This is a genomic window from Ruegeria sp. CDSA236 (assembly GCF_059611285.1).
The window spans coordinates 1-56,391 of the sequence record NZ_JBXWPG010000001.1 but is presented as its reverse complement, the minus strand read 5'-3'; the positions used below and the strand labels follow the sequence as shown (position 1 = coordinate 56,391).

The window sequence follows — 56,391 nt, the reverse complement described above, 5'->3', positions numbered from 1 at the left end:
AGGGCCAGGTCAGCCCCGAGTTTCTGCAGTGCCAGATCGAGGTTGGCACCCGCCCCCATGCAACCATCCGCACGGCCCGAGAAGATTTGAAACGCCTGAGGGCGGGTGTGGCGGATCGGTCCGCCGAATACAATCTGGCCCCGATTGCTGTGTCCTGCCACCCCTTTGCGGACTGGAAGAAACAGCACCACACGCGCCGAGAGCGCTATGACGCCTTGCAGCATGCCCTGGGCGGTGTCGCGCGACGGATGCTGATCTGCGGGATGCATGTTCATGTCGGTGTTGAAGAACCGTCATTGCGGGCCGACCTGATGCCGCAGCTTTCGTACTTTCTGCCGCATCTCTTGGCGCTCTCCACATCCTCGCCCTATTGGAACGGAGAGGATACCGGCCTGTCTTCCTATCGCCTGACCGTATTCGACAACCTGCCCCGCACCGGATTACCACCGGTCCTGGCAAGTTGGTCGGAATATGAACGTACGACAGGCATTCTGGTCGAACTTGGCGTGATCGAGGATACCTCGAAAATCTGGTGGGATTTGCGACCGTCTCATCGCTTTCCAACGCTCGAAACACGCATCATGGACGTGCAGCCGAGGTTGGAGCACACATTGTCGCTGGCCGCCATGGTGCAGGCGCTGGTTCGAATGTTGTGCCGTCTGAAAGACCGCAATTTGCGTTGGCGGCAATATGACAGGTTCCTGATTGGTGAAAACCGGTGGCGTGCGCAGCGTTACGGAGTCGGCGAAGGCATGATTGATTTCGGGGATCGATCCATCAAGCCCATGCCGGAACTTATGGGTGAACTGATGGGTATGCTGGCCGAAGATGCCGAAGCACTGGGCACCATGACTGAACTTGCCCGGCTACAGCAAATCGCACAAAACGGCACATCTGCCACGCGGCAACGACGTGTTCACGCCGAAGCGACGGCCAAAGGTGCAGATGCAGGCAGGGCCGTGGTTCAGCATCTGATCGAAGAATTCCATCAGGATTTATGACCTGCCTCAAAGTATGATCTAATCGTTTTCGCAATATCCCTGTCAGGAATTGCTGGGCGTGCAAAATTTCTGTAAGAATCAGGAAATAAACACTCGTTCAATTCATCCGGCGACGTGGGAGGAAACCTATGGATTTTGCACCAACCGAAGAGCAAACTGCTATCTTCGATATGGCCTATGAGTTCGGGCAGGAGCATATCGCACCCTTCGCCCGGCAATGGGAGGCAGATGGCACTATTCCCAAAGACCTTTGGCCCCGTGTAGGAGAGCTTGGCTTTGGCGGTCTCTATGTGTCCGAAGATAGTGGCGGTTCCGGTCTTAGTAGGCTGGATGCGACGATGGTGTTCGAGGCCCTTTCGATGGCTTGCCCTTCAGTCGCGGCCTTCCTGACGATCCACAATATGTGCGCCAAGATGTTGGACACATTTGCCGCGGATAAGCTGAAATCGCGGATCATGCCGGATATTCTTAACCTGAACACAGTCCTCAGCTACTGCCTGACCGAACCCGGATCAGGCTCGGACGCAGCCGCGCTGAAAACTCGCGCCGAACGCACGAACGAAGGTTATACGCTGAACGGAACAAAGGCCTTCATCTCGGGCGGCGGATACTCAGATGCTTATGTCTGTATGGTGCGCACCGGACAGGATGGCCCCAAAGGGATTTCAACTCTGTATGTCGAAGATGGCACTCCAGGTCTTAGCTTTGGCGCACTTGAACAAAAGATGGGCTGGAAAAGCCAACCAACGGCGCAGGTTCAGTTTGACGACTGCAAAGTTCCGGCGGGCAATCTGGTAGGTACAGAAGGTGACGGATTCAAATATGCGATGATGGGCCTGGATGGCGGTCGCTTGAATATTGCCTCATGTTCTTTGGGGGCGGCACAAGCAGGTCTGAACATGACGCTTCAGTATATGTCCGAGCGTCAGGCGTTCGGGAAGTCGATTGATCAGTTTCAAGCGCTGCAGTTCAGGCTTGCGGATATGGAAATAGAATTGCAGGCGGCCCGGACGTTCTTGCGTCAGGCGGCCTGGAAACTGGACACGGGCGCACCGGACGCCACCAAGTTCTGTGCAATGGCCAAGAAATTCGTGACTGAAACCGGATCAAAAGTGGTCGACCAATGCCTGCAACTGCACGGCGGTTATGGGTATCTCGCCGATTACGGTATCGAAAAGCTTGTCCGCGACTTGCGCGTTCATCAAATTCTGGAAGGCACAAACGAGATCATGCGCGTCATTGTTTCTCGTCAGATGCTTGCCCAACGCTGAGACCCCGATGTCAGATATTGAAATTCACACTACCGGCCGCGCTGGACGCATCACTCTGACACGCCCCAAGTCTTTGAACGCGCTGAGTTATGACATGTGCATGGCGATAGATACGGTCATGCGCAACTGGCGCGAGGACGAGTCAGTTGACCTGATCATACTGGACGCCGTTGGCGATAAAGCATTTTGCGCCGGGGGAGATATCGCAGAGCTTTATGATACCGGGTGCAAAGGCGACTTTGCCTATGGGCAGACTTTCTGGCGCGATGAATACAGGCTGAATGCACTGATTTTCGAATACCCCAAGCCCGTGGTCAGTTTCCTACAAGGGTTTACTATGGGTGGCGGCGTCGGAATTGGGTGCCATGGAAGCCACCGCATAGTCGGTGAAACATCTCAGATTGCCCTGCCCGAGTGCTCTATCGGTTTGGTGCCGGATGTTGGTGGCTCTCTGATGCTCGCGCTGGCTCCGGGTCGACTGGGAGAATACTTGGGCACAACAGGTCACCGAATGGGCCCTGCGGACGCCATTTATGCGGGCTTTGCCGACCATTTTATCCCCATTGAAGAATGGCCCGGCCTGATCGAACTGCTCGAAGCTTCCGGGAACACAGACCTGTTGGTCGAGCATTCCCAGATGCCACCCACAGGTAACCTTGAAAAGGTCCAGGCGGAAATCGACGTGCTTTTCAATGGCGAGGGGTTGAACGACATCCTCAACGCGTTGCGCTTCTCCGAAACCCCGTTCTCTGACGCGGCGCAAAAGTTGATGGGCCGAAACTCTCCACTATCGGTGGCTTGTACCATTGAAATGATTCATCGGCTTAAGGCGCTGGATCTGTCGATCCGAAAAGCCCTGGAGATGGAGTACCGTTTTACGGCGCGCGCCATGGAACACGGAGATTTTCTGGAAGGTATCCGCGCGCAGATCATAGACAAGGATCGCTCTCCTAATTGGCGTCACCATGGCAAACCTGTTCCCGCCGTGGATATTTCCGCAATGCTGCGGCCCCTGGGCAGCGTCGCCCTGACATTCGAGGAGGATTAAAGAATGAAAATCGGGTTTATCGGCCTTGGAAACATGGGCAATCCAATGGCAGTCAATCTTGCCAATGCCGGGCATGAAGTCGCTGGGTTTGATATGGCCGAGGTGTCGGTTTCCGGTGTTACTTTGACTGGGTCAGGGGCCGACGCTGCAAAAGACGCAGACATCGTCATCACCATGCTTCCGAATGGCCAGATACTTCGATCCGTCGCAAATGAGATCATTCCAGCGATGAATGAAGGGGCCGTCTGGGTCGATTGTTCGACAGTGGATGTCGACAGCGCCCGAGCTGTTGCCGATATGGCATTGGCTGCGGGAGTTTTGGCCGTCGACGCGCCCGTCTCGGGCGGTATCGGAGGCGCCTCGGCTGGGACGCTGACATTCATGGCAGGTGGAAGCGCCGAGGCATTCGAAAAAGCCCGGCCCTTGTTCGACATCATGGGGCAAAAGGCAGTGCATTGCGGAGACGCGGGCGCGGGTCAGGCGGCCAAGATCTGCAACAACATGATTTTGGGCGTCACCATGATTGCAACCTGCGAGGCCTTCGCGCTGGCCGACAAGTTGGGGCTGGACCGGCAGAAAATGTTCGACGTTGTCAGCACCTCCTCGGGCTATAGCTGGACGATGAACGCATACTGCCCTGCCCCAGGCATCGGCCCGCAAAGCCCGGCCGACAATGGTTATCAACCCGGCTTTGCCGCCGAACTGATGTTGAAAGACCTGCGCCTCAGTCAGCAGGCGGCGGAAAGCACGGATGCCGACACCCCAATGGGGATGATGGCGACCGAGCTGTATCAGCAATTCGTCGAAAGCGAAGATGGGCTGGGGCTGGACTTCTCGGCCATGCTTCCGCGATTTGAAAAGCGCGGTCGGAACTAGGATGCCCTTGGGCGGCTTCCTGCCCATAGGGTTGACCCCTTTCCTGCCGATGTCCATCTAATGGAGAGGTTCAGCATCGATTCTTGGGGCTACGATGACGCATAATTTGGTCAAAGCGCTTACTGTTCTTGCTCTGGTCGTGACCCCGGTGGCGGCCATGGCCGGTAACGGGAAGGGAAACGGCAAGAACAAGAATAGCAATAAGGTCATCCGCATTGCGCCTCAGGGCGGTATTGTTGCAACTGGAAACGCCGTCCACTGCCCGCCGGGGCTGGCCAAGAAAAACGTACCCTGTGTCCCTCCGGGACAGGCCAAAAAGCTGTACAGAAATGGCGAGTTTATCAATGGCGACTATCGCTGGATTGATGATCCGTTTCGGTATGGCCTGAATAGGGGAAGCTATGTCCGCGCAGGCGACTACGTGTATCGTGTCGACCCGGATACACGCAAAGTTCTGAACCTGATCGGCGCGGTTGCAGACATCCTGAACTGACAAGCGCGGCCTGAATTCAAGCGGTCGAAAAGCAACCTCTGTCGATTTGAGAGAGTAAGCAGGCTCGGGCGTTTTTCAGCCTGTTTTCAAAATTTTGACGCAATCTAACATCATCATAAACCTCACTATTTCGAGGTTTTATTATGAATACTGAAAACGTGCTATTTGAGCTCCGCGGCCCATGGAACGTACCGATACATTTCAGCCAAAGCCTTATTTTTCTGGTTTTGATCGTTGTCGGAATTAACGCCGATCCGGTCAACCTGCCCTATGCGCTCGCCTTCGTGGCGATTCTGTTGATTTCGATTCTTCTGCACGAGTTGGGCCACGCATGGGGCTGTCTTGTGCAGGGCGTGCCCGTCAATCGAGTCGTCCTTTATGGGGGCGGCGGATTCTGCGAACATCGCCGGTCGACCTCTGCATATGAAGACGAATTGATTGTGGCCATGGGGCCGATTGTGAACCTGACCCTGTGGGCGGTGTGTTCATTGCTGGAACCGTTTTCCAACTCGCCTGAAATTGGCTGGGTTCTGATGGTGACGGCAGATCTAAACCTGTGGCTGGCGCTGTTTAACATGCTGCCCCTGATGCCGCTTGATGGGGGGCGTCTGCTCTTTGCTTTGCTCACGCGCATTATGTCGGCGAACTCAGCCGCACGTGTTTCCGGGTTTATTGGGCTGGTTGGCGTTCTGCTGTGGATCCCGATGATGATCTTTGCCTATATCAGCTTCGGTTTCGTGTTCCTGTTCTTTCCGCCAATACTGCGCCACTGGCAGATGCTGCGATACGCCAGATACTGAAGTTGCCGCGACGGAGGTTATTCCGCCGCGACCCGTTCGGGGTTCAGCAACTGTTTCAAATACCTGCCCGTATGGCTGCGTTCCACAGCAACAACATCTTCGGGCGTTCCCGTGGCGACAATTTCACCACCACCGTCACCGCCTTCGGGCCCGATATCAATGATGTGGTCGGCCGTTTTGACAACATCCAGATTGTGTTCGATCACAACAACCGTGTTACCCTGATCAACCAATTCATGCAGCACTTCCAACAGCTTGCGGACGTCTTCGAAATGAAGACCGGTCGTCGGCTCATCCAGAATGTAAAGCGTCCGACCAGTTGAGCGTTTGGAGAGTTCTTTTGACAGCTTCACCCGCTGTGCTTCACCGCCCGACAGGGTCGTCGCCTGTTGCCCGACCTTGATATACCCCAGACCGACCCGCGCCAGCGCGTCCATCTTATCGCGGATCGACGGCACGGCTTTGAAGAACTCTTGTGCATCTTCCACTGTCATATCAAGGACATCCGCGATGGACTTGCCTTTGAACTTGATCTCAAGCGTTTCCCGATTGTACCGCGCGCCTTTGCAGGTTTCGCAGGTTACATAGACATCGGGCAGAAAGTGCATTTCGATCTTGATGACGCCGTCGCCCTGACAAGCCTCGCACCGACCGCCTTTGACGTTAAAGCTGAACCGGCCAGGCTTGTACCCGCGCGCCTTGGACTCGGGCAGACCGGCGAACCAGTCACGGATCGGAGTGAACGCCCCCGTATACGTGGCCGGGTTCGAGCGTGGTGTACGCCCGATGGGCCGCTGGTCGATGTCGATCACCTTATCCAGATGCTCGAGCCCCTTGATCGTCTCGCACGGCGCGGGTGTCTGCCGCGCGCCGTTCAGCCGCATCGAGGCTGTCTTGAATAGGGTTTCAATCGTCAGGGTCGATTTGCCACCGCCGGATACGCCGGTCACACAGACGAACTTGCCCAAAGGGAAATCAGCGGTCACTTTCTTCAGATTGTTCCCGGTGGCCTTGACCACAGTCACTTTCTTTTTGTTCCCCTTCCGCCGCTCGGACGGCACCGGGATTTCGCGGGTGCCTGACAGGTATTGGCCGGTGATCGAGGCCGCATCGGTCGCGATCTCGGACGGGGTACCATGGCTAACCACCTGCCCACCATGCACACCCGCACCCGGACCGATGTCAAAGACATAGTCGGCCTCGCGGATGGCTTCTTCGTCATGCTCCACGACGATGACCGTGTTCCCTTGGTCCCTCAGGTTCTTGAGCGTCCCCAGCAAGCGGTCATTGTCGCGCTGATGCAGGCCAATCGACGGCTCGTCTAACACATAAAGAACGCCGGTCAGACCCGAACCGATCTGGCTGGCCAGACGAATACGCTGACTTTCCCCGCCCGAAAGCGTTCCACTTGAACGTGACAACGTAAGATATTCCAGACCAACGTTATTCAGGAACCCAAGCCGCTCACGAATCTCCTTGAGTATCACCCGAGCGATTTCATTTTTCTGAGCACTCAGATGGTTTGGCGCATCCTCAACCCACGCCAGCGCCTCGCGGATCGACATCTGCACGACCTGCCCGACATGCAATCCAGCGATCTTGACGGCCAACGCCTCGGCCCGCAGTCGATAGCCTTCGCAACTGCCGCAGGACCGGTTGTTTTGATAGCGTTCGAATTCTTCGCGTATCCAGGCGCTGTCAGTCTCGCGATAGCGGCGCTCCATATTCGGGATAACGCCTTCGAAACTGCGGGTTACCTGATATACCCGGCCACCCTCGTCATAGCGGAACTGGATTTCTTCCTCACCCGACCCGCGCAGGAAAACCTGCTGCACCTTTTCGGGCAAATCTTTCCACGGCGTGTTTTTGTCGAACTCATAATGTCGCGCGATGGCTTCGATGGTCTGCAGAAAATACGGCGACTTACCTTTGCGCCAGGGTGCCAAGGCGCCGTCATACAGTTTCAGTGTCTGATCCGGAACGACAAGGCGTTCATCAAAGAACAGCTCGACACCCAGCCCGTCGCAATCCTGACAGGCCCCAAAGGGTGCATTGAAGGAAAACAGGCGTGGTTCAATCTCGGGGATGGTGAAGCCACTGACAGGACAGGCAAAATTCTCGCTGAACGTAATCCGCTCCGGGTCGCCTTCACGCGGTGCGGTTTCCAAAATCGCAATGCCATCGGCCAAATCAAGCGCCGTGCGCAAGCTGTCCGCCAACCGCGTTTCCATACCTTCGCGCACGACCAACCGGTCGACCACAACGTCGATGTCATGGCGGAATTTCTTGTCCAGTGTCGGCGGCTCGTCCAGCTCATGAAACGCGCCATCAACCTTGACGCGTTGAAACCCCTGCTTGCGCAGCTCCAGAAACTCTTTCTTATACTCGCCCTTTCGGTCCCGAACGATCGGGGCCATGAGATACCCTCGCGTGCCCTCCTCCATCGTCATGATCCGGTCGACCATATCCTGCACCTGCTGGGCTTCGATCGGCTTGCCCGTGGCAGGGCTGAACGGTGTACCAGCGCGGGCAAACAGCAGGCGCAGATAGTCGTAAATCTCGGTCACGGTTCCCACGGTAGACCGTGGGTTCTTTGAGGTCGTCTTCTGTTCGATGGAAATAGCCGGAGATAGACCACTGATATGGTCCACATCTGGCTTTTCCATCATATCCAGAAATTGCCGGGCATAGGCCGACAGGCTTTCGACATACCGGCGCTGCCCTTCCGCATAGATCGTGTCAAAGGCAAGCGACGACTTGCCCGAGCCTGACAGACCAGTGATGACCACAAGCTGGTCACGCGGAATATCCACGTCAATGCCTTTGAGGTTATGTTCGCGCGCGCCGCGCACCTCGATATTCTTCAGCTCAGCCATGTTTGGCCCCCAACACATAAGTGTCCTAGAGATAAGCGAGCCACACTGAGTCTCCAACAGAAAAGTTAGAACAAAATGTGAACGAGAGAGATGTTGCCGCCACCTACTGACAACAAAACCAATAGAGTCACCCGGTAAACGGCATGATTTCTGAAAACTAGTGGAAAATGGCGCGGTTGACGGGGCTCGAACCCGCGACCCCCGGCGTGACAGGCCGGTACTCTAACCAGCTGAGCTACAACCGCGCATCTATTTCGTGGCCTTTACCCTGGACCAAGGATGGCAGCGATGGCGCGGTTGACGGGGCTCGAACCCGCGACCCCCGGCGTGACAGGCCGGTACTCTAACCAACTGAGCTACAACCGCCCGCTGCCCGTTCGTTGCTGAACGTTGGGGTGTATTATGGCCACGCCCGGACATCGTCAAGCGGCGAATTGAAGTTTTTTCTCAGAACGTAATTTTTGTTAGAGATGTTTTCTCGTCACACGACGAATGGCCAAATAGAAACCAGCCGATAATTCACGACCCGCTGCCTTTGGCCAGACAAAAATATTCTGAAACCTTGCGCAGCACATCACCTGGCACGGGTCCGCTTGATCCAGATCTCAGGACAGCCCCCAAACTCTTCCCCAAGCTTATTCTGGCATAAACCCAAAGCGAACAGTCATATCACCTTACTGGCAGAGAGTTACCCAAAGCTTGCCGCGTTCTGCCTCATTTCAACCACAAATGGTCTGCAAGACGATTACAAACACCTCTGCCAAAAGAGACTTCATACGCTCGGTTGGTCCTCGGGCCAAAACGTTGGAAATTTCTGATGCCAAAGGAAGAATTACCGATTCTAGAACCGGTCAAAATATACGGCGCTAATTTTGTATTCCGGAAAAACCGGGAACAAACGGCGTGTTAGACAAGGAAGAAATTTAAGATGTCAGTTGCCAGCACAACTTCTCCGGGTGCAAATGTTACCGGTCATGTTTATGTAGACAGCCTGATTTGGGGCACATCTTGGGACACCAGCGCCGGAGGCGTCAGTGCTCCGGGCACAATCACGTACTCCTTCGATGATGGATCGTTAGGTCGCCGTGGCTTTGCCTCCTACATGAAGGAAGCAATCCGCAAAGCATTTGCAATTATCGAAACGATCATTCCGATCGAGTTCAACGAAGTCGGCTTTCTGACACCAGCAGGCGAGATTAATGACGTTAACATCACCTACGCTTTGCTGACCCAAAACGATCTTGGCGGACCCGGATCTCTTGGTGTCCATCAAGTTCCGGGTGACGACCCTCTGCTGCAGGATTCTGGCATTGACGCCCTGTTCGGCATCTTTGCCTATGATACGCCTCTTTTTAGCAAAGAGGCCTTACGCAAAGGCGGTGAAGGGTTTGCGACAATCATTCATGAGATTCTTCACGGCCTTGGTCTAGCCCACCCACATGATGAAGGCGGCAGCTCGACTATTTTTCCGGGGGTTACGCAGCCCTTCGACGACTACGGGACAGATGGGCAGAACCAGGGTGTTTACACGATCATGTCCTACAACTCGGGCTATCCCGAAGTTGTTCCACTGAAGACATATAAGGCTGGCGGCACGGCCTCGCCCATGGCCCTTGATATAGCTGCGCTGCAGGCGATCTACGGAACGACGGACCACAACACCGACGACAACGTCTATAAAATCAAAGGCAAAAATGGCGCCGGGACCTTCTGGACATCCATCTGGGACACCGATGGGGTCGATACGATTTCAGCAAATGGTGTTAAGCGCAGCGTCACAATCAACCTCAATGACGCGGATCTTGATGGCAGCGATGCAGGCGGCACTCCATCCCATGCCAAAGGCATAACCGGCGGATTTACGATCGCAAATGGAGTCGTCATTGAGAATGCTGTGGGCGGCAAAAAGGGCGATCTCATCGTCGGGAATGAAGCTGATAACCTATTGGTGGGTGTCGGCGGTAGCGACGTTATTTTTGGTGGTGAGGGTAACGATATAGTTCTTGGTGGTCAGGGCAATGACACCTTGACCGGGGGTGTTGGGAACGACGTGCTGAACGGTCACAAAGGGACGGACAACTTTGTCGCCGAGGACGGAGACGGTGACGATTTCATTAACGGCGGCAAGGGCGTTGATTGGCTGCGTTTTACCGGCACGAGCGCGGCAACCGTTGATCTTTCTGACATTAACACTCAGGCGACCGGATACGGAACCGATGCCATTACGGGTGTCGAAAACGTCGATGGGTCCGAGCAAAATGACGACATTACAGGTACGGACGGTCGAAACATCCTGCAGGGTAATGGAGGGTCTGACCGCCTGGACGGAGGCCTTGGCAAAGATACCCTGAATGGTGGCGCAGGCAGCGATACTTTGATCGGTGGTGCCGGAAGGGACATCATGACCGGCGGTGAAGGTGCCGATGACTTTGTATTTACGTCAACAGATGAAAGTTCACGCAAAGCGAAATATGCCGACCGGATTACCGATTTCACTCAGGGTGAAGACAAGATCGACCTAAGTGCGATTGACGCAAGCACCGTAATTGACGGCGATGATTCATTTGTCTTCAACGGTACAACACCCGCCCAGACGTCGGACGAAGGCGAAATCTATTACGTCAAGAAAAACAACGCAGGCACCAAGAACGACTTCACACTTGTTCTTGTGGATACTGACGGCGACAAAAATCCTGAGATGGTTATCAAGATCTCTGGCTTGCACGATCTGACCCAGGACGATTTCATTCTTTGACATCAAAAAAGTGAAAGGGCGGTCCCACAAGGCCGCCCGTTTATGGGCACCTCGACTGGGCATTTGCGGGGTAATCCCCGGGGCCCAAAAGGCGCAAAGACCTCTTGCGGCTTTGCTGAACTCCTTATAAGACCCCTGCTCACGGGTGATTAGCTCAGTGGTAGAGCGCTTCGTTCACATCGAAGATGTCAGGAGTTCAAATCTCTTATCACCCACCATTTCACAATCTGCGATCCGACATGCAAAGCCAGTAATTGGCTGACTATTTGGTCTGACCAAAGAAAAAGGGCGAGGTGCTAACCCCGCCCCTAATTGCCATATTCTGACCTTTAGTGCGCCCTGGCGGAAGGGGACGTGTTCTCAGCCGTTTTGGCCGCAGCCGCGGCGGCCTCTTCTGCGGCTTCGTCCCATTCGACAGGTTCAGGATCCCGAACCAGAGCGTGTTTCAGAACTTCCGAAACATGCGTGACCGGGATGATTTTCAGCCCCTCCTTCACGTTGTCAGGAATTTCGGCCAGGTCTTTCTCATTCTCTTCCGGAATCAGAACAGTCTTGATCCCGCCGCGCAGAGCCGCCAGCAGCTTTTCCTTCAAACCACCGATGGGCATCGCATTGCCGCGCAAGGAAACCTCTCCTGTCATGGCAATATCCTTGTGCACCGGGATACCCGTCAGAACCGATACGATTGAGGTCACCATTGCCAAACCGGCCGAAGGACCATCCTTGGGCGTTGCCCCGTCCGGTACGTGGACGTGGATGTCCAGGTTGTCGAATTTGGGCGGCTTCACCCCGATCTTAGGTGAGATTGACCGCACATAAGATGAGGCCGCATCGATGGATTCCTTCATCACATCGCCCAGCTTCCCCGTGGTCTTCATCCGCCCCTTACCGGGCAGTTTCAGCGCCTCAATATGCAGCAGATCGCCGCCAACGGAGGTCCAGGCCAGACCTGTTACAACCCCAACCTGATCGTCCTGTTCAGCCAAACCATAGCGGAACTTGGGCACGCCCAAGAATTCATCCAGATTGTCCGGCGTCACCGTGACCGAATCCGCCTCTTTCTTGATGATCTTGGTCAGCGACTTCCGCGCCACCTTGGCGATTTCGCGTTCAAGGTTCCGCACGCCAGCTTCTCGGGTGTAGGTGCGGATAATCGATTGCAGCGCCTCATCGGATAGTTCGAACTCTTTGGCTTTCAAACCGTGGTTCTTGATCTGCTTACTGATCAGGTGCTGCTTGGCGATCTCGCTCTTTTCATCTTCGGTGTAGCCCGCCAGAGGAATGATCTCCATCCGGTCGAGCAAAGGCCCGGGCATGTTATAGCTGTTGGAAGTAGTCAGGAACATCACGTTGGATAGGTCATATTCAACCTCAAGGTAGTGATCCATGAACGTGCTGTTCTGTTCCGGGTCCAACACTTCCAGCATGGCCGAGGCCGGATCGCCACGGAAATCCTGCCCCATCTTGTCGATTTCATCCAACAAGATCAGCGGGTTCGTAGTTTTGGCCTTTTTCAGCGCCTGGATAATCTTGCCGGGCATTGAGCCGATATAGGTCCGGCGGTGGCCGCGGATCTCGGATTCGTCGCGCACTCCGCCGAGGCTGATGCGAATGAACTCGCGCCCAGTGGCTTTGGCAACGGATTTACCCAGCGACGTTTTACCAACGCCCGGAGGGCCAACAAGACACAGGATCGGGCCTTTCAGCTTTTTCGACCGCTGTTGAACCGCCAGATATTCGACGATCCGTTCCTTGACCTTCTCAAGCCCATAGTGATCGTCATCCAGAATTTCCTGCGCGCGACCAAGATCTTTTTTAACGCGGGACTTGGTGCCCCAAGGCAGAGCCAAAATCCAGTCGAGGTAGTTGCGCACGACAGTGGCTTCAGCCGACATCGGGCTCATATTGCGCAGCTTCTTCAGCTCACCTTCGGCCTTTTCACGCGCCTCTTTCGACAGCCTGGTTTCGGCGATTTTCTCTTCCAGCTCGGCCACTTCGTTCGAGCCGTCATCGCCATCGCCAAGTTCCTTCTGAATGGCCTTCATCTGCTCATTCAGATAATATTCACGTTGTGTCTTCTCCATCTGAGTTTTGACACGGGTCTTGATCTTTTTCTCGACCTGCAGAACCGACATCTCGCCCTGCATCAGGCCATAGACCTTTTCAAGCCGTTCGCTGACCGACAGTGTTTCCAGCAGTTCCTGCTTTTGCTCGACCTCGATACCTAGATGCCCCGACACAAGGTCGGCCAACTTGGCGGGTTCGGCGGTTTCGCCAACAGCGGTCAGTGCTTCTTCGGGAATGTTCTTGCGGACTTTGGCATAGCGCTCGAACTCGTCGGCAACGGTGCGAAGCAACGCTTGTGTAGTGGTCACATCACCCGGAATCTCGGTCAGATATTCTGCACGAGCCTCAAAAAACTCTTCGTTATCAAGGTATTCTGTAATCTGTACGCGCGCTTGCCCCTCGACCAGGACTTTCACGGTTCCATCTGGAAGCTTCAGCAGCTGCAGCACATTCGCCAGCACGCCCGAGCGATAGATTCCGTCGATTTCCGGATCGTCATCACCTGGATCAATCTGGCTAGACAGCAGAATTTGCTTATCGTCCTGCATCACTTCCTCAAGTGCGCGGACAGACCTTTCCCGACCCACGAACAAAGGCACGATCATATGAGGAAAAACCACAATGTCGCGCAGCGGAAGTACTGGGTATGAGGAATTCAGGGGCTCTTGCATGCTCAATCCTTATCTTTGGCAAGACGGCACTGGTCCCTCATCTAGGCAACCCCCGGCCGTCTCCTGTCTGGAAGGTAAAGGTGGTGCGCCAAGCGTCCTATTTCAACCTTACCTGTAGTGGACCTAACAATGACCGGAAGGTTGCGCCTCCGCAAGACGATAACATGATCGGTCTTGTCAAATTCTCAATTTGACCCCGCTTGGTTTCTTCGGCGATTGCCTGCCTGGAAATTCAGAAACCAACAGCAAAAGTACAACACTATCTAACAGGCAGCTGCCCAAAGCCTGCCATCATTGCAAACAATATGATTGCATACCCCAACTTCTGATCGATTACTGTGAGTCGTAGAGATGACAAATCCAAAAAATATCAATGCTGCGGAATCCGACCATCAACGGTACTTATCTGCCCGCGACTCCGATCATGCGACTCTTTTAGCGCATGCCGCCAAAAGCTCTGGGCGCTCAGTTTTACAAGTCCAACGGAGCTTCAATCAAATGGCAAAGCCTCCCAGCCGTTTGAATATGGTTGAGTATGTGCGCAATGGCCTTCATCACGAAGACCGCTTTACCGACGCCGAACGCGCGGCATACATCTCCAATGATCTCCATTGGCCCATCGCCCACAAGTGTAACCATCATGGTTGGAACAGTGCCGCAGAAGACAAGATACTGGCTTCTACTTTGCTTGAAACAGCGGGTGTACCTGTCCCGGAAACCGTTGGCGTCATCGACCGTTCAAACCGACACTACCCCGGGGTTACGAAGATCAACACTCCAGAGGCGTTGCGCGATCTCGTTTGCAACCATCTGGAAGGTGGGCTTTTTGGAAAGATCGTCGAGGGGATGGTAAGCTTTGGGGCCTTTTTGATCGAGGATGCGGATCAATCCACTATCACTTGTGCAGGCCAACCGCCGATCACCTATGAGGCATTCCTAGACGAGTTCGTTGGGCAGAATTCATATGTCGTGCAACCTTTGCTCAAAAATCACTCTGCAATCCAAGACTACGCTTCAGCCCTTGCAACGGTGCGAATGGTTACTCTGGTAAGAGAAAACGACGTCTTTTGCCCAGTTGCCGTTATTAAACTTCCGCAGGGCCCCAATATTGCGGACGCCTTCTGGAGACCGGGGAACCTTGCTTGTTCGATCAATATCGAAACCGGTGTTATCGAAACCGTCGCGCGCCGCGCCAAGATGGAAACAGAATTCCTGGATGACCATCCTGACAACCCCGGTTTAATGGGCTTGAAACTGCCTTTTTGGGACGAATTGATCGAAATAAATGACCGTGCTGCAAGAACCTTTCAGCCAATTCGATATCAGTCGACCGACATTGCTATAACCGAGTCTGGTCCGGTCGTTGTCGAGCTGAACTATGGCGGTGGCTTCGACCTGCCTCAATATGCAAGTGGCCGTGGGATGTTGACACCAGAAGTTCGTAGCTTTTTCGAAGGGTTTGGCTACGACCTCGATGCAAAACCACAAAAGAAGCGCTGGCTGTTCGGTAAACGCAGATAAAGCGCCCTCAATCTGGTGACTTGTTAGGTCGACTGAAAAGGCGCTGAACCTAAATCTGTTCAATATCCCCTTGCGCGCGCTGCGCATGGAAGGTCGCCTGCCAGGCATCGAATGTACCAGCTGCAATGGCATCGCGCATACCCTGCATGATTTCCTGAAAATAGTGCAGATTATGCCAGGTCAGCAGCATGCCCGAGATCATCTCGTTCGAGCGGAACACATGGTGTAGATAGGCGCGAGAATAGTTCGAACAAGCCGGGCATGAGCAGGCCTCATCCAGCGGGCGCGGGTCATCTGCGTGGCGGGCATTCTTTATGTTGACCACGCCGTAACGAGTGAACACCTGTCCTGTGCGACCGGACCGTGAGGGTAAGACACAATCCATCATGTCGATCCCGCGGGCGACAGCTCCGACAATGTCGTCAGGCTTTCCAACGCCCATCAAATAGCGCGGTCTGTCGGCTGGCAGAAAGTCAGGAGCGTAGTCAAGGCAACCAAACATTGCCTCCTGACCTTCGCCCACGGCCAGACCGCCAACCGCGTAACCTTCGAATCCGATCGCTTTCAGCGCCTCGGCACTTTCATCGCGTAAATCCTGTTCCAGCCCGCCTTGCATGATCCCAAACAACGCATGTCCAGGACGGTCGCCGAAAGCCTGTCGCGATCGATCGGCCCATCGCATCGACAGGCGCATTGATTCAGCAATTCGATCTCGATCTGCGGGTAAGGCCGGACATTCGTCAAAACACATCACGATGTCTGACCCGAGCAGACGCTGAATCTCCATCGAGCGTTCCGGGGTCAGCTCGTGCTTGGACCCATCGACATGAGATTTGAAGGTCACGCCCTTTTCGGTCAGTTTGCGCAGACCAGCCAGGGACATGACCTGAAATCCACCGGAATCCGTCAGGATCGGACGATCCCAGTTCATGAACTTGTGCAACCCGCCCAAACGGTCGATGCGTTCAGCCGTAGGGCGCAGCATCAGGTGATAGGTGTTCCCCAACAAGATATCGGCACCGGTTGCACGAACACTCTCCGGCATCATCGCCTTGACCGTCGCGGCAGTCCCCACTGGCATGAACGCCGGGGTACGCACCTCACCGCGCGGCGTGTGGATCACCCCGGCGCGGGCCTTGCCGTCGGTGGCCTTCAGGTCAAATGAGAAACGGTCTGTCATTGGGCATCCTCGGGTCGCTGAACCGGGCAGGATTTGCCCGATCTGTTCAGCCATTGCAAGTTGTCAGGGTAAAGAGGCAACCTGCCGGGTAAACAGATCAACAACCCCTGCCCCGTCAACATCCCGGCATACCAGCACAGCCGGTCGCGTTGAGACCGGACGCGTAGCGCCGGATTCCGTACCACCCACAATTACCTCAACCCCGGTTTCGACCATCTCGAACATCGTGCCATGGGTGCAGGCGATCACAGCAGTCGAGTCATGCAGGCCGCAGCCCTCCAACCCGCCGATATCCTTGTAGAATTTCAGGTAAAATACCGAGATGTCACGCAGGAAAGCCCCCATATCGGGCGAGCGTTGGGCCAGACCGTCAAAATCCGCACTTTTGTACAGCGTTTTCAAGGTGACATCCAAACCAACCACAACGGTCGCCGGGGGTGCTGCAAACACTTCATTTGCGGCAAGGGCATCGTGATAGATGTTTGCTTCGGCATGTTCCGTGATGTTTCCTGGGCAGAAAACCGCCCCACCCATGATCACCAACTGTTTGATGTTCTGCGAAAACTCAGGATCCAAACGCATCGCCGCAGCAATATTAGTCAAGGGGCCGATTGCACAAACCGTCAGCTCTCCCTTGTGGCGGCGCGCCATTTTCACCAGGAATTCCGTGGCATTCAAATCATGGTTCGCCCCGATTTCCGGGATATCGGTAATATCCCCAAAACCTTCGGGACCGTGAACGTGTTCGGACGGTGCGTGGTGTCCTGTTCCCTGTGGGTAGGCCGCGCCTTGGGCGACGGGAATGTCCAACCCAAGTTTATCCACCAAAAACCGTGCATTGCGGCTGGATTGATGGACGTGGGTGTTGCCAAAAACGGTCGTCAGGCCGATCAAGTCAATCTCGGGGGCTGCAGCGGCATATGCAATGGCCATCGCATCGTCGATGCCGGGGTCTGTATCAATAATCAGTTTCATCCCAGCCCGATAGCGCAAACGCGAGGGGATGCAAAGCGGTCACAATAGCAAAAACTAACCAAAATCCATGGATCAGCGTTTTGAATCCACGCACAATCCCTCCATACCAGAGTTGAAAAAGGGCGATTCAACCCCCAAATGTATACTATCGTACACAATAAAAGAGGACAGATATGACCGAAGACCAAATCATTGGATTGCTTTCTTCGAACATAATTTACCTGCTCGCGGCGGCATTGATCGTCATCATCACGCTAAAAGGCATTAAAATCGTGCCGCAATCAGAAAAATATGTGGTCGAACGGTTCGGGCGCTTGCATTCGGTGCTTGGCCCTGGGATCAACTTTATCGTTCCTTTACTAGATGTTGCGCGGCACAAGATATCCATTCTGGAACGCCAGCTTCCCAATGCAACGCAGGACGCAATCACAAAAGATAACGTTCTGGTCCAAATCGACACTTCTGTCTTTTACCGCATCCTAGAGCCGGAAAAGACAGTCTACCGCATCCGCGATGTAGATGGTGCTATCGCGACGACCGTTGCCGGTATCGTCCGGGCGGAAATCGGCAAGATGGACTTGGACGAAGTTCAGTCGAACCGTGCTCAACTGATCACTCAGATTCAAGGAAGCGTCGAAACCGCCGTGGATGACTGGGGGATCGAAGTGACGCGCGCCGAGATTTTGGACGTTAACCTCGATCAGGCGACCCGTGACGCGATGCTGCAACAGTTGAATGCTGAACGCGCGCGCCGCGCGCAGGTGACTGAGGCTGAGGGCAAGAAACGCTCTGTTGAGCTTCAGGCCGACGCCGAACTCTATGCGGCAGAACAAACGGCCAAAGCGCGCCGCATTCAAGCCGAAGCCGAAGCCTTTGCAACCAGTGTTGTTGCCCAGGCGATTAAGGAAAACGGTATCGAAGCGGCTCAGTACCAGGTTGCATTGAAACAGGTTGAGGCATTGAACACGCTGGGCACCGGCAATGGCTCGCAGACTATCGTTGTACCTGCCAATGCGCTTGAAGCTTTCGGAAACGCCTTCAACATGTTGAAAGGACGTACATAATGGCTGATCCCTTTTGGTTAACATGGTGGCTATGGCTGGCTGGCGCGTTGGCTTTGGGCATCCTCGAAATAGTCCTACCTGGGTTCATCTTTCTGGGTTTCGCCATCGGAGCCGGGCTGACGGGTATTCTGCTGGCAATCCCTGGAATAGCACCGTCGCTGCCGATCCTGCTTATGATCTTTGCGACTCTGTCGCTGATTGCCTGGCTGATCCTGCGCCGCGTCTTTGCTCTGCCCCATGGCCAGGTGAAGAAGTTTAGACATGACATAAACGACTAAACTCTTATGGCACCCCTTAAGGGGGTGTCATTGTGCCTCTGGACGCTGCCCGAGGCTTTCCCTATATAATTCGTCAGGTAACAAACCCGAGGCACGAATGACTCATCCGAGCGAACAGTTTGAAGGCACACCTCTTATTGCCCCTTCAACGATTGAACACCCTCTTTATGAGCCGGTGGTCGACGCCTGCCGAACGGTTTATGACCCCGAAATCCCTGTAAACATCTATGATCTGGGTCTGATCTATACGATCGACATCACCCAGGAAAACGCGGTCAAGGTCATCATGACACTGACCGCGCCCGGCTGCCCGGTTGCCGGCGAAATGCCTGGGTGGATCGTCGAGGCAATCGAACCCGTGGCCGGCGTTAAAGAAGTTGACGTGGAACTGACCTGGGAGCCTCCCTGGGGCATGGAAATGATGTCAGACGAAGCGCGTCTGGAACTTGGATTTATGTAAGGCCAAGTGCGAAGGTCTGCTGTTATTGAATTCCGCAGGTCGATTTGATTTCGTCCGACCTCTGGTTAAGCTTCTCTATGTAATCTCCTGATAACATAGTTAGTCTTTTCTTTTCGGTTCCAGTCACAAGGCCCAGAAGCGCCCCAGCAGGTGTAATGGCAATTACACTTTTGGCCTGCTCTTCTTCTGCATGTTTTCGTTCGGTTGCAATCGCGCGCAAATCACCTTCTGCCGTTGCACAGTTTACCGGATGTTGCTTTTCTTCTGCGATCGCCGTCTGAGCCAAAAACACAGACAGCATCAGAGAAGGAATTGTAAGAATATCTTTTTTTCTAAACCAAAGTCTTTTCATGCTGTTCAGCCTCAAATAATTTCCAAAAGTGGATCATGAGACAGGCTATGACGAGTGTAATTTGCAAAGCAAGCCTTGCTTACCGACTGGGGCGGGAAATCTAATACGACAGTAAAAGTTAGGTAAGAAAACCTGCTATGTCTTGAGACTGATGCCTCGGGGCACTACATTGGCAGCAACGAACAACGACGGAGATCATGATGTTCGGCATCCCCGGCAAACAGGCCGTAACAATGACACCAAAGGCTGCAGAGCAGATTGCCCGCCTGATGACTTCGGGCGGCCATGCTGGTTTGCGTATTGGCGTCAAGAAAGGCGGCTGTGCCGGGATGGAATACACCATGGACTATGTCGACCAGCCTGACACCAATGATGAAGTGGTCGAGCAGGACGGCGCGCGGATCATGATCGCCCCGATGGCACAGATGTTCCTGTTTGGAACAGAGATCGACTATGAGGTCTCGTTACTTGAATCCGGTTTCAAGTTCCGCAACCCGAATGTTGTAGATGCCTGCGGTTGCGGAGAATCCATCAAGTTCGACGAAAGCATTGCAACTCAGCCATAAGACGCTGCCTGCAAGTGCACATAGGTCTCGTTGAAACGACGCGTCAAGTGCTCTCCTGCCTGGATGACATTCTCTGAATGTGGCGGGGCAACATTGGTGTCATAAGACGGGTTGAAGAACAAAGGAACCGACAGCCTTTCAGCAGATTCACCGATCACACGGTGCAGAGTTGCCTTGACCGCCCCTGCCGTCCAGAACTCCAGCATCTCCCCAAAATTGATAATGAATGTTCCGGGCTGCGCTTGGACCTGAGCCCAACTCTGGTCCGGCATCTGTACCTCTAACCCTGCTCGACCATCGGTGGCCAGCAGGGTCAGACAGCCATAATCAGTGTGCGCTCCGATACCGAAATCCTTTTCGCCTGCCCAGACTGGACGTTGCGGGTAATAATTGCCGCGCAAAAGGGCCATGGGCGTGTCGAAGGCAGTGTCAAAGCTGTTGGCATCCTTGCCCAATGCCACCGAAATGGCGCGCAACACCCGCATGGCAACCGAACAGGCGTCACCATAATAGGCCTCGATGATTGATCGAAACTCGGGCACTGCTTCCGGCCATTGGTTCGGGGCATAAACCGAGAGGTTCTTGCCAAAGTACCTATTGGTCTCAGCTAGCTCGTATCCGCAATCGAACACCTCTTTGAAGTCAGGATTTGCAGCGGGATCTACCTGTTCCGAGCGCGAGGCGCCCCACCCGCGGTTGGACCCGGTCACAGCCATATCAACGCACCGTTTCTCGGCCTCTGGCAGCCGGAAGAATGCGTGATATGCCGAGATGACCCGTTCCACCCGACAGGCGGAGATACCAGTATTGGACACGGTCAGAAACCCAACTTCACCGACGGCGCGGGTCAATTTGGCCAATTCCGCCGTGTCGCACCGATCCAGTTTTTCAAGATCAAGATGTTCGATCATATTGCTCATTCCTCATCGCGGCGGAAACTGCCGTTTTGCAACGGGCTCTGCAACCGGAATTGTCAGACCTGACTGGCAATGATATCCGGTCACCAGAAAACCGATTTATTTCAAGGGGACGCGATATGCGGCGTAAACTGGCGGCTGGAAACTGGAAGATGAATGGTAATGCTGCCGACTTGAGCGAGCTTCAGGCCCTTTCTCACATGCATGCTGCCCCGGCAGTTGATATTCTGATCTGCCCACCTGCCACCTTGATCCATCGGGCCAAAGAGAAGGTCCCGGGCGGAAACATCCAGATAGGCGGTCAGGATTGCCACGCGGCAAACTCGGGCGCGCATACAGGTGACATTAGCGCCCAGATGCTGGTCGACGCCGGAGCGTCAGCCGTCATTCTTGGCCATTCTGAACGCCGCGAAGATCATGGTGAACAGAATGAAGATGTTCGTGCTAAGTCTATTGCCGCTATGAATGGTGGGCTAAAGGCAATCATCTGCGTCGGTGAAAGCCTGGAACAGCGCGAGGCCGCCAATACCCTGGATATAATCGGCGGTCAGATGTCCGGCTCGATCCCGGATCAGGCAACGGGCGAAAACCTAATAGTCGCCTACGAACCGATCTGGGCCATTGGCACGGGCAAAGTGCCCACTCTGGATGAAATCGGTCAGGTGCATGACTTTATCCGCGCGCGGCTGGAACGGCGCTTTGGCGAAGGCGTTGGACGTTCGGTCCGGCTGCTTTATGGCGGCTCGGTCAAGCCATCAAACGCCGCCGAGATTTTCGCCGTATCGAACGTGGATGGCGCATTGGTGGGCGGGGCGAGCCTGAAGGCTGACGATTTTTCGGGCATCATTCAGGCTCTGGAACAGGCCTGATCAGGCCAGTTTCATCGTCACCATCCCGGCAATGATCAAGACTGCCGCGCAGATCCGCGTGGCGGTCAGGGCTTCGCCCAAAAACAAGATGCCGACGGTAAACGCGCCAACCGCTCCTATTCCCGTCCAGATGACATAGGCTGTTCCCAAAGGCAGCGTCCGCATGGCCAGTGCCAGCAAGGTGAACGAACCCAGCATCGAAACCGCCATCAGGGCGGTCGGCCAGAACCGGGTGAACCCGGCAGATTGCTTCATCGCCACGGCCCAGACAATTTCAAGCAGGCCAGCAAACAACAGGATAATCCAGGGCATAGAAGAGACCTCTGATCAGTCCGGGTCGTCCCGGATACTGTCCCGTGATGGAGAGGTCGTCCTCTGCCTTTAGATAATCCCCATGGCGCCCCGTTCAAGACGCAGTGACCGGGCAGAGATCCCCTGCCCGGTCTTTTTCTCAGCGGTTGGACCCGCTAGTTTGTTATGATCTCCGGCCCCATGAAGGTGTTGGGCAGGAAGGTGGATATCCACGGGATATAGGTCACCATGATCAGGAAGACGAACAGGACCGCCAGGAATGGCAGGGCCGCCCGGACAACGCCCATCATCGGCATGCCCGCCACGCCCGAGGTCACGAACAGGTTCAAGCCGACCGGCGGTGTAATCATCCCGATCTCCATGTTCACAACCATGATGATGCCTAGGTGAATCGGGTCGATGCCCAGCTCGATTGCAATCGGGAACACCAGTGGTGCTACGATAACCAGCAGGCCCGAAGGCTCCATGAACTGGCCGCCGATCAGCAAGATCACATTGACCACGATCAGGAAAGTCACCGGTCCCAGACCTGCCGACAGCATGGCAGTTGCTATGTGCTGCGGCACTTGTTCGTCGGTCAGAACATGTTTAAGGATCAAGGCGTTGGCGATAACGAACAGCAGGGTAACGGTCAGTTTCCCAGCTTCGAACAACGTCTGCTTGGTGTCGGGGTGAAAAATCGCCGTGATCAGCGCATAAGGCTTTCTGAGCAAAGAGATATTCTTTTCCTCACCCTCGGTGCTGAGGGGGCCCATGTCCTTGTAGACGAAGCTGGCAATCAAAAATGCATAGACTGCGGCCACCGCAGCGGCCTCGGTCGGGGTAAAGATACCCCCATAGATGCCACCCAGAATGATCACGATCAGGAACAGACCCCAACCTGCTTCGCGTGCAGAGACCAAGATTTCGCCCCAGCCTTTCCATTCACCTTTGGGTAGGTTCTTGACCTTGGCCATCACATAGATGGTGATCATCAACATCAGCCCAGCCATCAGGCCGGGGATCACACCGGCGAGGAACATGCGGCCAACCGAAACTTCGACAGCGGCGGCATAGACCACCATCACGATCGACGGCGGGATCAAAATGCCCAGCGTCCCGGCGTTACAGATCACACCGGCGGCAAACTCCTTGGAATAACCAACCTGCCGCATCCCGGCGATCACAATCGACCCGATGGCCACCACCGTAGCCGGAGACGACCCCGACAGGGCCGCAAACAGCATACAGGCGAACACCCCCGCAATCGCCAGACCTCCGGGCAAGTGCCCCACGCAGGCAATCGAGAAACGGATGATGCGCCGGGCCACGCCGCCCGTGGTCATGAAGGATGAGGCCAGAATGAAGAACGGGATCGCCAGAAGGGTAAAATGCCCCTCGAACGCCTCAAACAGAGTGCCTGCGACCGAGGCCAGCGAACTGTCGGAATAGATCAGCAGAAACAGCGTCGAGCTGAGCCCCAACGCCACCGCAATCGGAACGCCGATCAGCAGCAGGCCGATCACCATCGAGAACAGAAGAATGACATCCATCAGTTGTGCTCTCCTTGCTGAGCGCGGACTTCTTCAATCTCGTCCTCGACTTCGTGGCTAGCGACCATCCGATCGGCTTCGCCGCGCCAAATCTGTACCGCAACCTGCGCAAAGCGGATCACCAAAAGCAGCATCGACACGGGCAGAACCAGATACGGCACCACCTTGGGCAGTTTTTCATAGCCCTCGCCATAGTTGATCAGATCCTCCAGAAACCGCAGCGGGGCAACCATCGGAATGTCGTCGACCTCATAAAAGCTCTGACTGCGCGCATCGAAGTTGAACCCGGTAGGGAACCATCGCCCCGATGTGGGCGGCAGATCCGCGAACACGGCCCAATAGTCATATGCGCCTTTTAGCATCAGCAGAGAAAACACCAGACAGCAGACTACAGCGATCAGAGCCAAAATCCGTCGAGGCGCCGGGCTGAGCATGTTCAGGATGGCGTCCACTCCCAGATGAGCGTGTTTCTTGACGGCATAAGACGCCCCAAGCAGCACCAACCAGCCGAAGGCGAATACCGTCAGCTCTAGTGCCCATAGGATATTGGAATTAAAGAAATACCTTGCGATCACATTGGCAAATGTCACAGCCGTCATCAGGCCCAGCAACGATGCGATCAAGGTTTCTTCGATATGGTCGACCAGCCCGCCTTGGCCGGATTGCGCACCAGACATCTATCTGTCCCCACATTTTTTTGAGATAAGTGCTGTTTGGGCGGGCCAAATCGGCCCACCCTGCCCGCGCGTCGAATACTCCCCAGTCCCCGGACGCGCGGCGTATACCAGGATCAGAACCCGGCGTTGATAGCCTGTGCGGCGTCGATCTTTTCTTGACCCACGTCACCGGCGAACTGTTCCCAGACAGGCTTCATGGCGTCGATCCAGGCCTGACGCTGTTCAGGGTTAAGTTCACGGATGATACCGCCCGCATTTGTGATCGAGACCTTGGCTTCCTCGTTCACCGAGAAGGATTCTTTGTTCCGCTGTTCTGTCACTTCGCCCAGAATGGTCAGGAACTGTTCGCGCACCGCAGGATCCAGGCTGTCCAGCCAGTCAACCGATGTCACGACCAGATAGTCGATGACACCGTGGTTGGTTTCAGTGATACCGTCCTGAACCTCAAAGAACTTCTTGCCGTAGATGTTGGACCAAGTGTTTTCCTGTCCATCGACGACACCTTGCTGCAACGCACCATAAACCTCTGAGAAAGCCATTTTCTGCGGGCTTCCGCCAATCGCCTCCATCTGCGCGACCAGCACGTCAGAAGATTGGACGCGGAATTTCAGGCCATTGGCATCCGACGGATCGACCAGCGGTTTGTTGGCCGACATCTGTTTCATGCCATTGTGCCAGAATGCCAGCCCCTGCAGGCCACGGCGCTGCATGCTGTCTTTCATCGCCTGACCGTCGGCCGAAGCCTGAAATGCGTCTACCGCATCAATGTTCTTGAACATGAACGGCAGGTCGAACAGGCGGAATTGCTTGGTGAACTTCTCGAACTTGGACAATGACGGGGCCGCCAGTTGCACATCGCCCTGCAACATCGCCTCAAGGACTTTATCGTCGTTATAGAGCGTGGAGTTCGGGTAGACCTCCATGCACATCACGCCGTTCATCTCATCATTAACGCGCTGTTCCAGCAACGAGGCTGCAATACCCTTGGGATGTTTATCGGTATTGGTCACATGCGCGAATTTCACGACGATTTCGCCGTCTTCACAAGCGGCCATGCCTGCGGTTGCTGTTACGGTTAGAGCGACGGCGGTCGCTGCCGTTGTCAGAAATTTCATCAGTCGAGTTCTCCCAGATACTTCACTACGTCTCCGGACGTGCCGAAGTCGTCCCATGGCGGCGAGTGAACCGAATCGGGCTCACGCTCTCAACTTTTTGTGGGAATCGCCGCCGGTTGACATTTTGTCATTTATTTACTTGATGTTACACGCATTCAACCAAGTCTCTGTTTGAGCCTGCAAGAAAGCCGTGCGAGAATCCGCACATATATCTGCGCCATTGTGTGGATTTCCGCACAAATAACGATTCGCCGAATCCGAATCGATTGCCGGGCATTTGGTTCGCCCCGCAGTCCGCGTCAGCGGACTGCCACGCCCAACAGCTTAACCGCATGACAATGCGGGAAAAGCTGGCGGGAGCCTTTACCTCCGGTAGTCTTCAGGACGAATGTGGTATCGCGCCAGCTTGTCGTAGAAGGTTTTGCGAGGCAGCTTTAGCGCCTTTGCGGCTTCTGATGCTTTGCCGTTATGCCGGCCAAGGGCAGCAATCAGCAGAGATCTTTCGACCCGTGCCATCTGCTCGCTCAACCCCAGTTCTGCGGCCTGCGAGACATCTTCGGGCATTCCCAGCACAAACCTCATTGCGGCTGACATCAGCGACCGTGCATTGCCCGGCCAGTCTCTGGTCATCAGCGATGCCAGATGGTCCGATGTGATTTCCGGTTCCTTTATTCCGGCCTGTTCGGCTGCCTGTGCTACGTAGTGGCGGAAGATTACAGGTATATCCTCGGGGCGCTCGGCAAGCGACGGTATGCGAACGCGCATCACATCCAAACGATAGAACAAATCCGCAAGGAACCGTCCATCCGAAGACAATTCGGCCAGGTCAGTGGTCGTGCCCGCCAGAATTCGGGCGCCTACACCCTGTTCAACCATCTCCAGTGCGGCATATTGCGTGGCCTCGGGCATGGCCGAGATTTCGTCCAGAAAAAGGGAACCGCCGGCTGCATCTTCGCAGACATGAACCAGATCGCTGGTCGACAAACCGGCGGATGGACGTTTGACAAATGGGCCCTGACTTTGCGGCGACATTAGGTGAACGACCTCGGCAACTTTGGACACTCCGCTGCCAGCCGGTCCGGTGACCAAAACTTCGGCCCCTGTCTGGGCTACTGTACGAACCCTTTCCCTCAGTTCTTCGGCCTTTGATGAGAGACCGAACAGTAGGCGTGCCGCTGGATCGCCGCGTTCGAGTTCGCTTTTCATTGCGCGTTGTTGCAGGACATGTTCTCGCGCTTCGGATGCCTTGCCCAACACCTTTAGCAGATCTGCCGCGGCGCAGGGCTTTTCCAAAAAGTCGAATGCACCCTGCCCCATGGCCTGCACTGCCATTGGTATGTCGCCTTCTCCAGTCAACAGGATGACAGGCAGATCAGCATCCATATCGCGGGTGTAGGTCAACAGGTGAAACCCGTCCCGACCAGGCATCCGGATATCCGACACGATCACTCCCGCGAAATCCGCCCGGATATGATCCTTCGCCGCCACGAAGGACCCTGCTGTCACAGGTTCGTAATCGGCAAGCTCTAACGTTTGGGCCAGCGCTTCGCGCACTGCCGAGTCGTCATCGACCAAAAGCACTTTGCGGGTCATGCTGCCCCTACGTCCTTGAAATGTTCCAGTTCCACAGTGAATACCGCACCTGTCGGAGCGTTGGTGCCCCGAATATTACCACCAAAGCTTTGAACCAGACCATAAGAGATCGACAACCCCAGCCCCATGCCCTCAGACGAACCGACAGCTTTGGTGGTATAGAACGGCTCGAACAGCTTCTCCGAGTTCTCGATCCCCGGACCTGTGTCGCTGACCGTGACCGTCAGGGTCTTGTCACTGTTTATCGCGATCTTGATCATGCGTTGTTGTTGCTCACTCATGGCATCGGCGGCGTTGTTAATCAGATTTACGAACACCTGCACCAATCTCACTTCGCCACCCCAAGCATAGATAGGGACATCTGGAGCCTGCCATTCCATACGAACGTTTTCCGAATTCAGCCGGGCCTCGGTCAATTCCAACGCCGTTTCTATTACCTGAACCAGATCAACTCTGCCCATGGGCTCGTTTTCATTGCGGGCAAAAGCCCTGAGGTTCTTGATAATTCGCGCCATTCGCGCGGCCAAATCGGAAATTCTGGTGAGGTTCTCGGCGGCTTTTGACTCGTCACCTCTGGTCAGAAAAGCCGTTCCATTCTCGGCGAATTGGCGAATGGCCATCAGCGGCTGGTTCAACTCATGGCTAATGCCCGCCGACATCTGCCCGAGCGCACTCAACTTCCCGGCCTGTATAAGCTCTTCCTGCGCATGTTTCAGCGCCACCTCTGCCTCTTCCCGTTCATGGACCTCGCGCCGCAGGGCGGAGTTCGCGGCGGTAAGTGCATGGGTTCTGCGCGTCACGCGGCTTTCCAGCACCGCATTGGCCTCAGCAAGCGCGCGCCGGCGTTCGGTTGCCATAAACAAAAGCGCCCCGAAGGCCAGACAGATCGCAGCTACCGCCGCTGCTTGCAAATTCGCCAGACGGCGCGCCGGGGCCACATCCACCAGCACCTCGGCTGTCATGTCTATCACCGGTAGATCAAGTGTAAGGTGTAACGCACGCTGTGGCAGATACCGGCCCCAATTCAAGGTCCAAAGCTCGTGTCGTCCGATCAGATTCGACGAGAAATCGACCGTCTGCCCCTCGGGCGGCACCAGCCCCGGTTGACCTTCGGCCCGACGCCAGAACAACAAGTCGGAACGGTTCGAGATGAACACCACACCTTCCCCATCAATAAAGAAAATGGCCTCGGTACTGCCCCGCCAAGTCTGTTCGACATCCTGCACATCGGCTATAACCATCAATGCGCCTTCGACTATACCGGTGGGACCAAAGGCAGGAGCTGCATAGGAATAGGTTCGATCGCCGCTTGTGGACTCAACCCCGTGGGCACTGCCCATAGCACCCTGCATGGCGCGCCTGAATGCGGGATGGTCTGCCATCGTCAATTCAGGCACCGGGTGGGCGGCTGCAAGTACCCTGCCCAGACGGTCCAGATAGACAATGTTAACGGCGGCAGTTTTGTCTGCCACGTCCAGCAACACAGCCTGCGCGATGGCGCGATCGCTCGGCGTGACAAGCGTTCGAACAGCCGGGTGGCTGGCCATCAAGACAGCCAGTTCCTGATAGACCTGCATTTGTGTGCTAAGGCGGTCGGCGGCCAATTCCAGATCGGCCTCAGCCTTATCGCTCAGCGGCGACAAAGCCTGACGAAAGCCGTATGACCACACTCCAACAGAGAGCAGCCCAACAGCAATCAGAAATGTCGAAATTAACCATACCCTTTGCATGACATTGGGTCTTGCATTCAACGCGCCTCATGGCAAGTGTGCCCGCCATGAAGACTTTGCATCAATCCCCTGTTGACCCGAATTTTGTCCAGAACCCTTATCCGTTTTATGATGCGGCCCGCGCGCATGGCGACCTTGTGTATTGGGCCGACTACCGGATGCACGCTGCTGTATCCCACCGGGCGGTTCAGGCCTTGCTGAAGGACCGTCGTTTCGGTCGCGAAGTACCGGCGGAAATGCAACGTCCAGGTCCTGCGCATCTAGCCCCCTGGCTGATGGTCGAATCTCATTCGTTGTTAGAAGCAGAGCCGCCGCGCCACACCCGGCTTCGACGCCTGGTCATGCGCGCCTTTACGTCACGTGCCATTGCGGCACTGGAACCAACGATCCAAGACCTCAGCCACAAGCTGATCGACGCCTTTCCGGATGCGCCCTTCGATCTTCTGGACACCTATTGCACGCAAGTTCCGGTCGTTACGATCTGCCGCCTTCTAGGCGTTCCCGAAGAGATGTCGCCCGAGCTTTTGCGCTGGTCCCATGACATGGTGGCGATGTATCAGGCCAGCCGCACACGCCAGACCGAGGATGCGGCGGCGGCCTCGGCAAAAGAGTTCACCGACTTTCTCTCGTCTTACGTCGAAAAGCGCCGGACTGACCCTCGGGATGACCTGATTACCCGGTTGATCGCCGCTGAAGAAGATGGTGAAAAACTGTCACGTGACGAGTTGGTTGCAACTTGCATTCTGCTGTTGAATGCCGGTCATGAGGCCACGGTTCATTCTCTGGGAAATGGGCTTAGGACCGTATTGCGACAAGGTGTAAAAGCCGATGCCTTTCAGCCTGAAACGATTGACGCCTCCGTCGAAGAAATCCTGCGCTTTGATCCCCCGCTGCATATGTTCACGCGCTATGCCTATGAAGAGATCGACCTGTTCGGGCACAGTTTTAAACGCGGTGACGAAGTCGCTTTGTTGCTTGGAGCCGCGAACCGTGATCCACAAGTCTGGGCCGAACCTCATAAGTTCGATCCAACCCGCCCCATCCTGACCAACAGCAGCTTTGGCGCGGGTCTGCATTTCTGCGTCGGAGCACCGTTGGCCCGACTCGAAATGCTAATAGCGCTGGCGGCACTGTTCGAACGCTGTCCCAACCTAGCGCTCAGCGCGGAACCGGAATATTCCAACAGCTACCATTTTCACGGGCTAAAGCGGTTGATGGTTCAGGTCTGACCGCTAGTTCTCGATCAGGGCATTCAGCGGCAGCATGGTCGTCGACTTGATCTCTTCCATCGACAGCAGAGCCGTCACATTGTGGACGCGCACCTCGGAAATCAGAGTCTGATAGAACACGTCATAGGCGCGCGCGTTCTTAACCCGCACCTTGAGGATATAGTCGATATCCCCAGCCAGCCGGTGCGCCTCTTGTACTTCGGGGCGGTCCCGCAGGGCTTTGAGGAACTTTCGCTGCCAATCCGCCTCGTGTTCAGAGGTGCGGATCAGCACGAAGAACGTCGCCTCAAAACCAAGCGCCTCGGCATCCAATAATACCGTCTGCTGACCGATCACCCCGGCCCCTTTCAGCTTGCGGATGCGATTCCAGACAGGCGTCTTGGAACTGCCGACCCGGGCTGCTATTTCGTCCAGCGATTGGCTGGCGTCGCGCTGCAGCTCAACCAGAATTTTCCGATCCGTGTCATCAATCCGCACTGACATTCCAATTTCTTCCTCGTTTCGAAACTTTCGTATCGCTTGACCAACACAGCGAAACGCTTGTTCTTTTTTATGCGCACATATGGCGCAATACCGGGAATATTTCCTATATTGAGGGTCAAGTCAAACCAACCCGGACCGAAACATGCAAGTGACGCAAACATATCAGGACGCAGGCCATGTCGACTTTGTCGGCGCAGGCCCTGGTGATCCCGAATTGCTGACGCTCAAAGCTCTGCGCGCGTTCGAGTGCGCGGATGTGGTCCTGCATGACCGGCTGATCAGCGCCGAGGTGCTGACCCTAGCCGGGCAAACGGCCGTTCTGGTCGATGTTGGCAAAGCCGGGTTCGGCCCCTCGTGGAAACAAGAAGACATCGACGCGCTGCTGGTAGAGTACGCTCTGAAGGGTCTACGCGTTGTACGCCTGAAATCCGGTGACCCCACCGTATTTGGTCGTTTGGACGAAGAAATCGACGCCGTCGAAGCAGCTGGCATCTCGTGGCAGATTATCCCCGGCATCACCGCAGCCTCGGCCGCAGTTGCAGGCATCGGGCAAAGCCAGACGCGCCGCGGGCGCAATTCTTCGATCCGTTTCCTGACCGGGCACGACATGAAGGGGTTCGCCGATCACGATTGGAGCGCCCTGGCGCAGCCCGGTTCGGTGGCGGCGATCTATATGGGCAAAAAGTCTGCCCGGTTTATTCAGGGCCGCCTGATCATGCACGGCGCCGACCGAGCCACACCTGTGACGCTGATCGAAAACGCGTCGCGTCCCGATCAGCGCATATTGACCACGACGCTGGATCACATGTCCGCCGATCTGAACGCCTCGAACATGGACGGCCCCACCCTTACTTTTTATGGCCTTGCCCCCCGCCAGGCAGCCAAGGCCCTGACTGAATTCAAAAAGGAGCACGCCTGATGGCCCGCGCTTTTACCCCCAAAGTGGTAACCGCCAACGATCTGTTGGAAGGTGACGTCATCTATCTGACCGAGGACGACCGCTGGTCGCGTGAATTATCCGAGGCAGAGCTGATCACAGACGAAGCCCACGCACAGGTCCGTCTTCTGGATGCCGAACGCCAAGCAGGCAAGATTGTCGGTGCCTATCTGGCGGACGCCATAGCTGGCGACGAAGGCCCAGAACCAACTCATTTTCGGGAAGACTTCCGCCGGACTGGCCCGTCCAACTATGCCCACGGCAAACAGGAAACTTCCCCGCAGCCCCGGGCCTGATCCCTGGCCCTCTCTCTCTCCCCTACAAAGGCCCCAGGTTCGGGGCTGCACTTAAGGACAGCTAATCATGTATCGCTACTCCGAGTTCGACACAGCATTTTTGGCAGAACGCAACAGACAGTTTCGCGCCCAGGTCGAGCGCCGCATTGACGGATCGCTGACCGAGGATGAGTTCAAGCCGCTCCGCCTGATGAACGGCCTGTATTTGCAGCTGCACGCATATATGCTGCGGGTCGCCATTCCTTACGGCACGCTGAACAGTGCGCAGATGCGCCAACTGGCCCTGCTGGCCGAGAAGTGGGACAAGGGCTATGGCCATTTTACTACCCGTCAGAACATCCAGTACAACTGGCCCAAGCTGAATGACGTGCCGGATATGCTGGACGCGTTGGCCGAGGTTGGCATGCACGCCATCCAGACCAGCGGCAACACCATTCGTAATGTGACCGCCGACCATTTCGCCGGTGCCGCCGCGGATGAGGTCGCCGATCCGCGCCCCTATGCGGAACTGCTGCGCCAGTGGTCGACCGACCACCCGGAATTTCAGTTCATGCCGCGTAAGTTCAAGATCGCCATCACAGGGTCAGAGAACGACCGTGCCGTGATCAAGGCGCATGATATCGGCCTGCAACTGGTCGAACGTGACGGCGTTCTGGGCGCCCGTGTTATCGTAGGCGGCGGTCTGGGCCGTACGCCCATGATCGGTAAAGAGCTGTCTGACTTCGTCGCCTTTGACGATCTGCTGGCCTACCTTGAGGCCACCGTGTCCGTGTGGAACCAGATCGGCCGCCGTGACAACAAGTACAAGGCGCGCATCAAGATCACCGTGCATGAACACGGCATAGACGCCATCCGCGCCAAGGTGAACGAGCGTTTCCTGCAGGTCCGCCCGCAGTTCAAAGGCGCGGATCTGAACCTGCTGGAAGAGATCAAGGGCCACTTCGCTGCACCCACCTTCCGCGAAGCGTCGGTTGCGTCGTTTGAAGGTGCATACACCAACGATCCGGTCTTCCGCTCGTGGGTCGATACAAACATCGCGCCGCACAAGAATGCGGACCACGCGATTGTCACCATCTCGATCAAGAAGCACGGCGCGACGCCGGGTGATGCAACTGCCGAACAGATGCGCGTGATTGCCAATCTGGCCGAAGAGTTCGCCTATGACGAGCTGCGCATCAGTCATGAGCAGAACGTGATCCTGCCGCATGTCCACAAATCGGACCTGCCCGCGATCCATGCCAAGCTGAAAGAATACGAGCTGGCGACCGCCAATATCGGCCTGATCAGCGACATCATCGCCTGCCCCGGCATGGACTATTGCGCTCTGGCAACGGCGCGTTCGATCCCGGTTGCACAGGAAATCGCCACCCGGTTCGAAGACCTCAAACTGGAGCATGATATCGGCCACCTGAAGATCAAGATCTCGGGCTGCATCAACGCCTGTGGTCACCACCATGTCGGCCATATCGGCATTCTTGGTCTGGATCGTGCAGGCGTCGAAAACTACCAGATCACTCTGGGTGGTGACGGCACGGAAAACGCCGCAATCGGCGATCGTACGGGTCCAGGCTTTGCCTATGATGAGATCGTTCCGGCCGTTGAGCGCATCGTCGAAACCTATCTGGAGCAGCGTGAGGGCGCCGAAGAAACCTTCCTCGAGACCTATCGCCGTGTCGGAATGGCTCCGTTCAAGGCGGCCCTCTACCCCGAGGCGCGAGCGAATGCCGCTTGATCTGATCCAGACTGAACTGGGCCGGGATAGACGTGAACTGACCGAACGGGTCAGTGAGTTGAACGCCCGGTTCCGCCACCACAGTGCGCATGACGTGATGCACGGAGCAATGGAAGAGATCGATGATCTCGCTCTGGTCTCAAGTTTTGGCGCGGAATCGGTGGTGTTGCTGCATATGGCGGCCGTGGTCGACAAGATGATCCCGGTGCTGTTCATCGACACGCAGATGCTGTTCACCGAAACGCTGGAGTATCAGCAGGAAGTGAGCGAGCGGTTGGGGTTGCGAAACGTCAAGATCATCCGCGCGGATGAAGAGGATGTTCAACGCGACGACCCCTATGGCGCGCTGCGTCTGCGGGACATGGATGCGTGCTGTAACCTGCGCAAGACCTTCCCGCTGCAACAGGCGTTGCTGGGATATGATGGCTGGATCACCGGGCGCAAACGGTTTCAGGCCGGGTCCCGCGCCACGCTTGATTTCTTTGAGGTCGAGGACGGCACAGGCCGGATCAAGGTCAACCCGCTGGCCCATTGGGCGCCCGAAGATGTGCGCGCCTATATGGAAGAGAACAACTTGCCCAGGCACCCGCTGGTGGCCAAAGGATACCCTTCGATCGGCTGTGCGCCCTGTACTTCGCCGGTCAAACAGGGCGAAGACCCCCGCGCCGGACGGTGGCGCGATCAGAACAAGGAAGAATGCGGCATTCATTTTGTAGATGGCAAGATGATGCGCGCCGGAGAGAACACATGAACGTTATCGTAACCGATGAGGGGTTCGCCCCCGATGATTGGACTGATGGCTATGTCACGCTGGAAGACGCGGCCAATGATGTGGTCGCGCTGGATGTCAGCTCAGACACGGATCCCGATGAGCTTGCCGAACGGCTGGGCTGCGCCAAGATGGTGCGTGTCGATTTCCCGTCCTTTGCGGATGGGCGCGGCTTTACCATCGCGCGGACCCTGCGCCTGAAAGGCTATACCGGTCGCTTGCGCGCCAAAGGTCATGTCCTTGCCGACCAGTACGCCATGGCGCGGCGCAGCGGCTTTGATGAGGTCGAGATTGAAGACACTCTGGCCGATCGTCAGCCCGAAGATCAATGGGTGGCTCGCGCCAACTGGCAGGACAACAACTATCAGGCCCGCCTGCGCGGCTAAAATCGCCTTTTGCAGCCTCAAATAGGAACGTAGGGGCAAGAGCCCCCTTTTCCTGACTTGGATCAAAGATTAAACGGAGATGTCGGTTTACTCCACCGGCAGTGAAACGATGACAGAGATGAAACCCGTGACCGAAGCAACCGCCGTGAAGGCCCCCGTTCTGCCGGACGCCCAGACTGTAACAGACGTCAAACATTGGACCGACAGCCTGTTCTCATTCAAAGTGTCGCGCCCCGCGTCCTTGCGGTTCCGCTCGGGCGAGTTTGTGATGATCGGCCTGCTGGGCGACAACGGCAAACCCCTGCTGCGCGCCTATTCCATCGCCTCGCCGTCCTGGGATGAGGAGCTTGAGTTCTATTCGATCAAGGTACAGGACGGCCCGCTGACTTCGAAACTTCAGCACATCAAACCAGGCGATCAGATCATCCTGCGGCCCAAGCCGGTTGGCACGCTGGTCCATGACGCCCTGCTGCCCGGTAAGCGCCTGTGGTTCTTTGCCACCGGCACCGGCTTTGCACCCTTCGCCTCACTGCTGCGCGAACCGCAGACCTATGAGGATTATGACGAGATCATCATCACTCATACCTGCCGCGAAGTGGCCGAGCTGGAATATGGTCGTCAGCTGATCGAAGACATTCGCCAGGACGAAATGCTGGCTGAGCTGATGGGCGAAGGTTTTGCGGACAAGATTCGTTACTACCCGACCACCACACGCGAACAGAGCCCCAAGATGGGCCGCATTACCGAGCTGTTGAAAGACGGCACAGTATTTGCCGATCTGGGGATTGAGGGCGGCATCCAGCCGGATACGGACCGCGCGATGGTTTGCGGATCATTGGCTTTCAACCTGGATATCAAAAAAATCCTCGAGGATTTCGGACTGCGCGAAGGCGCAAATTCCGACCCCAAGGAATTCGTCATTGAAAAGGCCTTTGTTGGCTAATCCGGTTTGCCGGTCTGATATGCGACATCAGATCGGCAAAAACGCGGGAATATCATGGGAAATTCACGCTGGTGGTCACTTATGCCGCTTGAATCGTCCCGCAGCCCAGTCTAAATTCCGGGCTTGAAATTCTGCAATCATCAAAGGAATGAACCCATAGCTCGCAGACCTCACAACGCGCCGCCTCAGAGAGACACCGGCCCGCGCGTCAATGATAAGATCCGTGCCCCCGAAATTCGCCTTATCGGCGCCGAAGGTGAAAATGTCGGGGTGGTTCATCCCGCCAAAGCCATGCAACTCGCGGACGAAGCCGGCCTGGATCTGGTCGAGATTTCGCCGAATGCAAACCCTCCGGTTTGCAAAATCATGGACTTTGGTAAATTCAAGTACGAAACGCAGAAACGCGAGGCCGAAGCGCGCAAAAAGCAAAAAGTCATTGAGGTGAAAGAGGTCAAGTTCCGTCCCAACACCGATACTCATGACTATGAAGTCAAAATGCGCAACGTGTTCAAATTCCTTGAAAACGGCGACAAGGTAAAGGTGACTCTGCGCTTCCGTGGTCGTGAGATGGCACACCAGAATCTGGGCCGTGAGCTGCTGGAACGTGTTGCCGTGGACACCAAGGAAATCGGCAAGGTCGAGAACATGCCCAAGATGGAAGGCCGTCAGATGATCATGATGATCGGCCCGCTGCCGCAGAAGTAAGCCCTGCGACAACTGAGTTATTCGAAACCCCCTCGGAATGAGGGGGTTTTATTTTGCGCTTCGGCTTTTGAACCAGACCCTTGCGTCATTCACATCAAATGCCAGCGAAATCAGGTCAATAACCAGTAGAAACACCAGAAATTTCGCATATCCGGTCGCCAGTTCGGCTTCGCTTGCAAATGCTGCAATCACGACGAAAACCATTGGCACCCAACATATTAGATGCGGAAATGCCATCGCTTTGCTCATCCCTCGGGTCGCCAGCATGATCGGAAGATTCAATGCCATCCCACCGATTGAGAGTGCTGCGATTAGAATACCATTGGGCTGATCCAGATACGCCAGAGGTGCCAGATTGGTCGGGATGAGCAGCACCACCAACCAGATCTGTACCCAGGCGGGCAAGTCACGAAAACTCTTCCAGATGTCGACAATCATCATCGCTCCTTCAGGAATTGACCTTTTGTCGATACCCTATTGAGTAAAAAGAGAAGGTCAGATCAAAAGAGCGTCAGATCGCGGCTTTGAGTGCAACCCCCAGCTTTTCAACCAATTCCTCAATCTGTGCGTCTTTGATAATGAAAGGCGGCGCCAACAGAATATGGTCGCCACTTCGACCATCGCGCGTGCCAGACATGGGGTAACAGATCAGACCAGCGTTTAACGCCGCCTTCTTGATCTTGCCCGCGAGACCAAGTGAGGGATCAAACGGTGTTTTTCCGGCCCGATCCGAGACCAGCTCGATACCGCGGAACAGCCCGCGGCCCCGAATATCGCCGACATTAGGGTGCTCGCTGAACGCAGTTTCCAGCGCAGATTGCAGTCTCTGTCCCATAAACTCGGCGCGCTGGGGCAGTTGTTGGCTCGTCAATTCCTTCAGCACCGCCAATGCCGCTGCAGTTGCCACCGGATGGCCGACATAGGTATGCCCGTGCTGGAAAAACCCTGACCCAATTTGGATCGCCTTATATATCCGGCTCGTACACAACATTGCGCCGATGGGTTGATAACCCGCCCCCAAACCTTTGGCGATGCACAGAATATCCGGGGCAATTCCATCGTGATCGCAGGCAAACAAATGCCCGGTGCGCCCCATTCCGCACATGACCTCATCCAGGATCAGCAAAACGCCATATTGATCACAGATTTCACGTATGCGCCTAAAATACCCTTCGACCGCCGGGACCGCCCCCAGCGTTGCCCCCACGACTGGCTCGGCCATAAACGCCATGACGGTTTCAGGGCCAAGACGCAAAATTTCGGCCTCCAACTCGTCGGCCACCCGTTGACCATAGGCGTGGCTGCTCTCACCATCTTGCTTTTCGGCATATTCGTAGCAGGGCGCGATATGGGTCATTTCGATCAGCATCGGTGCGAATTGCGCACGGCGCCAGGCATTTCCCCCCGCTGACAAGGCCCCCAAAGTGTTTCCATGATAGCTTTGGCGGCGCGCGATGACGTGGCGGCGCTCGGGCTGACCGATCTCAAGAAAATACTGCCGCGCCAGTTTGATGGCGGCCTCTGTTGCTTCGGACCCTCCGGATACGAAGTAAACGCGATCCAAATCCCCGGGCGCATGATCAATCAGAAGGTCCGCAAGGGCTTCGGCAGGTTCGGACGTCATAAACCCGGTATGCGCAAAGGCGATCTTTTCAACCTGGCTTTGAACCGCCTCGATCACCGCCCGGTTTGAGTGGCCAAGACAGGACACAGCAGCATCACCGCAATCCAGATACCGCTTACCGTCAGCATCGATCAGATAGCAGCCTTCGCCGCCAACCGCGACTGGCAGCTGAGATTTCGTATGGCGTGGGAAAACGTGGCTCATGATCTATCCTCTTTCAATCTGGCGACAAGAGCCGCGACTGAGGCGGCGTTATTGTCCCAAGTGTCTCCGTTCCGATCTGCGATGCTGTTTTCAAATCCGACCCGGACATCACCGCCCAAGGACGCCGCATGTACCAGACAGTCATGCTCTTGTTTTCCAAAGGCACAGATCATCCAGGGCGAATCCCCGTCCGGAAACGCATCCAGATCCGAGGGCTTTGATTCCTGATCAGTCCGATAGCGCCCCAGAACAAGCAAACGGTCGGATTGCTGTTCGCGCACAACACCACGCTTTTGCCACCTTGTTAATAGGGCCGCATCTTCAGCGTCGTAAAGAATATGCTGAACCCGCGTCCCCTGATCCGCGCAAAGACCATAGATCCGGTCAGCCAGATCGTTATCGCGCGCGATTTCGCGGACCGAGATCGACGCCCAAGCCGGTCTAACCTTCCTCAGACATTCGAACTGGCCGCTTACATCAAAAATCCCTGCCGCCTCGGTTGTGATCTGGATGTCCAGGGCAGGAACCCTCCGCCGAAGTTCGGCAAGTGTTTCCAGATACTGTCCCGCGTCCAAAGAGTGACGGCCTTCTGTGTCCCGAATGTGCAGATGAAGACCGGCCGCACCGGCCTCATGGCATGCTCTGGCCGCTTCAAGAATTTGCGAGGTTGTGACAGGCAGGGCTGGGTGATCTGCCGCACCTCGGCGCGCACCATTGGGCGCCGCCAGAATGTAGGGTTCAGATTTCGACCGATGCTGTGACATTCCCTGCCCCCGATTACCTGTTGCCGCATCTATGCAAGCGGCCTATGTTTTACACTTCCTTCTTTCATAACATATGTTTTTTCATGACAGAGACCCAACGCCAGCTGACAGATAACTTGAGGAAAAACATCGACCAGATGCCGCCCAGACTTCAGGCGGCAGCCAAATACATCGTGGATCACCCCGCGGATTTTGGCCTCGACCCGATACGGGTAACTGCCGAGAAGATCGGTGTCAGTGCAAATGTCCTTGTCAGGCTTGCCCAGTATATGGGCTATGGTGGGTTTCAGGCCTTTCGCTCTCCGTTCCGTCAAAATCTGGCGACGGATAACGAAGAATTCCTTGGCCCTGCCTGGCAAACCCACATGCACGCTGAAGGAGCCCATGGTCAACTTCAAGCCAAGCTTGCCCGCAACGAACAGAATGTCGTTGTCAGGTCGCTGCGATTGATGAGGCCCGACACAGCGCATCTGGCCATTGAACATATACTCGGGTCCCGCCGATGCTTCGTAACAGCCACTCGTGCGAGTTACGCGCTGGCCTATTATTTCTCCTATAACGGGCGCATGGCGCACCCGGGCATTCAGTTGATCCCCCGCCACATTGGCTCGGCCACTGATGATCTGCTGGACGCGGATGACAAGGATTGCCTGCTGGCAATCACCGTAAGCCCCTATTCGGCCGAAACGATAAAATCCGTGAGGTACGCCCGGGAAAAAGGACTTCGGGTCATCCTGATCTCGGATAGCGAAGTCATTGCGCCGGGTGTCGACCCGGATGTCGTCTTTACCGTCAGCACAAGGTCACAACATCACACCTCAAGTTTTACCGGGGTCATGGCCGTGCTCGAATGCCTCATCGGCCATCTATTTGAGGCAGGCGGCGAAACCGCAGCCCACCGCGTCGAGGCCTATCAAAAAGCGCGCGAAGATACCGGAGCTTATTGGCAACCAAACAAACTTCCGAAAATACGCCGAAAATAGAAAAAGCCCCGAGGGACACACCCCGGGGCTTTGCGACTAAAAGCCGATTTAATTACATGCAGGCCAGCACAGCCCGCTTGGTCATCACACTGACCAGATGCGCGCGATACGCTTTGCTGCCATGAAGATCGCCGATCATGTTGGCCGGGTTGATGTTCAGCCCCATCAACGCGTCCGGTCGGAATTCAGTATTCAGCGCCTGTTCTGCTTCGGACCAGCGGAACACCCCATCCTCGCTGGCGCCTGTGACCGCCACACGCACACCATCGGCGAACCGGGCCAGATAGACGCCCACCAACGCAAAGCGCGAGGCTGGCTGCAAGAACTTCTGATAGCTCGCGGCCTGTGGCACCGGAAAGCGGATGGAAGTGATGATCTCACCCTCATCCAGTGCGGTCGAGAACATGCCATCAAAAAACGCATCCGCCGCAATCTGACGGGCGTTGGTCACGATTGTGGCCCCCGATCCCAGAACGCCCGCAGGGTAACACGCCGCCGGATCGTTATTCGCGACCGAACCGCCAATCGTGCCGCGGTTGCGCACCGCCGGATCACCGATCTGACCGGCTAATGCGGCCAGCGCCGGGTATGATCCCGCTGCCTCTTGCGCAACAACTGCATGCGGCGTTGCGCCACCGATAGAAACCGACCCGTCATCCCCAACACAGACGCCCTGCATTTCGGGAATTCCGCTGAGCGAGACGAGTGCCGATGGCGCCGCCAATCGTTGTTTCAGCGTCGGGATCAGGGTTTGCCCACCACCCAACGCCTGCGCATCCTCAGCCCCTAAAGCGGCAACCGCGTCGGCTATGGTCGAGGGTTTCTCAAATTCGAAATTGTACATTTCGTCTTCCTTTCCGAAAGGCGCTGATCCGCCCTTCATCTGGCTATAAATATCTCGGGGAGCGCGAGGGGTTGACCCCTCGCACCCCAACCTCTCACCCGTGCATCGCGGTCCAAACACGCGATGGACTCACCGGCATATCGATATGATCGATGGCTTTGCCGCCTGAATTCAACGCATCCAGCACCGCGTTGACCACCGCAGGTGGTGAGCCGATTGCCCCGGCCTCACCACAGCCCTTCACACCCAACGGGTTATGCGTACAGGGCGTCTGGCTGGAATGATCCACCGCATAGAACGGCACATCATCGGCACGCGGCATCGCATAGTCCATGAAGGATGCGCTCAGCAGCTGACCGTTTTCGTCATAGGCACAGTTTTCAAGCAATGCCTGACCGATGCCCTGACCGATTCCGCCATGCACCTGACCATCCACGATCATCGGGTTGACGATATTGCCAAAGTCATCAGCGGCAGTGAAGGCTTCGATGGTGACCCGACCGGTTTCGGGGTCAACCTCGACCTCACAGGCATAGGCGCCAGCCGGGAAGGTAAAGTTGGCCGGGTCATAAAAGGCGGTTTCCTCCAGCCCGGGCTCGACCTCCAGCGGAAAGTTATGCGGCACATAGGCCGTCAGGGTGACATCACCCCAGGCCACCGACTTGTCGGTCCCTGCCACGCTGAACTGACCGTCCTTCAGCTCGATATCAGCCTCGGACGCCTCCAACAGATGCGCCGCGATCTTCTTGGCCTTGTCGATCACTTTCTCAGTTGCCTTTACCATCGCCGATCCACAGACCGCCAAAGACCGCGAGCCATAAGTGCCCATGCCAAACGGAATCTTCGACGTGTCGCCATGCACGATCTCGATCATCGACTCGTCGATACCGATCATGTCCGCCACAACCTGCGGGAAGGCCGTTTCATGCCCCTGCCCGTGGCTATGGGCACCTACCATGACGCTGATCGAACCGGTGGCATTCACCCGCACAGTCGCCGCATCATACAGACCCGCACGGGCCCCCAGCATACCAACGATGTTCGAGGGCGCGATGCCGCAAGCCTCGATATAACAGTTGACGCCCAGACCCCGCAGCTTGCCCTTGGCCTCGCTTTCAGCGCGACGCGCGGCAAAGCCTGCCAGATCAGCAGCGGACTCAAGCTTGTCCATCGTCCCATTATAATCGCCTGTGTCATAGGTCAGCGCCACCGGTGTGTCATAGGGGAACTGGGTGATGAAGTTCTGCCGGCGCAGGGCGATCGGATCGACACCCAGTTCACGCGCTGCCTTGTCCACGACCCGCTCCAACTGGAACGTCGCCTCCGGACGGCCCGCGCCGCGATAGGCATCCACCGGGACCGTGTTGGTGAACATCGCCTTGACGTTAACCTGAATGAGCGGCGTCTTGTAGTTGCCCGCCATCAGCGTCCCGTGCAGCCATGTCGGTACCGAGCTGGAGAAGGTCGACAGATACGCGCCCATATTTGCATAGGTGTTGGTGCGCAGACCGATAAAGTTATTGTCCGCATCCAGCGCCAGTTCGATCTGTCCGACATGGTCGCGCCCATGCGCGTCAGACATGAACGCCTCGGACCGGCTCGAGGTCCATTTGACCGGGCGGTTACAAGCCTTGGCGGCGAAGGTGCAGAACGCCTCTTCGGCATAGTGGAAGATCTTGGTGCCAAAGCCGCCACCCACATCCGGCGCGACCACGCGAACCTTGTGTTCGGGCAGGCCCAGAACAAAGGCACACATCAACAGGCGGATCACATGCGGGTTCTGCGACGTGGTATAAAGCGTGTATTCTTCGGTGCCGCGGCTGTACTCGCCCACCGCCACACGCGGCTCCATCGGATTGGCAACCAGACGGTTGTTCACCAGATCCAGCGTGGTGACATGGGCCGCATTGGCAAAGACCTCATTGACCTTGGCATCATCGGTTTCGCCCAGCTGCCAATCATAGCAGATGTTGTTTTTCAGATCGTCATGGACCAGCGTCGCGCCTTCTTGCGCGGCGGCCTTCATGTCGATCACGGCGGGCAGCTCCTCGATATCAAGCTCGATCGCCTCAGCCGCGTCGCGGGCCTGTTCCAGGCTGTCGGCAACCACAGCAGCAATCGGATCGCCCACATGGCGCACTTTACCCTGTGCCAAAATGGGATGCGGAGGTTCCTGCATCGGTGCGCCGTGCTTGTCGGTCACTTCCCAGCCACAGGGCATGCCGCCCACACCTTCGAAATCCTTGCCGGTAAACACTTTGACCACGCCCGGCATGGCCTCGGCAGACGAAGTGTCGATATTGTTGATCCGGCCATGCGCGATGTCGGACCGCAGAAAATGCACATAGGCCTGGCCATGCACGTTGATATCGTCGGTGTAATTGCCTGCTCCGGTTAAAAAGCGCACGTCCTCGCGCCGTTTGGAACTGGCTCCGATGCCACTGTCTTTGGGCATTGCTTGTTCTCCTCCCTGAAAAAGAATTTTCGTCGAAAATTCTTTACGTCGGTATTACTCGGCAGCGATGCCGCTTACGTCCTGACCCGATGCGGCCATGATCGCTTTGACAATGTTGTGATAGCCTGTGCAGCGGCACAGGTTGCCTTCCAGATACTTTCGAATCTCGGCTTCGCTCGGGCGCGGGTTCTCTTTGAGCAAGGCGGCGGCGCTCATCACCATGCCCGGCGTACAAAACCCGCATTGCAACCCGTGATGATCCTGAAACGCCTGCTGAATCACGTTCAAAGACCCATCCTCAGCGGCCTGGCCCTCAATCGTGGCGACCTCAGACCCGTCCGCTTCCAGCGCAAGCATGTTGCACGACTTCACCGCTGCGCCATTCACATGAACAACACACGCCCCACATTGCGCCGTGTCACATCCAACATGCGTTCCGGTCAGCGACAGATGATCACGTAAAAATCCAGACAACAACGTCCGACCCTCAACCTCTCCGCTAACAGACCTCCCGTTCACGGTCATGGTGACCTGTGTCATAAGTTCCTCCCATGTCATATTTTTCTCTGTCGAGTTAAACACGGGACTTATTGTTTGAGAACAAAAATTTCGCAGGGCGCCGTTTAGGACAGATCACAATGCCGAACAAATCGGCCCGATCTGGGTCTTAAATTGATGTCAAACGCCTTACCGCTTGATAGATGCGCGTGGCTGTGGCCGGGTCGGGATTTCCTTGAGCAATCCACCGACCCCCATGCCTGCAATATGCGCCGCTGTCGTTTCAATCCCGCAAGCCACGCGCGACAAAACCCAATCCGCACCGTTCAGTGCGGGAGAACGCGCACACCCCGGCAAACCGATTACAGGTCTGGCGTCCAGCAGACCGGTGAACAACAGGTTGCCCGGATCTACCGGCATTCCAAACCGATCCACCTGACCGCCTGCAACACGAACGGCCTGCGGCGCGACATCATGTGCATCCGAAGTTGCTGAGCCCGTCAAGATCAGGACAATATCCCCTTTAACGCCCGTCAAGGCAGCAGACAGCGCCTGAATCTCATGTGGCACCACCCGAATGTCATCCAAACCCATACCCAGGGCTTCGACTCGCCCTCGGATTGCGGCAATACCCTTGTCGTTCGAAACACCTCCGGGGATGTCTGTGACGATCAGGCCAGCACTGCGAAACACCGGGCCAGACAGGCGCACCGCCCCTTGTGCCAGCGCCGAGGCACGCACCACATCTTCGCCGGGGACGGCATAAGAAATGACTTTAATTGTCGCCACCATCCCGCCTGATCCCATCTGTTGATATTGGGGAACTGTGGCCACGGTAATCATCGGGTTAACCAAGTTGAACGCTTCCAGCGCCTGTACGTCCAGAACAGCGACTCCGGGGCCTCTCGCCAAGAGGTTAACGCGCCCTGTGAACGGCTCGGTGACGCGCAATCCCACGGTTGCCGGGTCCGGGGCCAAAGCCTCTGCCAAACTCCGGGCAGCGTCGTTTTCGTGACAATCACCGGGTTCCAGCTGCGCAACAGTGACCGAGGTCAACCCGGCGGCGGCCATTTCATCCAGATGAGTTTGCGTGAGCAAAAGGCCCTTACGCAGCTTTGTGTCTTGGGCTTTCACTGAATGCGCCAGAATTGCACCGGCGGCCTCGCGCAGAGGAACCGAGCCAAACTTCATGCTTTGCCCCGCAACACCGCGGTCATTTCGGCCAATATGGAAACCGCAATTTCCGCAGGATCGGCGGCACCGATATCCAAGCCTACGGGACCGTGAATCTGTGAAATCTGCCCTTCAGTAAATCCGGCTTCTTTCATCCGGGTGACGCGTTTCGCATGCGTTCGATTAGACCCCAGCGCCCCAATATAGAACACACCGGCTCTCAGGGCGGCCTCTAACGCGGGATCATCCAGTTTTGGATCATGGGTCAGCAAGACAACAGCCGTTCGCGCATCCATTCCAAGCTTTGCAACGGCCTCATCCGGCCAATCCGTCAGCACGGTTTCCTGAGGGAATCTTGCGGCGGTTGCAAACGCATCTCGCGGATCCACAATCGCAGGGTCGTACCCCGCAATTCGCGCCATCGGGACCAGGGCCTGAGCAATATGAACGGCCCCGACCACTATCAACCGCAAGGGCGGATTGTGGACCGAAACAAATGTCTTCGCATCCTCTTCGAAACCGGACCGGTCCATGCGCATGCGTTCGGGATAACGATCGCGCTGCAACGCACGATGACCGGATTCGATATTCACTTCATAAGCCACAGGCTCGCGCTGCGCGCGTGCAGCGACCAGATCGCGCAATATGCTTTCAGGAAGGACCGATCCAATAGGTTCGACCAGTACCCGAATTGTTCCGCCACAGGCCAGCCCGACCGCAAAAGCATCTTCGTCACTGACCCCGAATTCAAGTAGGCGCGCTTCACCCTCTTCGATCGCTTCCAACGCCTCGACAACAACCGCACCTTCGACACAGCCACCCGATACTGACCCCTCAAAGCGGCCATCACCTGCTATCACAAGCTGAGCACCAACACGTCTGGGGGCACTGCCCCAGGTCTGAACAACCGTAGCCAGCGCAACTGGCTTTCCCGTTTCATACCAATCCAGAGCAGTCTCGGGGCTGTTGTCGAATCTGTCCATATCGCCCTCCTGGCGTTTCCCGCACCAACATAGGCAGGTTTGGCAGGATGAAAAGTAAACCATCAGGCTAACTCATGGGCCTTGAAAGAAATTCCAAATGCTATGCAAAGCCCCGCGGGTTTCAGCCGAACATCCCAAGCATTGATTGCCAGCCCTCCCGATTCTGACCTAAACGCGGATCATGCGCAGCTGTGACGCAGATTATTTTCAAAAGGAGACAGAGACTTGAAACACATTATTACACTCGGATCAGTATTGGGAATGCTAGCGGCGACAGTGGCCAGCGCAGATACCTTCCTGCGCTATGGCGAAGTGGACGGATGGAAAATCTTCATCGACGAAGACAAGAAATCCTGCCTGATCGAAGCTGTCGATGACGCGGAAAACGTGGTTCAAATGGGCCTGACCGAAGACCGCGGCGTGGGATATGTTGGCGTATTCACCAAAGCTGAAACCAACATCAAGCGTGGCGAAACCGAGGCTGTGGCGATCCTGCTGGGCGAAAACCTGTATCTTGGAGAAGCCACCGGCATGAAGGGCAACATCACCAAAGGCTATTCGGGTGGCTATGTGCTGTCGGATGACCCCAAGTTTGCCGAAGACCTTGCCAAACAGAAAGTTATGGTTGTGTTCCCCGAAAAGGAATTCGCCTTCACCGTTGATCTGACCGGTACGTACAAAGCGATGGAAATGGCGCGTAAGTGCAACGAAGAACAGCTTGGTTGAGACCTACTTCGAAAGCGCGGCCATCAACCGCGCTTTCTCACCCATGTCATCCGGTTTTGAGATGACTTTGGCCAGATCTTCCAGCGACGCAATGGAATGACCGGCCCGAAAGCTGTCAACATGGGGAAGCATCGCCGCCACCCCCTGCGCTTTTGGCGCAAAGCCATCCCAACGCAACAAAGGGTTCAGCCAGATCAAACGGCGGGCTGACAGATGCAGGCGCTGGATTTCTTTTCCAAGCACCTCGGGTTCGCCCCGATCCAGACCATCCGTAATCAACAACACCACCGCACCCTGCCCCAGAACCCGACGCGACCAGTCACGGTTAAAAGCGTGCAGGCATTCCCCGATCCGCGTGCCACCCTCCCAATCTTGCGCCTCGGCCCCTGCCGCCGACAGGGCAGCATCTACATCGCGTTGGCGCAGGTGCCGGGTGATATTCGTCAACCTCGTGCCGAAGGTAAACGCATGAACCTTGGCCCACCCCGCGCCCTTGACGTTTGAAACCGCATGCAGGAAATGCAGGATGATACGAGAGTACTGGCTCATAGATCCTGAGATATCGCAGAGAACGACAAGGTTCGGCCACCGTTGTTTCGGCTTCAAATACGCGATGTCCCGCAGTTCACCACCCTGCCGCATGGATGCGCGCAGCGTGCGGGCGCGGTCGACCCGATGCACAAGGTGGCTGGCTTGGCCTCGGCGCGACTCGATTGGTTTTACCGGCAATTTGAGCTGTGCCAGAATGCGCTTGGCCAAAGCAATTTCTTCGGTGCTCATTTGCTCAAAGTCTAGATTGCGCAACCGTTCTTCCGAGGACGCGGTCCGCGACGCATCTATCTCCAGCTCAGTTTCTTCCTCGATGTCAGTGTTGTCAGGCAAGTCCCGTTCGACGCCGTCCAGCAGAGCCTCGGCCGCGCGTTTCTCTGCAGCTTCGGCCTTGCGCTCTTCCTGAACGCCGCGGATCGCGGGCAGCATCATGGACATCATGTGTTCCATGTAACGTGGGTCGCGCCAATACATGCGGAAAATCTGCGCAAATACTGCCCGATGCTCGGGTCGGGTCACGAAACAAGCGTGCAACGTCCAGTAAAAATCCCGCTTTTCCGAGAAGCCCGCAACCTGAACCGCCCGGATCGCATCCACAACCCGCCCGGTGCCAATCGGCAGCCCTGCCTTGCGCAAAGCCCGCGCGAAATGAGTGATATTCTGCGCCAGTTTTGGGTTGTCGGGGATTTCGAGAGGGAGCTGTTCAGCCATCAGGCAGGTTCCAGCGACGCCTTGGCTTCATCCAGAATGCGTTTCGCCTCGGACCCTTGCAGTTGCTGGATATCGTCCTGATATTTCAGGATCGCTCCCAGCGTGTCGCCGATCACTTCGGGGCTAAGGTTGATGACGTCCAGCGCCAGCAGGCATTTGGCCCAGTCGATCGTCTCGGCCACGCCTGGTTTCTTGAACAGATCCTCTGTGCGCAGGTGTTGGACAAAGGCGACGACCTCTCGGCTTAGCGCCTCGGCGACCTCGGGTGCGCGGGCGTTCAGAATTTCAATTTCACGGTCAAAATCCGGGTAATCGACCCAATGGTACAAGCAACGGCGTTTCAGGGCGTCATGCACCTCTCGCGTTCGGTTCGATGTAACGATGACAATCGGTGGCTCCGGCGCTTTGACAGTGCCCAATTCGGGGATGGTGACCTGAAAATCGCTGAGCGCTTCCAGCAGGAAGGCCTCAAACGGTTCATCCGTGCGGTCAAGTTCATCAATCAACAGGACGGGTGCCCCGTTTTCATCCGGACGCATGGCCTGCAACAACGGACGCTCGATCAGGTAGTCGTCAGAAAACAATTCGGTCTGCAACGAACCCCGGTCAGCGCCGCCCGAGGCTTCGGCGGTTCGGATCGCAACCATTTGCGCCGGGAAATTCCATTCGTAAACCGCCGAGGAGGCGTCCAGCCCTTCATAACACTGCAGGCGGATCAGGCGACGGTTCAGACCAGCGGCCAGTGCTTTGGCAATCTCGGTTTTCCCGACACCTGCCTCACCCTCAAGAAATAGCGGGCGGCCCAGTTTAAGCGACAAAAACACCACTGTCGCCAAGGCTCGACCGCATACGTAACCCTGTGAGCCCAGCATCTGCTGCACGGTATCAATGGAATCTTGCTGCGTCATGGAACCCTCTTTCTTTCGTTGCTTAACAGGTCATGCAAGCGCAGGGGCGTCAAGGCCCCGGCCCCGCCACCCAGACGCCATCGCCGCAAATAGGTGAAGTTTTTGCACCAGATCCTCACGGTTTGGTTGGTCTTTGGCCGAGGCTGTGCTAGCGGGTGCGCATGACTGATACGCTGACCATTCGCCGCCCCGATGACTGGCATCTGCATTTGCGCGATGGCGCCATGTTGCAGGCCGTTCTGCCCGAAACCGCACGCCATTTTGCCCGAGCGATCATTATGCCAAACCTCGTTCCGCCAGTTGTGCGCGGCGATCAGGCCGCCGCATATCGCGACCGCATTCTGGCCGCCCTGCCCGAAGGCATGCCGTTCGAGCCACTGATGACCTTGTACCTGACCGAAGACACCGACGCCGAGGATGTCGCCGCAGCCCATGCAAGTGGGCTGATCAAGGCCGTAAAGCTGTATCCCGCAGGCGCAACCACCAATTCCGCCTCGGGCGTGCGTGATTTCGACAAGGTCCGCCCGGTGCTTGAGAGAATGGCTGAGATCGGTCTGCCGATGTGTGTCCATGGTGAAGTCACCGATGCCGAGGTCGACATTTTCGACCGCGAAGAGGTTTTCATCGATACGATACTTGATCCACTGCGCCAGGCGACTCCTGGTTTGCGGGTGGTGATGGAACACATCACGACGGCTCAGGGTGCGATTTATGCGCAATCCGGTGGAGATGATCTTGCTGCAACAATCACGGCCCATCACCTGATCATCAACCGCAATCACATCCTGGTGGGCGGGATCAAACCGCATTACTACTGCCTGCCCGTGGCCAAGCGCGAGACCCATCGCCAGGCTTTGATGAGCGCCGCAACTTCTGGGATATCTTGCTACTTCCTTGGCACCGACAGCGCGCCACACACAGATGCGAACAAGGAAATGGCCTGTGGTTGTGCGGGATGTTTCACCGCCACAAACACCATGTCCCTGGTGGCCGAGATGTTTGACAAAGCGGATGCGCTGGACAAGCTGGAAGGGTTCACATCATTGAACGGACCTGCGTTTTATGGCCTGCCGGTGAATAAAGAAACCATCACCCTTACCAAGGGCGACCCCGTTGAATATCCCGACAAGATCGAAACTGACGACGGCCCGGTAACAGTATTCGAACCCGGGTTCCCCTTGCACTGGCGCGTCGTCTAACGCGCCAGCATTTTCGCCAGATCACGGGTGCGGCCACCGGTACGCAGCATCGACCAGATCGCGTCTGCGTCCTCGGCACCGATCAGCTTGGCCGCCTTGCTTCTGACCCGGTCTTCCCGGTCGGCCAATGTCATAGGGCCAAGCAAATCGTGGCTGGCCTGTTTACGTGCCCCATCGCGGCGCAGCAAAGACAGATCCGCTTGAGTTTCAGACAGCGACTCATCGGCTTCGACTGAAATCCGGTCCCGCAGCGATTGCAGGCGCCTATCCGCACATACCTTATCCGAAAAACTGTCTGGCAAGGCTGTGTCATATCCCAGCGCTTGCATAGCAATAACCGTCCGGTAGGAAAACTTGGCCCCCAACCCGGTGGTCGGAGAGGTTTGATTACACACTGTCATCCAGCGCGGGTGGGTCCTGATCCTGATCTCGGCTACTTCGGGCTCTGCAATATCCAGGTCACGTGCGGCCTCTAATGCGGCGTGCAACCCATGACAGCAGGCATGAAACTTATGGCTTACATCTTTGAACAGCCACGTCTCTCCGATTCCATCCAGAGCAGCGGCCTTTTCGGACTGACCCATATGGGTTGCACCAAAACCATAGGGCCCCTCAAGCGCATCCGAGTTGGGATCAAACCCCTTGGACACCAACAGCGCAGCCTCAACCCCTGCAGCGGCAGCTAGCCCGGCATTATAGGGCTTTCCCATCGTGCCGAAATGAGCTTTCAGCCCTGCGGCGCGGGTGGCAGCCAGACCAAGAACCCGGCGCATCTTTTCCGTATCGAACCGCAGCACCCGGCCAGCGGCGACCGCCGCACCAAAGGCACCTGACGTCGCGGTCTGATGGAACCCGCCCTGGTAATGCGCACGCCCCAGCCAAAGCCCTACGCGGATCGAAACCTCCATCCCGACAAGAGCGGCCTCAAGGACATCGACAAGAATCCGGTCGTCCCAATCACAAAGGGCAAAGGCCGCAGGCATAACCGCGACCGAAGGGTGCCCGATATGCGCAAAATGCGTGTCATCATAATCCAAAGCGTGGGAAATGGTTCCGTTAACCAAACCTGCTGCTCTGACGGGAGCCAGCCCCCCGCCAAACAGATGGGCCTGCGGGTTGCCTCCTTCATCCAGAACCAGTGCGCGCACGGTCTGAGATACGGGTTCGCTAACACCGACGCGGCCAACAGCCACCCAATCCAGCGCAGACAGAGAGGTTACAAGACGGGCCTCTGACGAGGTCGCAACAGGCCCCGAGGCAAAATCGGCCAATGCTGTGGTAAAATCAGTCATGTGGCGCAGTCTAGCAAGCGCCGCTTTCGGGTAAAGACTTAGCTGTACAATTCCTCTGCCCGGCCCTCGAACGCCCTCACGATCCTGTGCATCGCCTCATTGAAGACCACTCCGATGATACCCTGAAGAATGGCATTCTTGAATTCAAAATCAACATGGAACGAAACGTTGCACCCGCCTTCTGCCGCGTCCTCGAAATGCCAGTCCGACTTCATGTATTTGAAGGGCCCATCCAGATATTCCGTGTCGATCCGGCGTTGTTCGGCAAACAGGGTAACCCGGCTGCCAAAGCGTTCGCGGAACACTTTGAACGAAATGATCAGGTCAGCTTCCATCACCTGTGCCTCTCCTGCTGCATATGAGCGTCGGATACGTGCAGCCGCACACCAGGGCAAAAACTCGGGATACTTTGCTACATCGGCAACCAGATCGTACATCTGTTGCGCAGTGTAAGGCAGGTGTCGCGTTTCCGAATGTATAGGCATGGCGTCCGGTTTTTGCAGGTGACAATGGCGCGTCATGTCGTATGTTGCGCGCCAAAGATCAAGGGGGCAGTGATGAGCCAGCGCGGATATGTGATTGATGAGATGATCTCGGCAAAGGCCATTGCCGCCAGGATCGAAGAACTTTGCCGCGAAATCACTGCCGAATTCGACGGAACCGACAAGCTGGTTGTTGTCGGCCTGCTGCGTGGTAGCTTTGTCTTTATCGCCGATCTGGTGCGCGAATTGGACTTGCCCATTGAAGTGGATTTCCTTGAGGCGTCATCCTACGGGGATGCGATGGAAAGCAGCCGGGAAGTCCGCATTCTAAAAGACCTGCGCGGCGCTATTGAGGGTCGCGACGTTCTGGTAGTCGAGGATATCGTCGACACCGGGCACACGCTGAACCATGTTACTCATCTGCTGCAAAGCCGCGATCCTGGAAAACTTCGCTCGATCGCACTACTGGACAAGCCCAGCCGGCGCGAAGTCGATTTCCGTTCGGACTGGATCGGGTTTGAAATTCCTGATGAGTTTGTTGTGGGTTACGGGATCGACTACGCACAGCGCAATCGCAACTTGCCATTTATTGGTAAGGTTCGTTTTATCGAAGCCTGAGAAGGGTAAAAATAGACCCAGATTCCAATAGTCAAAGTTGCTGCGCACCTTTGCATTCACTTAATTGAATACCATTGGACAACGCCCTCAACAACAGATTACCCTCCAATCATCTTGGGAGGATTCTGCTTATGAAAGTAATGTCTATTGGGCTTCTGGCGACTTGCGCAGTCGCCGCAACGGTTGGTCTTGCGGACGCAAAAGACAACAAGGGCAAAGGGAAAGGTCCAGACAAGTCGAAAATCGAAAAGTCGATAAAGACCAATAATGGCGTTGGTGTACCGCCCGGACAGATCAAGCGTTATACGCGAGGTCAGAAACTCCCTAACGATCTGAATTTTGACTATCTTGATGACCTGGACGGCTGGAAGTTGAAGCCCCTACCCGCCGGTCAGCGATATATCCGCGTGGATGACGAAATCCTGTCGATATCTGATGAAACTAAGACAGTCATTGATGCCGTTGGAATAGTGAGCGATCTCGTAAACTGAAGTTTCAGCCATTAAGTGATCGAATTGCGGCAACAAATACGTCTACTCCTACCGAGATAAGTGCGTCTGGGAAATCATAGTCAGGGTTATGCAATTGCGGATGATCCTGCCCCGACCCCAGCCAGAACATGGCCGTTTTTGCGCCTTTCCCAAATTGCCCGAAATCTTCTGAGAACTTTTGCGGCGTCTCTGTTGAATGGCACGGTACTCCACGCTCGGCGCAGGCCGTTGCGATGATGCTCACCGCGTCGCTGTGATTGACGCAGGCCTCGAAGACATCGTCATAGGTGATCTCAACCTCCAGACTGTCGGCGGATGCGGCGCGGCGCGCCAGTGCCTCGGCCTCGGTCATCAGCGTCTGCATCCGGGCATCTGAAACGGTGCGCAAGGTTACCCAGATCTCGGCCTGTCCCGGAGCGACGCCGAAAGTCGGCTCTCCCAAACGGGCATGCGTCACAGTTGTCAGCGCAAAATCGGCATCCAACGCGCCGCCTGCGCCTAAACTCGCCAGCTTCGAAACCAGTTCGGACATCGCCTCAGCCGGGGAAATCCCATCCTGAGGCGCAGCCGCATGGGACGTCTTGCCGGTCAGGATGATTTTCATCCCGCGCGAGGCGCAGTTAGCCGAACTCTGACACAACTCAACAGCGCCAAGTTCCAACCCCGGCAGGTTGTGCAGAGAGAACACGTAGTCCGGCGCGATCTTCGCGAATTGAGGGTCCGCGCGAAAGGCGATGGCGCCCCGCCCGGTTTCTTCAGCCGGTTGAAAGATCAAAACCACCCGACCCTTTTGGGGTCGGTGACGCGCCAGGTCTTCCGCAACGCCAAGCACCATCGCCATGTGCCCATCATGGCCACACAGATGCCCTTTGCCCGGAACCTTCGACACATATAGGTGCGTGCCAAGTTCTTGAATCGGCAGCCCATCCAATTCGCACCGGATACCAACGGTTGGCCCAGCCTGCCCACTGTCAAAAACCGCGGCAACGCCATGCCCTCCCAGTCCGGTAAGCACATGGTCCACACCGAACCCCCGCAAAAGATCTGTTATGCGGGCAGCGGTCTCACGCTCGTGCCCGGATAGTTCGGGATATTGATGCAGTTCGTGGCGCAGGCGTGTCAGCCGCGCATGCGCTTCAGGTGTCACCCCTGTTCCAGCTTTTTCCGGCGTGCCTCACGCAGCCGGGCAAAATCGTCTCCGGCGTGATAAGACGACCGGGTCAAAGGTGTGGCCGATACCATCAGGAACCCTTTGCCATAAGCTGCCTTTTCATAGGATGCGAATTCTTCCGGCGTTACGAACCGATCGACTCCGTGGTGTTTGGGCGTGGGCTGCAGATACTGACCGATGGTCAGGAAATCAATTTCAGCGGCGCGCATATCATCCATGACCTGCCGGACCTGCTGACCATCCTCACCCAAACCGACCATGATCCCGGATTTGGTAAAGACCGACGGGTCCAGCTCTTTCACGCGCTGCAATAGACGCAAAGAGTGGAAATACCGCGCGCCCGGGCGCACTTCGGGATAGAGGCCGGGTACGGTTTCAAGATTATGGTTAAAGACGTCTGGCTTTGCCTCAACGACAACTTCTAGAACGGACGGATCGCATTTCAGAAAGTCGGGCGTCAGAATTTCGATCGTCGTACCCGGAGACCGGTGACGCACGGCGCGAATGGTCTGCGCAAAATGCTCTGCCCCGCCATCTGCAAGGTCATCGCGGTCGACAGAGGTGATGACCACATGGTTCAACCCCAGCTTTTCAACCGCATGAGCAACGCGACCCGGTTCAAACGCATCCAGCGAATCCGGGCGACCGGTGGCGATGTTGCAAAAGGTACAGCCGCGAGTACAAATCTCGCCCATGATCATCATGGTCGCGTGGCCCTGGCTCCAACATTCACCGACATTGGGGCATCCGGCTTCTTCGCAGACCGTAACCAGATTGTTGTCACGCATGATCTTGCGCGTGTCGGCATAACCCTGACCACCGGGCGCTTTGACGCGTATCCAACTGGGCTTTTTCGGCTGCGAATTGTCGGGCCGATGAGCCTTTTCTGGGTGTCTTTGTTCGGGAATGTTCAGATCGCGCACGGCCTGTCTTTCTGACTTTGGGTCAATTCGGTTTACCCATAACATAAACTGACCTCTGCTATTACACCACCCATGCATAGCCGCTATGCATCAGGGTGAAAGACTTTGACGTCTCAGGGCCAAAATTCTAAATAATTTCCTATGATTAACTGCAACTTACGCGTTCATGGGTCGATTCTGACGCAGCTGGAACATCGGCCATTGAAGCCGATTTAGAATCCTTTTAAGTCCACGAAAACCGCATGTGATTCACAGGAGTTCGATCATGAAATCTGGCGCCAAACTGCCCGAAGTGACCTTTCACACCCGCGTCCGCGACGCCGCAATCGAGGGACCAAACCCGTTCCGCTGGGAAGACAAAACCACGGCGGATTACTTCTCGGGCAAGCGCGTAATTCTGTTCTCGCTGCCGGGCGCATTCACCCCGACATGCTCGACCTATCAGCTGCCTGGTTTCGAAAACGGATACGCAGATTTCCAGGCCGCTGGGGTCGATGAGATTTACTGCATGTCCGTGAACGACAGCTTTGTCATGAACAAATGGGCACAGGATCAGGGCCTGAAAAACGTCAAAGTCATCCCTGATGGCTCGGGCGAGTTCACACGCAAAATGGGTATGTTGGTCGACAAGGACAATCTGGGTTTTGGTATGCGGTCCTGGCGCTATGCGGCCATCATCAATGACGGCGTCGTCGAAGCCTGGTTCGAAGAGCCCGGACTGATGGATAACTGCCCCGAGGACCCCTATGGCGTTTCGTCACCGGAAAACCTGATGAAACATCTAAACGAAGTCAAAGAGCCGGAACTGGCTTGAGTTCGTCCTCAACAGAAAAGCCCGCTTCAGGCGGGCTTTTTTGTGACTAGCGCGTTTGCGTGACAATGCTCTCGCCGACGGTGCGAATGGTATCCGCCAGGCTTTCGAACCAATCTTCCTGCGAGGTAGAAGATCGACGAACTAGCCCCACTGTCCTTGCCGGCTGCGGCGAGGCAAATCGCATCAGCTCAAGACCCGGTACCGCGTCGGATTCGGAACGGGCGGCAAGCTCTGGCATGAGCGTCAATCCAAACCCTTCGGCAACCAAACGGGATAATGTCGCCAAAGACGAGGCACCCATGTTAATCAGACCGCTGCTGCGGTCCTGACCACAAACCTCCAGGGCCTGATCCGTCAGGCAGTGCCCATCATCCAGTAGCATAAGCTGTGCATTTTGAAGGTCCAAAGGGCGCAAACGCTCTGTATCGCTGGAAAAATTGCGCAACCGTGCCGAACTTCCAGCCAATAAGAACCGATCCTCGAACAAGGGAAGTTCGAAC

Annotated in this window: 55 protein-coding genes and 3 tRNA genes (1 of these 58 only partly in view); 28 read left to right on the top strand and 30 right to left on the bottom strand. The window is 56.1% G+C overall.

Annotated elements, in window-relative coordinates:
- The 6 genes from AC2FLB_RS00290 to AC2FLB_RS00265 form a co-directional block, all read left to right on the top strand.
- Positions 1 to 1,001: the 3' portion of a carboxylate-amine ligase gene (locus AC2FLB_RS00290; protein WP_142634035.1), read on the top strand. Its footprint begins 115 nt before the window's first position; the window shows 1,001 of its 1,116 coding nt (coding positions 116-1,116); its start codon lies beyond the left edge, outside the window; its stop codon occupies positions 999 to 1,001.
- Positions 1,002 to 1,129: 128 nt separating this feature from the next.
- The gene (locus tag AC2FLB_RS00285) at positions 1,130 to 2,272 is read left to right on the top strand and encodes an acyl-CoA dehydrogenase family protein (protein ID WP_496708409.1); all 1,143 of its coding nucleotides are present in this window, start codon (positions 1,130 to 1,132) and stop codon (positions 2,270 to 2,272) included.
- Between the two features lie 7 nt (positions 2,273 to 2,279).
- Positions 2,280 to 3,320 carry an enoyl-CoA hydratase/isomerase family protein gene (locus tag AC2FLB_RS00280; RefSeq protein WP_496708408.1) on the top strand — a complete coding sequence of 347 codons (1,041 nt, stop codon included), beginning with the start codon at positions 2,280 to 2,282 and terminating at the stop codon, positions 3,318 to 3,320.
- 3 nt (positions 3,321 to 3,323) lie between these two features.
- On the top strand, positions 3,324 to 4,196 hold the full coding sequence (gene mmsB, locus AC2FLB_RS00275) for a 3-hydroxyisobutyrate dehydrogenase (protein WP_496700233.1): 873 nt from the start codon (positions 3,324 to 3,326) through the stop codon (positions 4,194 to 4,196).
- Positions 4,197 to 4,290: 94 nt separating this feature from the next.
- Complete coding sequence (locus tag AC2FLB_RS00270) at positions 4,291 to 4,689, top strand: hypothetical protein (RefSeq protein ID WP_496695335.1); 399 nt, start codon at positions 4,291 to 4,293, stop codon at positions 4,687 to 4,689.
- Between the two features lie 143 nt (positions 4,690 to 4,832).
- On the top strand, positions 4,833 to 5,489 hold the full coding sequence (locus AC2FLB_RS00265; protein ID WP_496708407.1) for a site-2 protease family protein: 657 nt from the start codon (positions 4,833 to 4,835) through the stop codon (positions 5,487 to 5,489).
- Between the two features lie 17 nt (positions 5,490 to 5,506).
- Here AC2FLB_RS00265 and uvrA read toward each other — a convergent pair whose 3' ends face one another.
- The 3 genes from uvrA to AC2FLB_RS00250 form a co-directional block, all read right to left on the bottom strand.
- Entirely contained in the window at positions 5,507 to 8,365 is a 2,859-nt protein-coding gene (gene uvrA / locus AC2FLB_RS00260) for an excinuclease ABC subunit UvrA (protein ID WP_496708406.1), read from the bottom strand.
- 168 nt (positions 8,366 to 8,533) lie between these two features.
- A tRNA-Asp gene (locus tag AC2FLB_RS00255) sits at positions 8,534 to 8,610 on the bottom strand.
- Positions 8,611 to 8,654: 44 nt separating this feature from the next.
- A tRNA-Asp gene (locus AC2FLB_RS00250) sits at positions 8,655 to 8,731 on the bottom strand.
- A gap of 562 nt (positions 8,732 to 9,293) precedes the next feature.
- Here AC2FLB_RS00250 and AC2FLB_RS00245 point away from each other — a divergent pair.
- Both AC2FLB_RS00245 and AC2FLB_RS00240 read left to right on the top strand, forming a co-directional pair.
- Positions 9,294 to 11,120, top strand: coding sequence for a M10 family metallopeptidase C-terminal domain-containing protein (locus tag AC2FLB_RS00245; RefSeq protein ID WP_496708405.1), 1,827 nt, complete (start codon positions 9,294 to 9,296; stop codon positions 11,118 to 11,120).
- 143 nt (positions 11,121 to 11,263) lie between these two features.
- Positions 11,264 to 11,338 (top strand) — tRNA-Val (locus tag AC2FLB_RS00240).
- 111 nt (positions 11,339 to 11,449) lie between these two features.
- On the opposite strand, the gene lon is transcribed toward AC2FLB_RS00240, so the two are convergent.
- Entirely contained in the window at positions 11,450 to 13,858 is a 2,409-nt protein-coding gene (gene lon / locus AC2FLB_RS00235; RefSeq protein ID WP_496708404.1) for an endopeptidase La, read from the bottom strand.
- A gap of 351 nt (positions 13,859 to 14,209) precedes the next feature.
- Here lon and AC2FLB_RS00230 point away from each other — a divergent pair, with 351 nt between their 5' ends.
- Positions 14,210 to 15,379 carry a sugar-transfer associated ATP-grasp domain-containing protein gene (locus tag AC2FLB_RS00230; protein ID WP_142634053.1) on the top strand — a complete coding sequence of 390 codons (1,170 nt, stop codon included), beginning with the start codon at positions 14,210 to 14,212 and terminating at the stop codon, positions 15,377 to 15,379.
- Between the two features lie 49 nt (positions 15,380 to 15,428).
- Here the strand turns inward: AC2FLB_RS00230 and tgt are convergent, their stop codons facing one another.
- Complete coding sequence (gene tgt / locus AC2FLB_RS00225) at positions 15,429 to 16,559, bottom strand: tRNA guanosine(34) transglycosylase Tgt (protein ID WP_496708403.1); 1,131 nt, start codon at positions 16,557 to 16,559, stop codon at positions 15,429 to 15,431.
- A 63-nt stretch (positions 16,560 to 16,622) separates the two neighbouring features.
- Positions 16,623 to 17,534 (bottom strand): nucleoside hydrolase, encoded by a 912-nt coding sequence (locus AC2FLB_RS00220; protein ID WP_496708402.1) that lies wholly within the window; start codon positions 17,532 to 17,534, stop codon positions 16,623 to 16,625.
- 173 nt (positions 17,535 to 17,707) lie between these two features.
- On the opposite strand from AC2FLB_RS00220, the gene AC2FLB_RS00215 reads away from it, so the two are divergent.
- The 3 genes from AC2FLB_RS00215 to AC2FLB_RS00205 all read left to right on the top strand — a co-directional run bounded on the left by AC2FLB_RS00215 (position 17,708) and on the right by AC2FLB_RS00205 (position 19,336).
- Positions 17,708 to 18,598 (top strand): SPFH domain-containing protein, encoded by an 891-nt coding sequence (locus AC2FLB_RS00215; RefSeq protein ID WP_496700226.1) that lies wholly within the window; start codon positions 17,708 to 17,710, stop codon positions 18,596 to 18,598.
- Positions 18,598 to 18,876 carry an NfeD family protein gene (locus AC2FLB_RS00210; RefSeq protein ID WP_281972169.1) on the top strand — a complete coding sequence of 93 codons (279 nt, stop codon included), beginning with the start codon at positions 18,598 to 18,600 and terminating at the stop codon, positions 18,874 to 18,876. The genes AC2FLB_RS00215 and AC2FLB_RS00210 overlap by 1 nt, the downstream gene beginning before the upstream one ends.
- A gap of 97 nt (positions 18,877 to 18,973) precedes the next feature.
- A complete protein-coding gene (locus AC2FLB_RS00205) occupies positions 18,974 to 19,336 on the top strand; it encodes an SUF system Fe-S cluster assembly protein (RefSeq protein ID WP_142634063.1) in 363 nt (120 codons plus the stop codon).
- 22 nt (positions 19,337 to 19,358) lie between these two features.
- Here AC2FLB_RS00205 and AC2FLB_RS00200 read toward each other — a convergent pair whose 3' ends face one another.
- The gene (locus AC2FLB_RS00200; RefSeq protein ID WP_142634065.1) at positions 19,359 to 19,688 is read right to left on the bottom strand and encodes a hypothetical protein; all 330 of its coding nucleotides are present in this window, start codon (positions 19,686 to 19,688) and stop codon (positions 19,359 to 19,361) included.
- Between the two features lie 200 nt (positions 19,689 to 19,888).
- Here AC2FLB_RS00200 and AC2FLB_RS00195 point away from each other — a divergent pair, with 200 nt between their 5' ends.
- Entirely contained in the window at positions 19,889 to 20,254 is a 366-nt protein-coding gene (locus tag AC2FLB_RS00195) for a HesB/IscA family protein (protein WP_142634067.1), read from the top strand.
- On the opposite strand, the gene AC2FLB_RS00190 is transcribed toward AC2FLB_RS00195, so the two are convergent.
- Positions 20,245 to 21,174, bottom strand: a complete 930-nt coding sequence (locus AC2FLB_RS00190; protein WP_496708401.1) for an isopenicillin N synthase family dioxygenase — start codon at positions 21,172 to 21,174, stop codon at positions 20,245 to 20,247. The genes AC2FLB_RS00195 and AC2FLB_RS00190 overlap by 10 nt on opposite strands.
- 116 nt (positions 21,175 to 21,290) lie before the next feature.
- Here AC2FLB_RS00190 and tpiA point away from each other — a divergent pair, with 116 nt between their 5' ends.
- Entirely contained in the window at positions 21,291 to 22,040 is a 750-nt protein-coding gene (gene tpiA / locus AC2FLB_RS00185) for a triose-phosphate isomerase (RefSeq protein WP_496704700.1), read from the top strand.
- On the opposite strand, the gene AC2FLB_RS00180 is transcribed toward tpiA, so the two are convergent.
- The 6 genes from AC2FLB_RS00180 to AC2FLB_RS00155 form a co-directional block, all read right to left on the bottom strand.
- A complete protein-coding gene (locus AC2FLB_RS00180; protein WP_281994682.1) occupies positions 22,041 to 22,352 on the bottom strand; it encodes a DMT family transporter in 312 nt (103 codons plus the stop codon).
- A 155-nt stretch (positions 22,353 to 22,507) separates the two neighbouring features.
- Positions 22,508 to 23,884, bottom strand: coding sequence for a TRAP transporter large permease (locus tag AC2FLB_RS00175; RefSeq protein ID WP_142634073.1), 1,377 nt, complete (start codon positions 23,882 to 23,884; stop codon positions 22,508 to 22,510).
- Positions 23,884 to 24,561, bottom strand: coding sequence for a TRAP transporter small permease (locus AC2FLB_RS00170; protein ID WP_496691312.1), 678 nt, complete (start codon positions 24,559 to 24,561; stop codon positions 23,884 to 23,886). The genes AC2FLB_RS00175 and AC2FLB_RS00170 overlap by 1 nt, the downstream gene beginning before the upstream one ends.
- 113 nt (positions 24,562 to 24,674) lie before the next feature.
- A complete protein-coding gene (locus AC2FLB_RS00165) occupies positions 24,675 to 25,676 on the bottom strand; it encodes a DctP family TRAP transporter solute-binding subunit (protein WP_142634078.1) in 1,002 nt (333 codons plus the stop codon).
- Between the two features lie 363 nt (positions 25,677 to 26,039).
- A complete protein-coding gene (locus tag AC2FLB_RS00160; protein WP_271946867.1) occupies positions 26,040 to 27,269 on the bottom strand; it encodes a sigma-54-dependent transcriptional regulator in 1,230 nt (409 codons plus the stop codon).
- Positions 27,266 to 28,999, bottom strand: a complete 1,734-nt coding sequence (locus tag AC2FLB_RS00155; protein WP_496691313.1) for a sensor histidine kinase — start codon at positions 28,997 to 28,999, stop codon at positions 27,266 to 27,268. The genes AC2FLB_RS00160 and AC2FLB_RS00155 overlap by 4 nt, the downstream gene beginning before the upstream one ends.
- A gap of 47 nt (positions 29,000 to 29,046) precedes the next feature.
- On the opposite strand from AC2FLB_RS00155, the gene AC2FLB_RS00150 reads away from it, so the two are divergent.
- Positions 29,047 to 30,228, top strand: a complete 1,182-nt coding sequence (locus AC2FLB_RS00150) for a cytochrome P450 (RefSeq protein ID WP_496708400.1) — start codon at positions 29,047 to 29,049, stop codon at positions 30,226 to 30,228.
- A 3-nt stretch (positions 30,229 to 30,231) separates the two neighbouring features.
- Here the strand turns inward: AC2FLB_RS00150 and AC2FLB_RS00145 are convergent, their stop codons facing one another.
- Entirely contained in the window at positions 30,232 to 30,711 is a 480-nt protein-coding gene (locus AC2FLB_RS00145) for an Lrp/AsnC family transcriptional regulator (RefSeq protein WP_142634084.1), read from the bottom strand.
- Between the two features lie 142 nt (positions 30,712 to 30,853).
- Between AC2FLB_RS00145 and cobA the strand changes: the two genes are divergently transcribed.
- The 7 genes from cobA to infC all read left to right on the top strand — a co-directional run bounded on the left by cobA (position 30,854) and on the right by infC (position 36,479).
- The gene (cobA, locus tag AC2FLB_RS00140; protein ID WP_496708399.1) at positions 30,854 to 31,630 is read left to right on the top strand and encodes a uroporphyrinogen-III C-methyltransferase; all 777 of its coding nucleotides are present in this window, start codon (positions 30,854 to 30,856) and stop codon (positions 31,628 to 31,630) included.
- The gene (locus AC2FLB_RS00135; protein ID WP_496700218.1) at positions 31,630 to 31,944 is read left to right on the top strand and encodes a DUF2849 domain-containing protein; all 315 of its coding nucleotides are present in this window, start codon (positions 31,630 to 31,632) and stop codon (positions 31,942 to 31,944) included. The genes cobA and AC2FLB_RS00135 overlap by 1 nt, the downstream gene beginning before the upstream one ends.
- A 67-nt stretch (positions 31,945 to 32,011) precedes the next feature.
- Positions 32,012 to 33,676: a nitrite/sulfite reductase gene (locus AC2FLB_RS00130; RefSeq protein WP_496708398.1), complete on the top strand. Its 1,665-nt coding sequence runs from the start codon at positions 32,012 to 32,014 to the stop codon at positions 33,674 to 33,676.
- Complete coding sequence (locus AC2FLB_RS00125; RefSeq protein WP_496691317.1) at positions 33,666 to 34,427, top strand: phosphoadenylyl-sulfate reductase; 762 nt, start codon at positions 33,666 to 33,668, stop codon at positions 34,425 to 34,427. The genes AC2FLB_RS00130 and AC2FLB_RS00125 overlap by 11 nt, the downstream gene beginning before the upstream one ends.
- The gene (locus tag AC2FLB_RS00120; protein ID WP_496695306.1) at positions 34,424 to 34,831 is read left to right on the top strand and encodes a DUF934 domain-containing protein; all 408 of its coding nucleotides are present in this window, start codon (positions 34,424 to 34,426) and stop codon (positions 34,829 to 34,831) included. Before AC2FLB_RS00125 ends, AC2FLB_RS00120 begins: the two co-directional genes overlap by 4 nt.
- 109 nt (positions 34,832 to 34,940) lie before the next feature.
- The gene (locus AC2FLB_RS00115) at positions 34,941 to 35,774 is read left to right on the top strand and encodes a ferredoxin--NADP reductase (RefSeq protein WP_496708667.1); all 834 of its coding nucleotides are present in this window, start codon (positions 34,941 to 34,943) and stop codon (positions 35,772 to 35,774) included.
- Positions 35,775 to 35,897: 123 nt separating this feature from the next.
- Complete coding sequence (gene infC, locus AC2FLB_RS00110; RefSeq protein ID WP_246097134.1) at positions 35,898 to 36,479, top strand: translation initiation factor IF-3; 582 nt, start codon at positions 35,898 to 35,900, stop codon at positions 36,477 to 36,479.
- Positions 36,480 to 36,527: 48 nt separating this feature from the next.
- Here infC and AC2FLB_RS00105 read toward each other — a convergent pair whose 3' ends face one another.
- The 3 genes from AC2FLB_RS00105 to AC2FLB_RS00095 all read right to left on the bottom strand — a co-directional run bounded on the left by AC2FLB_RS00105 (position 36,528) and on the right by AC2FLB_RS00095 (position 39,071).
- Positions 36,528 to 36,917, bottom strand: coding sequence for a hypothetical protein (locus AC2FLB_RS00105; RefSeq protein WP_496708397.1), 390 nt, complete (start codon positions 36,915 to 36,917; stop codon positions 36,528 to 36,530).
- A 73-nt stretch (positions 36,918 to 36,990) separates the two neighbouring features.
- On the bottom strand, positions 36,991 to 38,307 hold the full coding sequence (locus tag AC2FLB_RS00100; RefSeq protein ID WP_496708396.1) for an aspartate aminotransferase family protein: 1,317 nt from the start codon (positions 38,305 to 38,307) through the stop codon (positions 36,991 to 36,993).
- Positions 38,304 to 39,071: a beta-keto acid cleavage family enzyme gene (locus AC2FLB_RS00095; RefSeq protein WP_496708395.1), complete on the bottom strand. Its 768-nt coding sequence runs from the start codon at positions 39,069 to 39,071 to the stop codon at positions 38,304 to 38,306. The genes AC2FLB_RS00100 and AC2FLB_RS00095 overlap by 4 nt, the downstream gene beginning before the upstream one ends.
- An 83-nt stretch (positions 39,072 to 39,154) precedes the next feature.
- Between AC2FLB_RS00095 and AC2FLB_RS00090 the strand changes: the two genes are divergently transcribed.
- Positions 39,155 to 40,054 (top strand): MurR/RpiR family transcriptional regulator, encoded by a 900-nt coding sequence (locus AC2FLB_RS00090; protein WP_496708394.1) that lies wholly within the window; start codon positions 39,155 to 39,157, stop codon positions 40,052 to 40,054.
- A 52-nt stretch (positions 40,055 to 40,106) separates the two neighbouring features.
- On the opposite strand, the gene AC2FLB_RS00085 is transcribed toward AC2FLB_RS00090, so the two are convergent.
- The 5 genes from AC2FLB_RS00085 to AC2FLB_RS00065 all read right to left on the bottom strand — a co-directional run bounded on the left by AC2FLB_RS00085 (position 40,107) and on the right by AC2FLB_RS00065 (position 46,007).
- Positions 40,107 to 40,898: an FAD binding domain-containing protein gene (locus tag AC2FLB_RS00085; RefSeq protein ID WP_142634105.1), complete on the bottom strand. Its 792-nt coding sequence runs from the start codon at positions 40,896 to 40,898 to the stop codon at positions 40,107 to 40,109.
- 94 nt (positions 40,899 to 40,992) lie between these two features.
- Positions 40,993 to 43,353 (bottom strand): xanthine dehydrogenase family protein molybdopterin-binding subunit, encoded by a 2,361-nt coding sequence (locus AC2FLB_RS00080; protein ID WP_496708393.1) that lies wholly within the window; start codon positions 43,351 to 43,353, stop codon positions 40,993 to 40,995.
- 54 nt (positions 43,354 to 43,407) lie between these two features.
- On the bottom strand, positions 43,408 to 43,893 hold the full coding sequence (locus tag AC2FLB_RS00075; protein WP_142634109.1) for a (2Fe-2S)-binding protein: 486 nt from the start codon (positions 43,891 to 43,893) through the stop codon (positions 43,408 to 43,410).
- Positions 43,894 to 44,040: 147 nt separating this feature from the next.
- The gene (locus tag AC2FLB_RS00070) at positions 44,041 to 45,042 is read right to left on the bottom strand and encodes a molybdopterin-binding protein (protein ID WP_142634111.1); all 1,002 of its coding nucleotides are present in this window, start codon (positions 45,040 to 45,042) and stop codon (positions 44,041 to 44,043) included.
- The gene (locus AC2FLB_RS00065; RefSeq protein ID WP_496700211.1) at positions 45,039 to 46,007 is read right to left on the bottom strand and encodes an XdhC family protein; all 969 of its coding nucleotides are present in this window, start codon (positions 46,005 to 46,007) and stop codon (positions 45,039 to 45,041) included. Before AC2FLB_RS00065 ends, AC2FLB_RS00070 begins: the two co-directional genes overlap by 4 nt.
- 225 nt (positions 46,008 to 46,232) lie before the next feature.
- Here AC2FLB_RS00065 and AC2FLB_RS00060 point away from each other — a divergent pair, with 225 nt between their 5' ends.
- Positions 46,233 to 46,733, top strand: a complete 501-nt coding sequence (locus tag AC2FLB_RS00060; protein ID WP_246097135.1) for a hypothetical protein — start codon at positions 46,233 to 46,235, stop codon at positions 46,731 to 46,733.
- A 3-nt stretch (positions 46,734 to 46,736) separates the two neighbouring features.
- Here AC2FLB_RS00060 and AC2FLB_RS00055 read toward each other — a convergent pair whose 3' ends face one another.
- Positions 46,737 to 47,993, bottom strand: a complete 1,257-nt coding sequence (locus AC2FLB_RS00055) for a vWA domain-containing protein (RefSeq protein ID WP_496708392.1) — start codon at positions 47,991 to 47,993, stop codon at positions 46,737 to 46,739.
- Positions 47,993 to 48,901 carry an AAA family ATPase gene (locus tag AC2FLB_RS00050; protein WP_271946832.1) on the bottom strand — a complete coding sequence of 303 codons (909 nt, stop codon included), beginning with the start codon at positions 48,899 to 48,901 and terminating at the stop codon, positions 47,993 to 47,995. The genes AC2FLB_RS00055 and AC2FLB_RS00050 overlap by 1 nt, the downstream gene beginning before the upstream one ends.
- 161 nt (positions 48,902 to 49,062) lie before the next feature.
- Here AC2FLB_RS00050 and pyrC point away from each other — a divergent pair, with 161 nt between their 5' ends.
- The gene (gene pyrC, locus AC2FLB_RS00045; protein ID WP_496700209.1) at positions 49,063 to 50,100 is read left to right on the top strand and encodes a dihydroorotase; all 1,038 of its coding nucleotides are present in this window, start codon (positions 49,063 to 49,065) and stop codon (positions 50,098 to 50,100) included.
- On the opposite strand, the gene AC2FLB_RS00040 is transcribed toward pyrC, so the two are convergent.
- A complete protein-coding gene (locus AC2FLB_RS00040) occupies positions 50,097 to 51,392 on the bottom strand; it encodes an MmgE/PrpD family protein (protein ID WP_496708391.1) in 1,296 nt (431 codons plus the stop codon). The genes pyrC and AC2FLB_RS00040 overlap by 4 nt on opposite strands.
- A 38-nt stretch (positions 51,393 to 51,430) precedes the next feature.
- A complete protein-coding gene (locus AC2FLB_RS00035; protein WP_142634123.1) occupies positions 51,431 to 51,877 on the bottom strand; it encodes a type II toxin-antitoxin system RatA family toxin in 447 nt (148 codons plus the stop codon).
- Between the two features lie 72 nt (positions 51,878 to 51,949).
- Between AC2FLB_RS00035 and hpt the strand changes: the two genes are divergently transcribed.
- Both hpt and AC2FLB_RS00025 read left to right on the top strand, forming a co-directional pair.
- A complete protein-coding gene (hpt, locus tag AC2FLB_RS00030) occupies positions 51,950 to 52,492 on the top strand; it encodes a hypoxanthine phosphoribosyltransferase (protein WP_496708390.1) in 543 nt (180 codons plus the stop codon).
- A 131-nt stretch (positions 52,493 to 52,623) separates the two neighbouring features.
- Entirely contained in the window at positions 52,624 to 52,983 is a 360-nt protein-coding gene (locus tag AC2FLB_RS00025; protein WP_496700207.1) for a hypothetical protein, read from the top strand.
- 4 nt (positions 52,984 to 52,987) lie between these two features.
- Here AC2FLB_RS00025 and AC2FLB_RS00020 read toward each other — a convergent pair whose 3' ends face one another.
- Both AC2FLB_RS00020 and lipA read right to left on the bottom strand, forming a co-directional pair.
- On the bottom strand, positions 52,988 to 54,130 hold the full coding sequence (locus AC2FLB_RS00020; protein WP_496708389.1) for an amidohydrolase: 1,143 nt from the start codon (positions 54,128 to 54,130) through the stop codon (positions 52,988 to 52,990).
- Positions 54,127 to 55,077, bottom strand: a complete 951-nt coding sequence (gene lipA / locus AC2FLB_RS00015; RefSeq protein WP_142634131.1) for a lipoyl synthase — start codon at positions 55,075 to 55,077, stop codon at positions 54,127 to 54,129. Before lipA ends, AC2FLB_RS00020 begins: the two co-directional genes overlap by 4 nt.
- 265 nt (positions 55,078 to 55,342) lie before the next feature.
- Between lipA and AC2FLB_RS00010 the strand changes: the two genes are divergently transcribed.
- On the top strand, positions 55,343 to 55,891 hold the full coding sequence (locus AC2FLB_RS00010; RefSeq protein WP_496691335.1) for a peroxiredoxin: 549 nt from the start codon (positions 55,343 to 55,345) through the stop codon (positions 55,889 to 55,891).
- A gap of 46 nt (positions 55,892 to 55,937) precedes the next feature.
- Here AC2FLB_RS00010 and AC2FLB_RS00005 read toward each other — a convergent pair.
- Positions 55,938 to 56,391 (bottom strand): LysR substrate-binding domain-containing protein (locus AC2FLB_RS00005; RefSeq protein WP_496708388.1); only part of this gene is annotated, 454 nt, incomplete at its 5' end.

Bases quoted from the DNA above. Each gene is read 5' to 3' on its own strand.
- AC2FLB_RS00285 (WP_496708409.1), top strand. From the start codon at position 1,130: ATGGATTTTGCACCAACCGAAGAGCAAACTGCTATCTTCGATATGGCC.
- AC2FLB_RS00280 (WP_496708408.1), top strand. From the start codon at position 2,280: ATGTCAGATATTGAAATTCACACTACCGGCCGCGCTGGACGCATCACT.
- mmsB (WP_496700233.1), top strand. From the start codon at position 3,324: ATGAAAATCGGGTTTATCGGCCTTGGAAACATGGGCAATCCAATGGCA.
- AC2FLB_RS00270 (WP_496695335.1), top strand. From the start codon at position 4,291: ATGACGCATAATTTGGTCAAAGCGCTTACTGTTCTTGCTCTGGTCGTG.
- AC2FLB_RS00265 (WP_496708407.1), top strand. From the start codon at position 4,833: ATGAATACTGAAAACGTGCTATTTGAGCTCCGCGGCCCATGGAACGTA.
- uvrA (WP_496708406.1), bottom strand. From the start codon at position 8,365: ATGGCTGAGCTGAAGAATATCGAGGTGCGCGGCGCGCGCGAACATAAC.
- AC2FLB_RS00245 (WP_496708405.1), top strand. From the start codon at position 9,294: ATGTCAGTTGCCAGCACAACTTCTCCGGGTGCAAATGTTACCGGTCAT.
- lon (WP_496708404.1), bottom strand. From the start codon at position 13,858: ATGCAAGAGCCCCTGAATTCCTCATACCCAGTACTTCCGCTGCGCGAC.
- AC2FLB_RS00230 (WP_142634053.1), top strand. From the start codon at position 14,210: ATGACAAATCCAAAAAATATCAATGCTGCGGAATCCGACCATCAACGG.
- tgt (WP_496708403.1), bottom strand. From the start codon at position 16,559: ATGACAGACCGTTTCTCATTTGACCTGAAGGCCACCGACGGCAAGGCC.
- AC2FLB_RS00220 (WP_496708402.1), bottom strand. From the start codon at position 17,534: ATGAAACTGATTATTGATACAGACCCCGGCATCGACGATGCGATGGCC.
- AC2FLB_RS00215 (WP_496700226.1), top strand. From the start codon at position 17,708: ATGACCGAAGACCAAATCATTGGATTGCTTTCTTCGAACATAATTTAC.
- AC2FLB_RS00210 (WP_281972169.1), top strand. From the start codon at position 18,598: ATGGCTGATCCCTTTTGGTTAACATGGTGGCTATGGCTGGCTGGCGCG.
- AC2FLB_RS00205 (WP_142634063.1), top strand. From the start codon at position 18,974: ATGACTCATCCGAGCGAACAGTTTGAAGGCACACCTCTTATTGCCCCT.
- AC2FLB_RS00200 (WP_142634065.1), bottom strand. From the start codon at position 19,688: ATGAAAAGACTTTGGTTTAGAAAAAAAGATATTCTTACAATTCCTTCT.
- AC2FLB_RS00195 (WP_142634067.1), top strand. From the start codon at position 19,889: ATGTTCGGCATCCCCGGCAAACAGGCCGTAACAATGACACCAAAGGCT.
- AC2FLB_RS00190 (WP_496708401.1), bottom strand. From the start codon at position 21,174: ATGAGCAATATGATCGAACATCTTGATCTTGAAAAACTGGATCGGTGC.
- tpiA (WP_496704700.1), top strand. From the start codon at position 21,291: ATGCGGCGTAAACTGGCGGCTGGAAACTGGAAGATGAATGGTAATGCT.
- AC2FLB_RS00180 (WP_281994682.1), bottom strand. From the start codon at position 22,352: ATGCCCTGGATTATCCTGTTGTTTGCTGGCCTGCTTGAAATTGTCTGG.
- AC2FLB_RS00175 (WP_142634073.1), bottom strand. From the start codon at position 23,884: ATGGATGTCATTCTTCTGTTCTCGATGGTGATCGGCCTGCTGCTGATC.
- AC2FLB_RS00170 (WP_496691312.1), bottom strand. From the start codon at position 24,561: ATGTCTGGTGCGCAATCCGGCCAAGGCGGGCTGGTCGACCATATCGAA.
- AC2FLB_RS00165 (WP_142634078.1), bottom strand. From the start codon at position 25,676: ATGAAATTTCTGACAACGGCAGCGACCGCCGTCGCTCTAACCGTAACA.
- AC2FLB_RS00160 (WP_271946867.1), bottom strand. From the start codon at position 27,269: ATGACCCGCAAAGTGCTTTTGGTCGATGACGACTCGGCAGTGCGCGAA.
- AC2FLB_RS00155 (WP_496691313.1), bottom strand. From the start codon at position 28,999: ATGCAAAGGGTATGGTTAATTTCGACATTTCTGATTGCTGTTGGGCTG.
- AC2FLB_RS00150 (WP_496708400.1), top strand. From the start codon at position 29,047: ATGAAGACTTTGCATCAATCCCCTGTTGACCCGAATTTTGTCCAGAAC.
- AC2FLB_RS00145 (WP_142634084.1), bottom strand. From the start codon at position 30,711: ATGTCAGTGCGGATTGATGACACGGATCGGAAAATTCTGGTTGAGCTG.
- cobA (WP_496708399.1), top strand. From the start codon at position 30,854: ATGCAAGTGACGCAAACATATCAGGACGCAGGCCATGTCGACTTTGTC.
- AC2FLB_RS00135 (WP_496700218.1), top strand. From the start codon at position 31,630: ATGGCCCGCGCTTTTACCCCCAAAGTGGTAACCGCCAACGATCTGTTG.
- AC2FLB_RS00130 (WP_496708398.1), top strand. From the start codon at position 32,012: ATGTATCGCTACTCCGAGTTCGACACAGCATTTTTGGCAGAACGCAAC.
- AC2FLB_RS00125 (WP_496691317.1), top strand. From the start codon at position 33,666: ATGCCGCTTGATCTGATCCAGACTGAACTGGGCCGGGATAGACGTGAA.
- AC2FLB_RS00120 (WP_496695306.1), top strand. From the start codon at position 34,424: ATGAACGTTATCGTAACCGATGAGGGGTTCGCCCCCGATGATTGGACT.
- AC2FLB_RS00115 (WP_496708667.1), top strand. From the start codon at position 34,941: ATGACAGAGATGAAACCCGTGACCGAAGCAACCGCCGTGAAGGCCCCC.
- AC2FLB_RS00105 (WP_496708397.1), bottom strand. From the start codon at position 36,917: ATGATTGTCGACATCTGGAAGAGTTTTCGTGACTTGCCCGCCTGGGTA.
- AC2FLB_RS00100 (WP_496708396.1), bottom strand. From the start codon at position 38,307: ATGAGCCACGTTTTCCCACGCCATACGAAATCTCAGCTGCCAGTCGCG.
- AC2FLB_RS00095 (WP_496708395.1), bottom strand. From the start codon at position 39,071: ATGTCACAGCATCGGTCGAAATCTGAACCCTACATTCTGGCGGCGCCC.
- AC2FLB_RS00090 (WP_496708394.1), top strand. From the start codon at position 39,155: ATGACAGAGACCCAACGCCAGCTGACAGATAACTTGAGGAAAAACATC.
- AC2FLB_RS00085 (WP_142634105.1), bottom strand. From the start codon at position 40,898: ATGTACAATTTCGAATTTGAGAAACCCTCGACCATAGCCGACGCGGTT.
- AC2FLB_RS00080 (WP_496708393.1), bottom strand. From the start codon at position 43,353: ATGCCCAAAGACAGTGGCATCGGAGCCAGTTCCAAACGGCGCGAGGAC.
- AC2FLB_RS00075 (WP_142634109.1), bottom strand. From the start codon at position 43,893: ATGACACAGGTCACCATGACCGTGAACGGGAGGTCTGTTAGCGGAGAG.
- AC2FLB_RS00070 (WP_142634111.1), bottom strand. From the start codon at position 45,042: ATGAAGTTTGGCTCGGTTCCTCTGCGCGAGGCCGCCGGTGCAATTCTG.
- AC2FLB_RS00065 (WP_496700211.1), bottom strand. From the start codon at position 46,007: ATGGACAGATTCGACAACAGCCCCGAGACTGCTCTGGATTGGTATGAA.
- AC2FLB_RS00055 (WP_496708392.1), bottom strand. From the start codon at position 47,993: ATGGCTGAACAGCTCCCTCTCGAAATCCCCGACAACCCAAAACTGGCG.
- AC2FLB_RS00050 (WP_271946832.1), bottom strand. From the start codon at position 48,901: ATGACGCAGCAAGATTCCATTGATACCGTGCAGCAGATGCTGGGCTCA.
- pyrC (WP_496700209.1), top strand. From the start codon at position 49,063: ATGACTGATACGCTGACCATTCGCCGCCCCGATGACTGGCATCTGCAT.
- AC2FLB_RS00040 (WP_496708391.1), bottom strand. From the start codon at position 51,392: ATGACTGATTTTACCACAGCATTGGCCGATTTTGCCTCGGGGCCTGTT.
- AC2FLB_RS00035 (WP_142634123.1), bottom strand. From the start codon at position 51,877: ATGCCTATACATTCGGAAACGCGACACCTGCCTTACACTGCGCAACAG.
- hpt (WP_496708390.1), top strand. From the start codon at position 51,950: ATGAGCCAGCGCGGATATGTGATTGATGAGATGATCTCGGCAAAGGCC.
- AC2FLB_RS00025 (WP_496700207.1), top strand. From the start codon at position 52,624: ATGAAAGTAATGTCTATTGGGCTTCTGGCGACTTGCGCAGTCGCCGCA.
- AC2FLB_RS00010 (WP_496691335.1), top strand. From the start codon at position 55,343: ATGAAATCTGGCGCCAAACTGCCCGAAGTGACCTTTCACACCCGCGTC.